Origin of the sequence: Actinosynnema pretiosum (genome assembly GCF_024171695.1) — a bacterium.
Classification (GTDB): Bacteria; Actinomycetota; Actinomycetes; order Mycobacteriales; family Pseudonocardiaceae; genus Actinosynnema; species Actinosynnema pretiosum.
Map to the genome: position 1 here is coordinate 115,344 of NZ_JAMTCF010000005.1, position 55,912 is coordinate 171,255.

The following is a 55,912-nucleotide window of genomic DNA, read 5'->3' on the forward strand; positions in this document are numbered from 1 at the left end:
GGCCCCACCGGGGTCGAGCGCCTCCAGCGCCCCGTCCAGCTCGGCCTCGCTCCACGACCGCCGCGTCACCGCTCCTCCTCGACCCCGTGGGCCCGCAACCGCCCGCGCACCCGGTGCAACCGCGACCGCACCGTCCCGGCCGGGATGCCCAGCGCCCCGGCCACCTCGGTCGCGTCCAGCCCGGCCCAGCTCGTCAGCAGCAGCACGTCCCGGTCGCCCGGTTCCAGCGCGGCCAGCGCGCCCGCCAGCCGCCTGGCCGCCACCGCCGCGTCCACCCGCTCCGCCACCCGACCGCCGTGGTCGTCCGCCGCGCCGTCCCCGGTCACGTCGACCCCGGCCCGCGCGAACGCCCGCAACCCCCGAACCTCCTGGCGCAGGTGCCTGCGCAGCAGGTTCGCGGCGATCCCGTGCAGCCACGCCCGCGCCGTCCCGCGCGCCGGGTCGTACCCGGCCCTGCTCTGGTAGGCCACCAGGAACGTCTCGGCCACCAGGTCGTCGGCCAGGTCGCCGACCCGCCGCCGCAGGTAGCCGTGCAGCGCGCGGGCGTGCCGGTCGAACAGCGCGCCGAACGCCCGCACCGGGTCGGACAGGTCCGGGCGGTCGGTGTCCCGGTCGTCCTCGATCGCTCGCACACCCGGTTCTTGCCCGCAGCCGCCCGAGGTGTTCACGGGTCCGGCCGGGCCCGCTCCGGAGCGCGCCACTACTTTCTGCGGCATGGGACAGATGGTGGGCCTGGTCTACTGCGAGGGGTGGGACCCCGTCGCGCGGACCGTCGTCGGCGTGCTCGACGAGGAGCAGGCGCGCGAGCGCGACTTCGCGGGGGAGCAGTACGCGGTGTGCCTGGTCGACCCGGACTCGGGCGCGCCGACCGCGCTGCTGGAGATCGCCGACCGGTACCGGCGCTGCTCGTGGTTCGACGAGAGGGGCAGGCGCTCGCGGGTCAGGGTGGACGTGGTGCTGCACGGGCGGCTGTTCCACCTGTCCACCACCGAGTGGGCGTACGGCCCGGACGACGCCGAGTTCGCGGACGGGGTGGAGCGCACCGAGACCACCCACTCGCCCCAGGGCGACCGGGACGTCGTGCGGGACCTGCCCGACGGCGGTTCGCACGCCACCGAGGACGAGGTCCCGGTCGAGACCCTGTACCGGCGGGTGCCCGCCTTCGGCGACTGGAACGCCGCCACCGGGTTCGACGGGACCTTCGTGCGGCGGTCCGTCCCGTCCGCCCCGGCGGGCGACGAGCCGCCGTGGCGCCCGCCGACGCCGTTGCGGCCGAGGGTGGGGGAGCTGTTCGAGCCGGGCGCGAGCTTCGTCGTGGACGGCTCGGAGTTCACGATCGAGACCCACGACGTCGGTCCGCTGCGCCTGCCCAGCGGCAGGCTCGTCGCCGCCGACCCGGCCTGGCCCACCGACGAGGAGCCGTTCGACGACATGCTCATGCCGGTGGCCCACCCGGTGCGGGTGCTGCTGGCGGTGTGCGCGGACAAGCCGGACTGGAAGCCGGTGGCCGCGCTCCAGCTCGTGCTGGCCGACGTGCCCGCCGCGACCTGGGAGCCCGCGCGCGTGGAGGGGAGCGACCCGGTGCTGCTGGGGGAGGGCGAGTTCTACGGCGCGGGCGTGGACTCGGGGCAGCTGTGCTTCGTGGACGCCTCGGCGGCGGAGGCGCTCGGCGAGGTGGTGGGGGAGCACGAGATCGACCCGGACGGGGCGGAGCACCGCACCGCGCTGCTGTCCGACCCGGTGAGCGGGGGCGACATGGTGCTGTTCACCGCGCCGAACGGGGACGGGGCGTACCCGACGTGGGTCGGGCGGGCGGCGGACGGGTCGATCACCTGCTTCGTGCTGGACGCGCTGTTCGTGCCGGAGCGGTACTACGACGTGGGCTGATTCGGGAACCCGCGCCCGAACCGCGCCCGCGCACCCGCCCCGGCTGCTTGGATGGCGCGGTGCCGTGGGAGTTGGTCGAGCGCCTGTCCTGGCTGGCCGGGATCGTCAGCGCGCTGCTCGCCGCCGTCGCCGCGTGGTCGGCGGCCAGGACCGCCAGGGGCAGCGCCCGCGACCTCGCGCTGATCGTCGCCGCCGCCACCGACCGGCCTGAGCTGCTCGCGGTGCTGGAGGCCGACGCGCGGGCGCGGGTCGAGCGGGTGCGGCGGCGGGTCAGGGCCGCGCTGGCGCTCATCAGCTGCGCGCTCCTGCTGGTCGGGCTGGGCGGGGCGATCGCCTGGGCGGGGTTGTCGGTGAGCCGGTACGAGGACTTGTCGGTGGTCGGCGGGCACCGGCCGCGCGCCGAGCGGGAGTGCGCCGCCGCCGGGGAGGCCGCCGTCTGCGCGGACTCGCACGTCTACCTGCTCGGTGCGGCGGAGGAGGTGGAGACCCGCTTCGCCGGGCCGGAGCGGGACGGGGCGGGCGTGGTCGTGGTGACGCTGCCCCGGTGCCGGGCGGAGGTGCGGTGGCGGGTGTCGGTGGACGGGCGGGTGGTCGCCTCGGCCGTCTCCCACGACGTCCACGTCGGGGTGGAGTTCCGCGCGCCCGCCGGGCGGCAGCACGTGTTCACCGCCGAGCGCGCGCCGGGAGGGGAGTGCGAGACCGCGCAGCTGAACGTCCGGGTCGGGGTCACGCACGACCGGTGACCCCGACCCCGGTCAGCGGTGGAACCGGGTGGTCTCGCCCAGCGGCGCGCGGCCCACGGTGACCGCGTTCACCGCGGCCTCCGGGTCCGCGTGCCCGAACGCGACGCCGAACAGCAGCTTCCCGCCGATGACCCCCAGGTTCTCGCGCACCACGTCCGCGTAGAAGCTCAGCAGCGCCTGCGGGCAGCTCGCCACCCCGTGCGCCTCCAAGGCCAGCAGCAGGGTCTGTGCGTACATGCCCACGTCGGCGGTCAGCCTGGGGTCGCCGGAGTCCGGCGCGAACAGCAGCGCCACGTGCGGCGCGCCGTAGAACTCCAGGCTCCGCTCGTCGTACGCGGCCCGCCGCGCCTCCGCCTCCCGGCCGATGCCCAGCGCCCCGTACAGCGCGGCGCCCGCCTCGGCGCGCCTGCGCAGGTGGGTGGGGGAGTAGACGTCGTGGCTGTGCGGGAAGTCGACGCTCCGGTGACCGGTGGCGTGCGCGGCGACCAGCGCGGCGGCGAGCCGGTCCTTGGCCGCGCCGCTGACCACCTCCACCTGCCACGGCTGCGCGTTCGAGTTCGACGGCGCGGCGCCCGCCAGGGTGAACACCGCCTCCAGGGTCTCCTGCGGCACCGGGGTGGGCAGGAACGCCCTGGTGGCGCGGCGTCCCCGGATCAGGCGGTCGGCGAGGGCGGGGAGGGTGGTCGGCACGGTGGGCTCCTTAAGTACACGGTTTCGTTTACTTAAGGAGACTGTAGCGGATCACCCGCGCCCGTGTAAACGCCGCCGTACACTTCAGGTCATGGCGGACACCGGGCAGCGGGCGGGCAGGGGCGCGAGGGAGCGGGTGCTGGCGGCGGCGGTCCGGCTCTTCACCGAGCGCGGCATCACCGCGACCACCATGGAGGACGTCGCCGCCGCCGCCCCGGTCTCCAAGCGCACCCTCTACGCGCACTTCCCCACCAAGGAGGACCTCGTCCTCGCCCAGCTCGACCACCTGCTCGACTCCGGCGCGACGATGCTGGACGCCCTGCGGGACGACGGGGTCCCGCCCCGCGAGCGGCTGCTGGGCATGTTCGGCCTCGGCCTGTGGGACGGGGACGTGCGCTCGTGCCCGTTCCTGCGCGCCGCCACCGAGGACCCCGACCCGGACGGCCGCGCGCACGCCTTCGCCCGCGCGCAGAAGCTCGTGATGCTGGAACTGGCGACCGGCCTCGTCGCCGAGCTGGGGATCGCCGAGCCGGAAGCGCTCGCCGAGCAGCTCGTCACGCTGTCCGACGGCGTGGCCAGCCGGGCGATGGTGCTCAACGACCCCGACTACGGCCGCCACGCCCGCGCCGCCGCCGAGGTCCTGCTCGACCACGCGCCGCGCCTGGCCGACGCGAGCGCGAACACGTCCGCCTGACGGAGGCGCGACGGCGGTCCGGCGCGCGAGGATTCCCCGTGCCACCAAGGCATCCGCACCGATCCGGCAGGGGACCCACCGTGCTCATGGCTCTCGTCGAACTGCGCACCGCCCACCGCGAGACCGTCCTGGCCCACTTCGACGCCGAGCGCGACCGTGTCCGCGCCATGCCCGGCAACCTGGCCTTCCGGGTCTGCGCCTCCCGCGAGGACCCGGACCGCGCGACCGTCCTGCACGAGTGGACCGACCGCGCCGCGCTCGACGGCTACCTCGCGTCCGAGCCCTTCGCCCGCCTCGGCGCCTCGGTCCGCCCGCTGCTGGCCGAACCGCCGGTCAGCAGGCGCTTCCGCGCCGAACCGCTGGACGTGGTCGCCTGACCGCCCTCGACCTCCGGGAGGCGCGCGCCGTCGTGCGCTCCTTCCCGGCCGCGCCCACCCGCGACCTGCTGCTGGAGCACCACTACCTGCTCCGCGCCTCCACCGGGACCCTCCGGCTGGAGGCGCGCGGTCGCGCCTGGCTGCTGCCGCCCGCGCGCGCCGCGCTGATCGAGGCGGGCGAACCGATCCGGGTCACCGTGCCCGCCCCGGTCACCACCGCCTCGGTCCTGCTGCACCCCGGCTTCACCCCACCGCCGCCCGCCCCGCTGGCCGTGTTCGACCTGACCCCGCTGGCCCGCCACCTGCTCGCCGAGTGCGCCGCCCTGCCGGGGTCCGCCGAACCGCTGGACGCCTACGCCCGCCCGCTCTTCGCCGCGCTCGCCGCCGTCACCTGGCGGCTGGCCGAGCGCCCGGCGCCGGTGTCCGTCCCGGTGGGCCGGTCGGCCGAGCTGCGCGAGGCGCTGCGGCTCACCGGGGAACGCCTCGGCGACGACCCGCGCTTCACCGACCTGGCCGCCGAGGTGGGGCTCGCGCCGCGCTCGCTGGCCCGCAGGTTCGCCGAGGAGACCGGGACGACGTGGCGCGCGGTGCTGCGCCGGATGCGGCTGCTGCGGGCGATCGAGGCGCTGGCGGGCGACGAGCCGATCACCGCGATCGCCCACGCGGTCGGCTACAGCTCGCTGTCCGCGTTCAACGCCGCCTTCCTCGACCTCACCGGCCGGACCCCCGGCGACTACCGCGCGAGCTTCCGGGGCTGACCCGCGCCCGCCGCCGTGCCCGCCCGCCGTCCCTGCCCGCCGTCCCCGCCGTGCCGACCTCGCCGCGCCGACCCCGACCCGCCCGCCGGGTCAACGCCCTGCGCCGTGCGGCCGAAGCACCCCGCCGCGCCCGGCCCGAACCCTGGTGCTCGCGCACCCGCCGTGCTGGACTGGCTCCCCCGTCCTAGCACGTCGTGGTGTCGAGGAGGAGCAAGAGCCTTGCGCGAGAAGAGCATTCCGCCGCTCTACGAGGTCCCCGCCGATGACAGCCTGCTCGGCCCGGTCATCCGCAACACCGCCGAGCAACCCGAGCGCGTCCTGCTCGCCCGCCAGGTCGACGGCGGGTGGCTGGACGTCACCGCGGCCCGCTTCCTCGCCGAGGTGCGCTCCGCGGCCAAGGGGCTGATCGCCTCGGGCGTCAAGCCCCGCGACAAGGTCGCGATCATGTCGCGCACCCGCTACGAGTGGACCGTCCTGGACTACGCGGTCTGGGGCGCGGGCGCGGTGTCCGTGCCCATCTACGAGACCTCGTCGGCCGAGCAGGTCGAGTGGATCCTCAAGGACTCCGGCGCCGTCGCGGTCGTCGTGGAGACCGAGGCGCACCTCGCGCTGGTCGCGCGGGTCCGACCGGGCTTACCCGCGCTCACCCAGGTCTGGACCATCGACGACGGCGCGCTGGAGCAGCTCGACGCCGGTGGCGCGTCCGTGAGTGACGAGCAGCTCGACGAGCGGATCAAGACCCTCGGCCCCGACGAGCTGGCCACGATCATCTACACCTCCGGCACCACCGGCCGCCCCAAGGGCTGCGTGATCACCCACCGGAACCTGCTGGCGGAGTGCGGGAACACCATCGCCCGGTTGCGACCGCTGTTCCACGACGACGCCTCCTCGCTGCTGTTCCTGCCGCTGGCGCACGTGCTGGGCCGCGTCATCCAGCTCTGCTCGCTCGCCGCCCCGGTCAAGCTCGGCCACGTCAGCGACCTCAAGGAGCTGCCCGCCGCGCTGGCCACGTTCCAGCCCACCTTCCTGCCCGCCGTGCCGCGCGTGTTCGAGAAGGTCTACAACTCGGCGCGCGCCCAGGCCGTCGCGGGCGGCAAGCAGAAGGTCTTCGACCTGGCCGTCGACACCTCCATCGCGTACAGCAGGGCGCTGGAGACCCCGTCCGGGCCGGGATTGGCGTTGAAGCTCAAGCACAAGCTGTTCGACCGCCTCGTCTACGGCAAGCTCCGCGCGGTCCTCGGCGGACGGGCCGCCTACGCCCTGTCCGGCGGAGCCCCGCTCGGCGAACGCCTCGGCCACTTCTACCGGGGCCTGGGGTTCGTGGTGCTGGAGGGCTACGGCCTCGCCGAGTCCAGCGCCGCGACCACGACCAACCCGCCGGACGTGCAGAAGATCGGCACGGTCGGCCTGCCGCTGCCCGGCTCGTCGGTGCGCATCGCCGAGGACGGCGAGATCCAGCTCAAGGGCGAGCACATCTTCACCGGCTACTGGAACAACCCCGAGGCCACCGCGGCCGTGCTGGACGCGGACGGCTGGTTCAGCACCGGCGACCTCGGCGCCCTGGACGAGGAGGGCTACCTCAGGATCACCGGCCGCAAGAAGGAGATCATCGTGACGGCGGGCGGCAAGAACGTCGCCCCGGCCGTCATCGAGGACCGCATCCGCTCGCACGCGCTCGTGGCGGAGTGCATGGTCGTCGGCGACGCGCAGCCGTTCATCGCCGCGCTGATCACCCTGGACGAGGAGATGCTGCCCCGCTGGGCGGCCCAGAACGGCAAGGAAGCCCTGACGCCGCAGCAGCTCCGGGTCGACCCCGAGCTGGTGGCGGAGGTGCAGCTGGCGGTGGACCTGGGCAACGCGGCGGTGTCGCGGGCGGAGGCGGTGCGCGAGTTCCGGATCCTGGACATCCAGTTCACCGAGGCGTCGGGGCACCTGACGCCGTCGCTGAAGCTGAAGCGGAACGTGGTGCGCAGGGACTTCGACGCGCAGATCCGGGAGATCTACGCGGAGTGAGGCGGACGAGCCGCGGTGACCGGGAGCGCCCGGTCACCGCGGCTCGTCCGCCTGGAGTCGTCGCGCCTCAGGAGATCTCGAAGCAGGGCTTCGGGCGCAGCAGCCCGCCGGGCGCGCAGGACAGCTCCAGCGCGGTCATCCCCGGCTGCGGGTTGGTCGGGTTGTAGAAGCCGGGCGCCGGGACGTTCCAGCCGCAGTAGCCGCCGCCGGTGAGGTCCGCGGACTGGTCGCCGGGGGTGAGCACGGCCGTGCCCGACGCCGCGAAACCGCCCACCTGGAACGTGTCGGAGACGGCGAACGCGGTGCCGCGCAGGTCGATGCTCGCCACCCCGCTCGCGGCCCCGTCGCAGCTCATCGCCGTGGCGTAGGGCATCGACGTCACGGTGGTGCTCCCGAGCGCGAGGGCGCCGGTGGACGTGGCGAAGGTCAGGTCGCCGATGTCGGCGGTCAGCGTCGCCGGGTCCACGCGCAGCTTGGTGAACGTGGTGCGCACGGTCGTCCCCGGCGAGGCGCCGCCCGCCGTGTACTGCGAGAAGTTGCCCTTCCCGCCGGTGTCCGGGAGGTCCAGGTACTCGCGCGGCGTGCCCGCCATGTCGTGGCAGTGCACGCCGAGCAGCCGCTGGTTCGTGAGCAGCAGGTACGGCCCGTCGGGCGCGGTGGGCAGGAGCGCGCGCACGGCCGCGCAGCTGTCGAGTGGCCCGCGCGGTTCGGCCGTCGCGGGGGCGGCGCCGAGCGCGGCCACCGCGACCAGCGCCGCGCCGGTGGCCAGCGCGCTGCGGAGAGCAGGTCCCATGTCGGGCTCGCAATCGTCGTGGGGGTGTGGCGGGAGCCGGGTCGGCTACCGGGAACCTAAAGCCGGGGCGCGACCCCGCTCCCCGGAAGCACCCCAGCAGGTGACCCCCTTCGGGACGCTGTCCCCCGGACGGGCGGGCCCCTCACCCCCGCAGGTACCGCGTCACCATCGCCACCAGCTCCTCCTCGAACACCTCCACCGCCGTGCTCCCCGGCGCGGCCATGAACTTGTGGGTGTTCATCTCCACCGTGAACAGCACCAGGTCCGCCGCCAGGCCCGGATCGCCCACCCGCACGTCCGGGTGCCGCTCCAGCACCTGGCGCACCTGCCCGGTCCGCAGCGCGCCGTGCCGGGCGACCGCGTCCAGCAGGTCCTGCGACGCCGCCGCCTCCTCGACCATCAGCCGCAGCAGCCTCGGGTCGTCGCGGTGGTGGTCGACCGCGTCGCGCACCAGCGCCCGCACCACCGCCTCCAGCGTCCCCGGCGCCAGGTCCAGCTCCTCGAACCCCGGCCACGAGCCCCGGTCCACGTGCTGGATCAGCAGCGCGGCCAGGATCGAGTCCTTGTTCGGGAAGTACTGGTACAGCGACCCGATCGACACCCGCGCCCGCTCGGCGATGCGGTTCGTGGTGCCCGCCGCGTACCCGTGCTCGGTGAAAACGTGAGCAGCGGCGGTGAGGATGCGCTCGCGGGTCAGCTCGGCGCGGACCTGGCGGGGCTTGCGACGTGGCTCCAAGCGGCGATCGGCGGACGGCACGGCTGGCCTCCTGGGGTGCGCGGAAAGCGAGTAGTCAAATACCTGAGCTAATGCTCACAATAGTGTCATGAGCTGCGAGGACAACGCATGACCGCCACGACGTCGCACCGGCTGGCCACCACCGCGCAGGTCGAGTCGGTGATCGGCCGCGCGCCCGCGCCCGTGCTGGCCAAGCAGATCACCGCGCTGGACGACGGCTGCCGCGCCGTGCTCGCCCGCTGCCCGCTCGCCGCCTTCGGCCACCGCGACGCGGACGGCGTCCAGCGCACCACCTTCGTCGGCGGCGCGCCGGGTTTCGCCCGCGTCCACTCGCCCACCCGCGTCTCGTTCGCGCTGCCGGACGCCCGCCCGCGCGGCCCGGTGTCGTTCACCTTCCTCCTGCCTGGCGTGGGGGAGACCTTGCGGCTCAACGGGAAGGCCGCCGAACGCGTGGGCGACGAGCAGTTCGTCGACGTGCTGGAGGCCTACGTGCACTGCGCCCAGGCCGTGATCCGCTCGGACCTGTGGCAACCACCCGTCCCCGCCGACCCCGCCCCGCGACCGCGCGGCACGGGCCCGCTCGCCGCCCCGGACGTGGCCGACTTCCTCGCCGCCGCGAGGTTCCTCGCACTGTCCACAGAGGACGGTGAAGGCGGCTCCGACACCAGCCCGCGCGGCGACCTCGCCCACGCGGCCCACCCCCTGGACGCCCGCACCCTCGCCATCCCCGACCGCAGGGGCAACAAGCGCGCCGACACCCTGCACAACCTCGTCCACGACGACCGCGTCTCGTTCGCCGCGCTGATCCCCGGCCGCACCGACGTGCTGCACGTCAGCGGCCGGGCGTCGATCACCACCGACCCCGAGCTCCTCGAAACCCTCGCCCTGAAAGGAATCCCGCCGCACGCCGCGCTGCTCGTCGCCGTCGAGCACGCCGAGGTGACCCCGAACGCCGCGCTGACCCGCTCCCGCGCGTGGACCCCGCGAGCGCACGCCCGCCCCGGCGAGGTGCCCGACCTGATGGTCCTGGCAGGCGACCACCTGGCCGCGAACCTGGCCGCCCGCAAGGGTTTCCTGCCCCGCCTGCTCGCCGCGCTCACCCGCGTCCCCGGCCTGGGGGCGGTCCTGCGCCTGGTCATCAACCGCTCCTACCGCGCCAACCTGCGCCAGGAGGGCTACGGCGACGTCCGCCTCACCCCCACCACCCCGGAGCCCCCGTCCAGGGAAGTCGAGATCGCCGAGATCCGCAGGGAGACCCCCGACGCCGTCACCCTGGTCCTGGACTCCCCGCACCCCTTCGACTTCCGCCCCGGACAGTTCTTCACCCTGCTCGCCGACCTCGACGGCGAGCCGGTCCGCCGCTCCTACTCCGCGTCCTCGGCCCCCGGCGGCACGAGCCTGGAGCTGACCGTCAAGCGCGTGCCCGGAGGCCGCTTCTCCACCCGCGCGAACCACGACCTGCGCGCGGGCGACCGCCTGCGCCTGCGCGGCCCGTCCGGCGCGTTCCACCTGGACCCGGCGGTCGACCGCGAGGTCGTCCTGCTCGCGGCGGGCAGCGGCATCACCCCGCTGATGAGCATGATCCGCGCCCTCCTCGCCACCGACGCCCCAGCCCGGATCGCCCTGCTGCGCACCGACCGCACCGCCGAGGACGTGATCTTCGCCGACGAGCTCGCCGACCTGGCCCACCGCGACCCGGACCGCCTGTCGATCACCCAGGTCCTCACCGCAGACCAGGGCCGCCCGACCCCCGCGCGCGTCGAGTCCTGGCTCACCGCGCTCACCCCGTCCGACCGGGCCGCCTACTACGCCTGCGGCCCCGACCCCCTGGTCGCCCTGCTCCGCGAGGTCCTGACCGCCAGGGGCGTGCCCCCCGAGCGCGTCCACCACGAGCGCTACACCACCGCCGCCCCGACCCCGGTCGCCGCCCCGCAACCCCTGGTCGTCGTCGACGGCGCCCGCACCCTCGGCGCGACCGTCGTCGAACCGGGCCAGACCCTGCTCGACGCGGCCCTCGCGGCGGGCCTCCCGATGCCGCACTCGTGCACCGTCGGCAGCTGCGGCGACTGCGCCGCGACGCTCCGCGCGGGCGAGGTGGCGATGACCGAGCCGAACTGCCTGCCCCCGCAGCGCAGGGCCGAGGGCGACGTCCTGACCTGCGTGGGCTGCCCGCTGTCCCCGGTCACCCTGGACGTCTCCGGGCGCTGAGCGCGCCGACTACACTGGCCCGGTGCCCCAACCGGACGCGTCCCCGCAGGTCGCGCGCCGTCCGCAGCGCGCGGTCGGCAGGCGCAACTTCGACGCCCTCCTCGTCGCCGCCCGCGAGGTCTTCGCCACGCACGGCGTCAACGGCTCGCTGGAGGAGGTCGCCCGGCGCGCCGGGGTCGGCATCGGCACGCTCTACCGCAACTTCCCCACCCGCCAGGTGCTGTTCGAGACCGTCTACGCCGACGAGGTGGACGCGCTCGCCCGCGTCGCCGACGAGCTGGCCGGGCACGAGCCGTGGGAGGCGCTGGTCGGGTGGTTGCGGCAGTTCGTCGCCTACTCGGCCACCAAGAAGGCGCTCTACGAGGCGCTGAACTTCGACTCGCCGATGTTCGCCGGTTACCTGGAGCGCGTCCACCGGGCCGGTGAGCCGCTGCTCGAACGCGCGCAGCTGGCCGGTGCGGCGCGCGCCGACGTGAGCTTCGACGACGTCCGCCTGCTGGTCAACGGGGTCGGCGGCGGGAACTACCGGGACGACGCGCAGCGCGACCGCGTGCTCGCCGTGGCGCTGGACGGGATCAGGGCGCGGGGCTGAGCGCGCGTCACCTCGTCGCCGCCGCCAGCGCGGCCCTGACCCGCTCCACCCCGGCGGGCACGGCCTCCCGCACCGTCGCGCCCGCGTGCACCAGGTGCGCGGGGGTGCCCGGCTGCCAGCGCCAGCCCTCCGCCAGCGGGCCCGCGTCCACCGCGTCGTAGCCGATCGCGTCCAGGAACGCGATGACCTCGGCCCGCGCGCCCGCGTCGTCGCCCGCCACGGGCAGCGCCGACCGGTCCGGCGCGCCGCTCGGTCGGGCCAGCGCGAGCAGCGAGCCGAAGAAGATGTTGTTGCACGCCTTGACCACCCGCGACCCTGCCAGGTGCGCCTGCACCAGCTCGCTCGTCGTCCCGACCAGGCCGGGCACGTGGCCGTGGCGCGCCGGGTCGTAGTTGATCGCGTCGACGACGGTCCGGTCCCGCAGCGCCGCCGCGGGCAGGTCGGGGTAGGCGCGCACCGGCACGGCGACGAAGGCCAGGTCGCACGCCCGCGCGGCCTCCTCCGGGGTCGCCGCCCGCGCGCCGGGGCCGAGTTCGGCGACCAGGTCGGCCAGGGTCTCCGGGCCCCGCGAGTTGCTCACGACGACCCGGTGGCCGCTCGCCACGGCCAGCCGGGCGAGCGCGCCGCCGACCTGCCCGCTGCCGATGATCCCGATGGTGCGCAAGGGTTCCTCCTTCGTGGACGGGGGTTCGACCGGCCGGACGACGCCGTTTCGGAGGACCCCCTCCGGTGAGGGCCCCAAGCTAGCGGAGGAACCCCTCCGGAAACAAGCGGGCGCTCTCGCGGGGGTCGGAGTTGACACCGCAGGCTAATGGCATTAGCTTTTTGGCTAACGAACTTAACGAGCATCACGGAGGACGCCATGACCCAGCACCTCACCCTCGACGGCGGCACCCTCGCCTACGAGCTCACCGGCGACACCGGCCCGCTCGTCGTCCTCGCCCACGGCATGGGCGACAGCCGCGCCGCCTACCGCTTCACCGCCCCGCGCCTGGCCGCCGCCGGTTACCGCGTCGCCGCCGTCGACCTGCGCGGCCACGGCGAGTCCAGCACCGGCTGGCCCGAGCACACCCGCACCGCCATCGCGGCCGACCTCGTCGCGCTGATCGAGCACCTCGGCGGCCCCGCCGTGCTGGTCGGCCACTCCATCAGCGGCGGCGCGGCCACCATCGCCGCCGCCACCGCGCCGGAACTGGTCACCGCCCTGGTCGAGCTGACCCCGTTCACCCGCGCGCAGAGCTTCTCCCCCGGCGACCTCCGCCACCCCGCCTACCGCAGGGGGATGCTCGCCCTGCTCGGCATGGCCGCGTTCGGCAGCACCAGGAGCTGGCTGCGCTACCTGGAGATCGCCTACCCCGGCCCCCGCCCGGCCGACTTCGCGGCGCGCCAGGAGGAGATCGCGGCGATGCTGGGCGAGCCCGGCCGCATGAAGGCGTTGCGCGCCATGGGGCAGGGCACCCCCGCCGACGCGGGCGCCCAGCTGGCCAACGTCAGGTGCCCGGTGCTCGTCATCCAGGGCGAGCTCGACCCCGACTGGGTCTCCCCGCGCGCCGAGGGCGAGGCCGTCGTCGCCGACCTGCCCGCCGGTCTCGGGCGGCTGGAGGTCGTCGAGGGCGCCGGGCACTACCCGCACGTCCAGTTCCCCGAGCGGGTCGTGGACCTGGTGCTGGAGTTCCTCGCCACCGCCCGTGCCTAGAGGCCGCCTCGACCGGGCCGCCGTCGTGGCGGCCGGGGCCGAGCTGGCCGACGAGGTCGGCTTCGACGCCCTCGCCACGGGCCCGCTCGCCGAACGCCTCGGCGTGCGCGCCCCCTCGCTCTACCGGCACGTGAAGTCCTTGGCCTGCCTCAAGAACGCCGTCTGCGCGCTGGCGGTCCGCGAGCTCGGGGACGTCCTGCGCCACGCGGTCGCCGGGCGCTCCGGACCGGACGCCCTGCGCGCGCTGGCCGACGCCCTGCGCCACTGGGCCCTCGCGCACCCCGGCCGCTACACCGCCACCGTCCGGGCCGCCGGGGCCGACGACCCCGCGCTGGCCCTCTTCTCCCGCTGCCTCACCGGTTCCCCGCCGCACGCCGCCCGCGCCTTCAGGTCGGCCTCGCACGGTTTCATCGCCCTGGAGTCCGCGGGCGGTTTCGGCCTGCCACACGACGTCGACCTCAGCTACCGCCACCTCGTCGACACCCTGATCACCGGCCTGGGCGCCGAACCCCCGCCGAGCACAACCCCGTGACCCCCGGCGCCGTCACCGGCCGCCCGCCCCGCGCCCCGACCCGGCCCGGTGACGCGGCGCCCAGGCAGGGACGACCCGTCCCCTGATGATCCGTGCCTTCATCCGCCCACCCGCGCCCAGCAGGCTCGTCCCATGAGCGAAACCACCCTCACCGGCAAGCTCGCCGTCGTCACCGGGGCGAGCGACGGCATCGGCCTCGGCCTCGCCCGGCGGCTCGCGGCGCTGGGCGCCGAGGTCGTCATCCCGGTGCGCGACGCGGCGAAGGGCCGCGCGGCGCTGGAGAGGATCGGCGGCACGTCCTCGACCCGCGTGCTCGACCTCGCGTCGCTGGCCTCCGTCGCCGACCTCGCCGACCGCCTCAACGCCGAGGGCCGACCGATCGACCTCCTGGTCAACAACGCCGCCGTCATGACCCCGCCCACCCGGCACACCACCGAGGACGGCTTCGAGCTCCAGTTCGGCACCAACCACCTCGGCCACTTCGCCCTGGTCGCCCGGATCCTGCCGCTGCTCGTCGCCGCCCGCGCCCGCGTCACCACCCAGGTGTCCCTCGGCTCCATGGCGGGCCGGATCGCCTGGGACGACCTCCAGTCCGAGCGCGCCTACTCGCCGTGGGGCGCCTACAACCAGTCCAAGCTCGCGGTCATGCTGTTCGCCCTGGAGCTGGACCGGCGCAGCCGCGCGCACGGCTGGGGCCTCACCAGCAACGTCTGCCACCCCGGCTTCACCGCCACCAACCTGCAGAAGGCGGGCCCCACGATGGGCGGCGCGCGCTCGACGTTCGACGCCCCGTTCCGGGTGCTGTCCCGGCTGGGCTGGCCGGTGCAGACCGTCGAGGGCGGGCTGCGGCCCGCGCTGCACGCCGCCACGTCCCCGGACGCGCGGGGCGGGCGGTTCTACGGGCCGCGCGGGCTGTTCCACCTCACCGGCGCGGCCACCGAGGAGAGGCTCTACCGCCGGGCTCGCGGCGAGGACGACGCCGCCCGGTTGTGGGACCTCTCGCTCGGCCTGGCCGACGTGGCGTTCGCGGCTCGGGGACACTGACGCCATGCAGAACCGGGCCGAGCTGGCCGATTTCCTGCGGGTCCGGCGCGAGGCGCTGCAACCGGAGGACGTCGGCCTGCCCAGGGGACCGCGCAGGCGCACCGGCGGGCTGCGGCGGGAGGAGGTCGCGGCGCTCAGCGGCATCTCGACCGACTACTACGGCCGGATCGAGCAGCAGCGCGGCCCCCAGCCGTCCGAGCAGGTGCTCGCCGGGATCGCGCGCGGGCTGCACCTGTCGCTGGACGAGCGCGACCACCTGTTCCGCGTCGGCGGCCACCCCGCCCCGCAGCGGCACCCGCGCGGCGACCACATCAGCCCCGGCACGATGCGCATCCTGGACCGGCTCGCGGACACCCCCGCCCAGGTGATCAACCAGGTGGGTGAGACGCTCGCCCAGACCCGGCCCGCGATCGCGCTGATGGGTGACGACACGCGGTGGACCGGGTTGGCGCGCAGCGCGGTCTACCGGTGGTTCACCGACCCTGGGTGCCGATCGATTCACCCGGTGGAGGACCACGAGCTGCACAGCCGGGTGTACGCGGCGCAGTTCCGGCAGGCGTGCAGCGCGCGGGTCCCCAGGGCGCTGGAGATCAGGGAGGCGCTGCTCGCCGAGAGCCCGGAGTTCGCGCGGGTGTGGGCCGAGCACCGGGTGGGGGAGGGGTATCCGGGGGTGAAGCGGTTCGCGCACCGGGAGCTGGGCGCGCTGGAGCTGCGCTGCCAGACGCTGGTGGACCCGGAGCAGGCGCAGACCCTGCTGGTGTTCACCGCCGAGCCGGGCAGCGCGAGCTACGAGAAGCTGCTGATGCTGGCGGCGGTGGGGTGAGCGGTCAGCCCTTCCCGTCCTCCTCTTCCTCGTCCAGGCGGGCGATCGCGGACGCCAGCGGCTCCGGGGGCAGCTTGCCGGGGCCGGTCCAGGCGCTGATCAGCTCGGTGGACTTGACCGTGGTGACCTGGTCGAGCCGCACCCAGTAGCCCTCGTACCAGGTCTTCGCCTCCACGCAGGGCACGCTGTCGGCGGGCCGGGTGGTGCTGAGCCGGGCGATCCTCACGGCGTCCGCGCCGTGGACGCGCAACCCGGTCTTGAGGATCACGACCCTCTCGTGCCGGTGCTTCATGATCGTGCCAACGCTCTTCGGCGACATCGTCGCGAGCCTCCAGGTAGGGGTGAACAACGGACCGTAGTCAGCACGCTTCGTGTTCGACTAGGCCCGAACGGGCGAACCCGCCACCTGTTCGCATCAACATCCTATGCATGTGTCCGCAGTTTTGCGCCTCTGCGTGACCACCGCTCCGGCGCTCGTTGCGACGTTCGATGGCGACGGCCCGGTCGGTCGGGCAGGGTGTCCGCCGTGCGCCCCGCCCCCGACTCCGCTCCGTCACCCCGCGTCCGCGCACCCCGCCCCGGAGGGCGAAAAATGCGCGCCCGCACCGCTCGAAAATTGAGACCCGGCCCACCCGTGCTATATCCGCGCGCCTTTTCGCCCGCGATGTCGGAATCGTCGCCGGAGAGAACTGTCACACCAGGTTGATGTTCCGGAACCCCGCATTTCATCATGGTCGGCGGTGATTCGTCCGAGCAGAGCTGTTTTCCGTCCCGGTGCGCTGCCGCGCCGAGGCCGGTCGGTGGAGGGTGAGGCGCGGTGCAGTTGTGGGAGGCGTTCGCCCTGTTCGGCGGCGGCCTGGTCGCGGGCGGGATCAACGCGATCGCGGGCGGCGGCTCGCTGATCACGTTCCCGCTGCTGGTAGCCATGGGTCTGCCCGGCGTCGCGGCGAACGTCACGAACGCCCTCTCGGTGGCCCCCGGCTACGCCTCCAGCGCCGTCGCGAGCCGCCCCGACCTGGTCGGGCAGGGCAGGCGGATGCTGGCGGTGGTCCCGACCATCGTCGTCGGCGCCCTGTGCGGCAGCTCCCTGCTCCTGTTCACCCCGCGCTACGTCTTCGAAGCCGTCGTGCCGTTCCTGGTGCTGACGGCGGCGCTGATGATGGCGTTCCAGAAGCGCCTGAAAGCCCTCGCGGGCAACCCGAAGGACAACACCCCGCGCAAAACCGCGATCCAGCTGCAGGTGGTGTTCTTCCTGTGCGGCGTTTACGGCGGTTACTTCAACGCGGGCATGGGCGTCCTGGTGATCGCCGCGGTCTCGCTCGTGCTGGACGAGCCGCTGCGCAGGATCAGCGCCCTGCGCAACGTCTTCGCGGCCGTGGTCGGCATCACGACGGTGCTGCTGTACAGCATCTTCGGCCCGGTGAACTGGCTGGCCGTGGCGGTGCTGGCCCCGGCGACCGTGATCGGCGGCTACGTCGGCGCGCGGGTCGCCAGGAAGCTGCCGCAGGAGATCCTGAGGTGGACGATCGTGGTCTTCGCGACCGGCGTGGCGATCGCGCTGTACCTGACCTGAGCCGGTTCCGGGCGCGCGTCAGCGGAAGTGCGCGGCGAGCCCGGACGCCAGGTCGGCCAGTTCCGGCGCGGTGAGGCGGGGTGCGCCTGGCCAGTCGGTGGACGAGAGCGGGTCGACGTCGGGTGGGTGCCGGGGTGGCGGGCGAGCACGTGCTGGTGGAAGTGCGGGACGGCGCGGCCCAGCACGGCGGTGAAGACCGCTTCCGGGGCCAGTTCGGCTCGGAGCGCCGCCGCCGCGCGGCGGACCGCCCAGCCGACCGCCTCGGCCTCGGCGTCGGTGAGGTCGGCCAGTCCGGGGGCGTGACGGCGGGAGTCGACGAGCAGGTGGCCGGGGAAACCGGCGGGGTGGCAGGTGACCACGACCAGGTCGCCGCGCCACACCTCCGGGCCCACCAGCGGGCCGTCGCCCCGGTGCTTGCGGCAGATGAGGCAGGTCATCCGCGGAGTTTAGGCAAGCGCGCGGCGCTCATCCCTGGAACGAGCCAATCGGGAGAAGCGCGGCGCCTGCCTGAACGCGCGCGGACCGGAAGCCCTCCCCCGCGTGGACTTCCCGCGCCCGCTCCTCCCGTGGTAGGAGACCGCCTCCTCCCACGGGACCGTCCGGTCCGCCGTCCGGTCCCGAACCGCCCCGGCTCGCCTACCATCCCCGGACATGCGGTTGCTGTCGCGCGGCCGGGACGTGTTCACCACCAGGGCCGCCGTGCTGGGGAGCGCCTTCGGGGTGCTCAACTACGCCTACACCGTCGACTGGGGGTGGGTCGTCGCGCTGGTCATGGCGCCCGCGCTCGTCGTCCGGGTGTTCTGGCGGACCATGCCCGGCTGGCTCCTGCTGGCCTGGACCACCCTCCCCACGCTCGTCGGCGACGCCGCCGCGGTCACCCAGAGCGCCTACCTGGTGGTGATCATCGCGGTGGCCGTCGCCGCGTCCGGGGAGGTGGGCAGGGCCGACCTCGTGGCGCTCGTGCTGTGCCTGGTCTCGCCGTTCTTCGTCTGGGCCCTGCAGACCAACCCGTGGCACCGGGGGATCGGGTCGTGGATCTGGTCCGCCGGGCTGCTGCTCGGGTGGGTGCTGGGCAGGCTGGTGGGCGAGCAGCGGGCGCTGATCGCGGAGCTGGAGCGCACCCGCGTGGAACTGGCCGAGGCCGCCGTCGCGGCCGACCGGCAGCGGGTCGCGCGCGACCTGCACGACGTGGTCGGGCACAGCTTCAGCGTCGTGCTGCTGCACCTGGCCGGGGCGCGGGTGAACCTGGCCTCCTCGCCCGACGAGGCCGTGGAAGCCTTGCGCAGGGCCGAGACCGTGGGGCGCGAGGGGATGGCGGAGCTGCGGCAGGCGCTGGTGCTCATGCACCGGGGGAGCGGGTCGGCGGCGCCGTCGGGGCTCGGCGAGATCGAGGACCTCATCCGGGTCTACCGGGACGCCGGGATGCGGGTGGAGGCGCACCTGGACCGGGACGTGGCCACGATCGACGCCGCGCCGCGCATCGTGCTGCACGACGTGCTGCGCGAGGCGCTCACCAACGTCGCCAAGCACGCCCCCCGACCGCCGGAAGCGGTGATCCGCGTCGAGCTGGACGAGCGGAACGTGACCGCGACGGTGGAAAGCCCTTGCGCGCCAACGGCCGCCGAGGGGAGTGGCATGGGGCTGGCCGGGCTCGAGCACCGGGTCACCGCCGTCGACGGCGAGTTCCGCGCCGCCCGCCACCACGACCGCTGGACCGTGCGCGCCCGACTGCCCCGCCGACTGCCCCACCGACCGACCGGGAGGACCTGAGTGATCCGCGTGCTGCTGGTGGACGACCAGCCGATGGTGCGGGCCGGGCTCGCGCTCGTCCTGCGCAGCCAACCGGACATCCGCGTCGTCGGCGAGCGCGGCGACGGCGCGGACGTCGTGCGCGCCGCCGCCGAGTGCTCGCCCGACCTGGTGTGCGTGGACGTGCGGATGCCTGGCGTCGACGGCGTCGAGGCCACCCGCAGGCTCCGGGCGTCCGGCGGGCCGCCGGTGTGCGTGCTGACCACGTTCGACGACCACGACGTGCTCTGGGCCGCCGTGGACGCGGGCGCGGCCGGGTTCGAGCTCAAGTCCGCGACACCGGAGAACCTGATCGAGGCGGTGCGCACCGTCGCTGGCGGCGGGACCTGGATCGACGGCACGATGCTCGGGCCCGTCCTGGCCTCCTACCGGCGGTTCGGGCGGCCCGCCGCGTCGGGGGTGGTGGGGGAGTTGACCGGGCGGGAGCTGGACGTGCTGCGCCTGATGGCGCGCGGCGCGTCGAACCGGGAGATCGCGGCGGACCTGTGCCTGGCGGAGACCACGGTGAAGACGCACGTGGGCGCGGTCTTCGGCAAGCTCGGCGCGCGCGACCGGGCGGCGGCGATCGTGTTCGCCTACGACTCGGGGATCGTGCGGCCGGGCGGTTAGGCGGCGGCGAACCGCTTGCGCGCCAACGCGGTCGCCACCGCGTAACCACCGCCACCGGCCACCGCCAGCACGGCGTGGACGCCCGCCACGTCCAGGAACAGCGACGCGGACGACAGCAGCGCCAGCCACGTCCCCAGCGCGTAGTGCAGGGTGTCGCGGCGCACCGCGCCCTCGGCGATGTTGATCATCCCGACGATCAGGACCGACCCGGCTGGCCACAGCACGTCCTGCACCTCGGGCCTCCCGGTCGCCAGACCGGTGATCGCCAGCGCCAGCGCGGTGAACCCCGTGCACCACGCCACGCCGAGCAGTGACTCGGTGCGCTTGCGCTCAGGCCCCGCGCCGCGCTGGGCCAGCGCGCCCGCCCGCACGGACAGGACCAGCGCCGGGACCAGGAACAGCGCCAGCGCGGTCAGCGGGACCCAGGGCGGCAGCCGCAGGAGCGGGTCGTCGCCCCTCGCGAGGGCGGCCGAGCCGTGGCCCAGGACGAAGGCCAGGGCGAACCCGGCGTAGGCGGCCCGGTTGTCCACCTCGCCGGGGCGGATCGTGGTGGCGCGCAAGGGTTCCCTCACGAGTCCGCGACGATGACGACCTTGCCCAGCACGGTCCGCGACTCGGCCAGCGCCAGCGCCTCACCCGCCCGGCTCAACGGGACCCTGGCGGCGACCTGCGGCGCCAGCGCGCCGCTCGCGACCAGCGCGAGCACCTCGGTCAGGTCGGCCCGGTGCCTGGCCCGGAAATCGGCTACCCGGCGCCTGCCCGCCCAGAAGTCGTAGAACAGCGCCCGCTTCCCGTTGGGCAGCGCGTTCCACAGGAACAGGCGGCCGAAGAGGGCCACCGTGCCCAGGAGGCTGCCCTTCTGGTCCTTTGTGGACGCTGAACCGTAGTTGACCAGCGTGCCGCCCCTGCGCAGCAACCGCCACGAGTCGACCAGCCCCGGTCCGCCGACGTGGTCGAACACCGCGTCCACCCCGTCCGGCGCCAGCGCGCGCAGGCGGCCCGGCAGGTCGGGCTCGCGGTAGTCGACGGGGATCGCGCCCAGCGCCCGCACCGCGTCGTGGTGCCTGGCCGACGCGGTCCCGACGACGGTGATCCCGGCGTGCCGCGCCAACTGCACCAGGACCGACCCGACCCCGCCGTTGGCGCCCAGCACCACGACCGTCCCACCTCGGGTGACGGAGGCCGACCGGTGCAGCACCTGCCACGCGGTGATCCCGTTCACCAGCACCGCCTCCACCTCGGCGGGCCCGATCCCGTCCGGCACCGGCACGAGGTCGCCCGCCGCGACGAGCAGCCTGCTGGCCCACCCGCCGACCTTGACCACCGCGGCGACCCGCCGCCCCACCAGCCCCCGCTCCACGTCCGGCCCCACCGCCTCCACCACGCCCACCACGTCGTACCCCGGCACGAACGGGAACAGCGGCTGGTCGTAGTAGCGGCCGAGGCGCATCTGCTGCTCGGCGAACGACACCCCGGTCGCCTCCATGCGCACCAGGGCCTCGCCCGGACCGGGCGCGGGCAGCTCCCGCACCCTGGTCCGCACCCCGTCCGGCTCGACCGGCCCCGGCAGCACGACCTCGGTCGCGGTCGACTCCCGGTGCGCCGGGACCGCCCCGCTCACGACGCGCTCCCGCCGGGCGCGGCGCTGCCCCGGTACTCGTCGAGGTCGGAGACCAGGTCGGCCACGTCCGGGTTGGCCGCGTACCGCTCCCGGTGCACCTCGGCGATCCGCGCGCCCAGCCCTGGATCGGGGTCGTCGCTGATGTCGAACGACGCGAACCGCTCGATCAGCGGCAACCCGGCCCGGTCCACCTCCAGGTGCGACGGGTGGTTCATCAACTCGGCGTAACCGGCCAGGTCCGCGACGACGGAAACGGCCCCGTAGTCGTAGTCGCCGCCGAAGTCCCGGCCGACGACGAAGGAGGTGACGGCGGGGTTGGCGCGGGCGGCGTCCCGCATCGCCGCGAGCCCGGCCGCGATGGCCTCCTCGGTCACGCCGGGGTGGACCGAGAAGCGGATTCCGTGGTAGATCGTCATGGGTGATTTTCCTCTGGCAGCAAGGGTTTCCCGCGCTCAGCGGCGGTGGCGCCCGCCGCGCTGCGGGAGTTGGTGCCGGAACCGTAGCGACGCGCGGGCGTCCGCGTCCTCGGTCGACGGCGCCGTTCCCCGGTGCTACCGGGGGAGGAGCCGGGGGCGGGTCTCCTCCCGTGGGACGAGGGACGTCAGCGCGCCCCGTCGCAGGCGGGCTCGGGCGCGCGGGAACCCCGCGCGGCGAGCGTTGCCACCGCACGGGGTTCGTGCTCGGCCTCGCTCAGCCGAGCCTGACGCAGGGCTGCGGTCGCAGCAGGCCCGCAGGCGCGCAGGACAGCTCCAGCGCGCTCATCCCGACCTGCGGGTTGTACGGGTTGTAGAAGCCGGGCGCGGGCACGTTCCAGCCGCAGTAGCCGCCGCCGGTGATGTCCACGAGCTGGCCGCCGTGGGCGACCGCGACCGCCCCGGACGCCCCGGCGCCTGCGGGCGCGAACGTGTCGTCGACGGCGAAGGCGGTGCCGCGCAGGTCGACGCTCGCCACACCGCTGGCGGTCCCGTCGCAGCTCATCGCGGTGGCGTAGGGCATCGACGTCACCCGGTCGACGCCGTGGGTGAGGCTTCCGGTGGACGTGGCGAAGGTCAGGTCGCCGATGTCGACGGTGAGCGTGGCGGGGTCGACGCGCAGCTTGCTGAACGTGGTGCGCGTGCTCGTCCCCGGCGACGCGCCACCGGCCGTGTACTGCGAGAAGTTGGTCGCGCCCCCGGTGTCCGGGAGGTTCAGGTACTCGCGCGGCGTCCCGGCCATGTCGTGGCAGTGCACGCCGAGCAGCAGGTCGGCGGTGATAAGAACGTACGGGCCGTCCGGCGCAATGGGCAGGAGCCTGCGGATGGCGGCGCAGCTGTCCAGGAGCCCGCGCGGGGCGGGGGCGGCGTCGGCCGTCGCGGGGGCGGCGCCGAGCGCGACCACCGAGGCCAGCGCCGCGCAGGCGGCCAGTGCGCTGCGGTGAGCAGTTCCCATGTCGAACCCGCAATCGTCGTCGTGAGGCTGGTGACAGGAGCAAGCCAGCTACCCGGAACCTAGGACCCGGCCCAACCCCCGCAGCGGCGAAAGCACCCCTCCAGGCGACACCCGTCGGGGGACATTCCCCCGGACAGACCACAGTGGACCGCCCACAGTGGACCGGCACGGCGAACCGCCCACAGTGGACCGTCGCGGTGGTCGACCGCCCGCGCGTGACCCCTAACCGCGAGCGGCCAGCTCGAACGCCGTGACCAGCGCCCGCCCGTCGTCCTCCCGCGTGGCCACCACGACGGTCGTCGGCTCCGCGCGCAGCGGCAGCACGGTCAGCTCCGGCGGGACCAGCCTGCCGTGGTCGCGGGCCACCACGGCCAGCGCCTCACCGGCCGCGACGCAGTCCCACACGTCGTCCGGCGACTCCAGCTCGGGACCCTCGGGCGCGCGCTCCCCGCCGGGCCTCGGCTCCAGCCGCCAGTGGGCCGCGCACTCCGGGGTCGAGCCGCCGGTCGTGGGCAGCCGCTCGTCGCGGATGTCGGCGAGCGCCAACGACTCCCGCCCCGCGAGCCGGTGCCACCGGGGCAGCACGACCATGCGCGGCTCGTCGTACAGCCGGGTCACCCGCAGCCGCTCGGTCCGCAGCGGCAGCCGCGCGACGACCGCGTCCACCCGCCGCTCCCGCAGCGCGGTGGCGGCGTCGTTCCACCCCAGGTGCACGCTGCGCACCACCGCGCCGGGCGCCCGCTCGCGCACCGCCCGGACGGCCCCGGTGACCGCGAGCCCCGGCGCGTACCCGACCACGAGCCGCTCGGGCCCACCGGCGGCCCGCGCGGCGGCGACCGCGCCGTCCGCCACCCGCAGCAACCGCTCGGCGTGCGGCCGGAACGCCGCCCCCGCGCAGGTGAGCTCCGCGCCTCGCGGCGTGCGCCGGAACAGCTCGACGCCCAGGCGTCGCTCCAACCCCCGGATCTGCCTGCTCAACGAGGGCTGCCCGACCAGGCAGCGCTCGGCCGCCCGGCCGAAGTGCCCGTGCTCGGCGACCGCGACGAAGTACCGGACCACGCGCAGGTCGAGGTCCACCGGGAAGGGCGTGGTGCTGGGCACACCACCACCCTAGCCGGCGGCCCCCGAGCACGTCCGATGCCTCCGGGGCATCGCGCGCGCCGCGCCGGGCATTGGATCCCGACCACCGCCCGGCCGGACAGTCGGGGCACGGCGGCCGGAGCGCGGCGGCCGGGCACACCGAGAACGAGGAGTCACCGATGACGACCACGCTGGTGATCGGCGGGACCGGGCTGATGGGTTCGCGGGTGGTGCGGGCGCTGCTGGGCGCCGGGACCGTCACCGCCTTCACCCGCGACCCGGAGTCGGCCAAAGCGCGGGCGCTGCGCGACCTCGGCGCGGGCGCGGCGAAGGGCGACCTGGACGACCCGGCGACGCTGCGGGCCGCGCTGGAGGGCGTCGACCAGGTGTTCTGCAACACCGACCACTTCGGCGCGGGCGGGGTCCTGGCCGAGCACCGCCAGGGCGTCACCGCGCTGGAAGCGGCGCGGGAGGCCGGGGTGGCGCGCTTCACCTGGTCCTCTTTGGACGGCGTCTCGGCGCTGACCGCAGGACGGGTCAGGATGTCCCACTACGACGCGAAAGCCGGGGTGGCCGCGCACATCCACACCCACCGGGCGGACGAGGCCGAGCGCGGCGAGGAGGGCTGGCACACCCGGAGCACGTCGATCCTGACCACCGCCCCGTACTACGAGAACTTCCCGGTGAGCCTGCCCCCGGAGCGCACCACCCTGCCGGACGGCCGCACCGGCGCGCTGTTCCGGATCCCCCTGGACGAGCGGGGCCGCTACCCGCTGATCGCGCTGGACGACATCGCGTGGTTCGCGGCCAGGATGTTCGACGACTGGCACGGCTGGGGCGGGCGCGACCTCGCGGTGGTGGCCGACAGCCCCACCGGCGCGGAGATCGCGGCGACCTTCGAGCGCGTCACCGGCATCCCGAGCGCCTACCTGCCGGTGCCGCTGGAGGCGATGCGGGCGGGCGGCGGCCACGACTTCGCGTCGATGTTCGAGTTCTTCCAGACCAGGCCCGTCGCCGACCTCGACCGCGACCTCCCCGCCCTGCGCCGCCTGCACCCCGGCCTGCTGACGTTCGAGGACTGGCTGCGCGCCACGGGCTGGACCGGCGAGCCCGCCTGACCCGGCAACCCCCGCAGGCCGCCCGCGCGAGCGGCCTGCGGGGGAGCGCCTGCTACCTGCGCACGCGCAACCACTTGGTGACCGTCGCCGTCCGGCCGTCCGTGGTCGTCACCGTCTGCGTCACCCGGTACAGGCCCGGCTTGGTGTACACGTGCTCCGGGCGGTACTCCGTCGTCTGCGTCCCGTCACCGAAGTCCCACAGCACGGTCGTGCCCTCGCCACCGCCCTGGTCCCACGACAGCGTGTAGAAGCTCACCGGCTGGTTCGCCCTCGGCCGCTCCGTCATCACCTCGAAGTCCGCGAACGGCGGCGGGGCGAGCGCGAAGCCCACCGTGGACGCCGACGCGTACTCGTCGTTCGACGTCGCCACGCGCACGTGGTAGGTCGTGCCCTCGGTCAGCACGAACGTCCGCTTCCTGCCGTACGACCACCAGCACGGGGCGAACTCGGTCAGGTCGGCCAGCGACGAGCCGGTGTACACCGTCAGCGTGTGGTAGTAGTCGCGCGACTCGTCGGACAGCGTGATCGACGCGGTCTCGGCCGGGGTGAGCGCGTACCAGATCGATCTCGTCGGGGCCGCGTCGCAGGACCCCTGCGCCTCACCCGGCTCGACGGTCGCCGTCCGCACGTCCGCCTGCTCGGTGAACGGCAGGGACGTGACGGGGGTGGCGTTCGCGAACGAGTCGTTCACCGGGAGCGGCGCGTCGGCGTGCGCGGTTCCCGTGGTCAGTGTCGTGAGCAGGGCCAAGGCCGCCGCTGCCAGTGCGGTCGAGCGCATGATCGGTCTCCTCCCGCGGACCCGCTCCGGGGTCCCCGTGCCGCAGTGAACCCGACCCGCCTGCGCGCGCGAGAGGATCACCGGGACCGGTCGCCCTGATGTCGCAGTGCGAACGGGTGATCCACAGCCCCGCCGGAACCCGTTGCGGGACAACGGGAACCGCCTCCCAGCTGACCTTTCGGCCCCCGCCCGGCCAGGAATTCGGCGGTGACCGAAACATCGCGGTCCGCGCACGCGGCGGCGTGGCCGGGGGCGCGGCGCGCGGGCGGCCCGGCACCCGGTCGCACCGCCGCGCCGCGCGAGCCCAATCCGAGGGTCGGAGCACCGCGCCGGGCTGGCTAGAGTGACGGCATGGCACTCGTGCTGAACTACGCCGCCCGCAGCGATCGCGGCCTGGTCCGCCAGAACAACGAGGACTCCCTCTACGCGGGTCCCCGCCTCCTGGCGGTCGCGGACGGCATGGGTGGGCACGCGGGGGGCGAGGTCGCCAGCAAGGCCGTGATCGGGGCGCTCGCCCCGCTCGACGACCACCGGCTCACCGGCGACCCGATCGAGCAGCTGCACGCCGCCGTCGAGTCGGGCAACTCCGCCATCAACGACCTGGTCGCCGCGAACCCCGCGCTCGCGTCCATGGGCACCACCCTGACCGCCGTGCTGTTCGGCGGCGAGTGGGTCGTGCTGCTCAACATCGGCGACTCGCGCACCTACCGGATGCGCGACGGCGCGCTCGACCAGATGACCAAGGACGACAGCTTCGTGCAGTCGCTGGTGGACGCCGGTTACATCACGCAGGAGGAGGCCGAGGTCCACCCGAAGCGCTCCATCGTGCTGCGGGTGCTGGTCGGCAACGACCAGGTCGAGCCGACCACGCACCTGCGCCGGGCGCGCGCGGGCGACCGGTTCCTGCTCTGCTCGGACGGCCTGTCGGACGTGGTGGACTTCGAGGCCATCGAGCGCGCCATGCGCGAGGGCGACGTCGTGACCTGCGCGGACACCCTGATCAGCCTGGCGCTGGCTGGCGGCGGCCCGGACAACGTGTCGGTGATCGTCGCCGACGTCGTGGACGACGACGTGCCGCCCGGCGTGACGCAGCCGGTGGAGGTGCAGCCGACCACGCCGATCCCGGCGCAGACCCAGCTCCTCCCGGTCCGCTCGCAGCTCCCGGTCGACGGCGAGCCCGGCCCGACGCAGGAGGTGCCGCTGCCCGGACGGCAGGACGCGCCGGGGCCGACGCAGGTGCTGCGCGTGCCGAACCAGCCGGAGACGGGCGAGACCGGCGAGAAGACCGAGAAGAAGCGCAAGGCCGAGAAGAAGCGCAAGGGCGAGAAGGTCGACGAGCCCGGTGAGAAGTCCGGCAAGCGGTGGGTGCCGATCGTGATCGCCGTGGTGATCGTGGTCGCCGCCGCCGTCGCCACCTTCGCCCTGACCTGGCCGACCACGCCCTGACGGCGGACGCCGGGGTGGGGCGCGCGACCCCACCCCCAGGTCAGAACACGTCCAGCACGACCTTCCCGCGCACCTCGCGCGCGAACAGCGCCATCGCCGCCCCCCGCAGCTCGTGCCAGTCCCCGCGCAGCCCGACCTCGGCGGACAGCCTGCCCCGCGCCATCAGGTCCAGCAGCACCGCCAGCTCCTCGTCCACCCCCGGCCGCTCCCCGCCGAACGTGCTGATCGTCCGCGTCGCCCCCAGCGCGAACAGCTCGCCGGGCCCGAACGCCGTCCGCTCCCCGGACGCCACCCCGACCAGCCGCAGGTCACCGCCCGGCGCCACCCGCTCCCACACGTCGGCCAGCTGCGGCCCGCCCACGGTGTCGACCACCAGGTCGAACTCGCCGCGCAGGTCCGCCAGCACTCCCGCCCAGCTCGCCCCCAGCCCGCGCAGCCCCTCCACCCGCCTCGGCGACCCGACCAGCGCGCTCACCCGCGCCCCCGCCAGCGCCGCCAGCTGCACCGCGAACCTGCCCACCCCGCCGCTCGCCCCGGTGACCAGCACCGCCCGCCCCAGCACCGACCTGGTCCGCAGCACCCGAAGCGCCGTCGTCCCGGCGACCCCGAGCGCCGCCGCGTCCGCCAGGTCCACCCCGTCCGGCACCACGGCCAGCAGCCCCGCGTCCACCGCGACCCGCTCCGCCCAGGCCTGCCACGCCCGCCCCACCGCCACCCGGCTGCCCACCGGCGGACCCGTCCCGTCCGCCGCGGCCCGCAGCACCACGCCCGACGCGTCCCGGCCGTGGACCGAACCGCCGGGTCTTCGGGCCGCGTGCTCCAGGTCGCAGGGGTTGAGCCCGATGTGCGAGACGGCGACCAGGCACTCGTGGGGGGCGGGTTCGGGCTCGGAGACCTCCGCCAACCGGATCGGCCCGGCATCGGCGTGGTCGACCACCAGTGCGCGCACCTGGCTCGCTCGCTTTCGACCTAGGGGTGGATCAACCGATGTTCCGCGCACGAGGGCGATCGGGCCACTACCCGCTGCGTCTTTCAGGTTGCCGTCTGCCTCACCCGAGGGTCGCTCAGGTGTCATGATGTCGGGCGTGGACGTGCTGGCTGACGCGCTGCGGATGCGCGGCGCGCGGGGGTCGCTGGGGGTCCGGCTCGAAGCCGGTGGCTGCTGGGGCGCGCGCGTCGACGCCCTGCCGCTGGCCTCGCTGTACCTGGTCACCGAGGGCCAGGTGTGGTTGGGGACGAGCGGCTCCGCGCTGCGGATCGACGCGGGCGGCGCGGTGTTCGTGCCGGAGCGGGTGCCGCACGTGCTGGTCAGCGAGCCCGGCGCGCCCGCCGAGCGGTGCGACCTGGACGTCGCGTGCGCCGCGATGGCCTCGGGCGCCGCGCTGCGGCTGGGCGACGGGCCGGTGCGCACCCGCCTGATCACCGCCTACTACGAGCTGGGCGAATCGCTGTTCCCCGGCGGTTTCCCGGTGCCGGTCACGGCGGAGGAGCGCCCGCAGCTGGCCGCGACCGCCGCGCTGCTGGCGGCCGAGCTGGCCGAGCCGCAGTTCGGCACGACCGCCGCCGTGAACAGCATCGTCGACCTGCTGCTGGTGCAGTTCGCCCGCGCCTGGCTGGCCGCGAACCCGGCCGCGCGCTCCCGGTCCTGGCTGGGCGCGCTGCTCGACCCACTGGTGCGGGAAGCGCTTACCAGGCTGCACGGGGAACCCGCGCGGGCCTGGACGACCGCCAACCTGGCGTCGGCGCTCAACGTCTCGCGGGCCACCCTGTCCCGCCGCTTCCCGGCCGCGCTGGGCGAGGCGCCCGGCGCCTACCTGACCCGGTTGCGGATGGACCTGGCGGCGATCCGGTTGCGCGACACCGACGAGCCGCTCGAATCGGTCGCCGAGGCGGTCGGGTACGGGTCGGGCAAGGCGTTCAGCCGGGCGTTCCAGCGCTCGCGCGGGCGCTCGCCCAGCGACTACCGGTTCCGGGCCCGCTACCGGGTGCGGGCGCTCGCCGACCTGCCCGCACCCGCCGCCGCCCTCGCCTGCGACGTGTCCTGACCCCGGTCAGGACACGTCCAGCACCACCTTCCCGCGCACCTCGCGCGCGAACAGCGCCCGCACCGCCCCGTCGACCTCGGCCCAGTCCCCGCGCAACCCCACCTCGGCCGACAGCAGCCCGCGCGCCATCAGGTCCAGCAGCACCTCCAGCTCCCCGGTCACCGCCGATTCCACGTCGCAGAACGTGGTCACCGTCTTCGGCTCGCCGATCGCGAACAGCGCCCCCGGCGCGAACACCACCGGCGCGCCGGAGGCCGCGCCCACCAGCTGCACGTCGCCGCCGGGCGCCACCCGCTCCCACACCTCGGCGAGCTGCGGCCCGCCGACGGTGTCGACCACCAGGTCGAACCCGCCCCCCAGCTCGGCCACCGACACCGCGACCCGCCGCGCCCCCAGCTCGCGCAGCCCCTCCGCCCGCTCCGGCGACCCGACCAGCGCGCTCACCCGCGCCCCCGCCAGCGCCGCCAGCTGCACCGCGAACCTGCCCACCCCGCCGCTCGCCCCGGTGACCAGCACCGCCCGCCCCAGCACCGACCTGGTCCGCAGCACCCGCAGCGCCGTGCTGCCCACGACGCCGATCGCCGCCGCGTCCGCCAGGTCCACCCCGTCCGGCACCACCGCCAACCACTTCGGCGCCACCGCGATCCGCTCCGCCCACGCGTGCGGCGCCATGCCCAGCACGACCCGGCTGCCCGCCGCCGGACCCGACCCGTCGGCGGCTGCCCGCAGCACCACGCCCGCCGCGTCGTGCCCGTGGACCTCGCCGTCCGGCCACAGCCCGGTGTGCTTGAGCTCCCCGAAGTTCAGCGAGATGTGCCTGATCTCCACCACCGCCTCGTGCGGCGCCGGTTCGGGCTCGGCGACCTCCGCGAACCGGAGGGGACCGGGACCGGCGTGGTCGACCACTAGTGCGCGCACTGGACGTTCTCCTTGCAGCTCAACGGTTTGCCTTCCCCTCCGATGCTCTGCGCGCCGACCGGGTCACCGCCACGGCCTTGTGCGTCAACGAGGTCGCCGTCTGCCTCAGCGCGGCGGCGCGGGCCCGTTCCGGTGCGATGATGTGCGGCATGGACGTGCTGGCCGATGCCCTGCGGGTGCGCGGGGCCCGAGGGTCGCTCGGCGTGCGGCTGGAGGCGGGCGGGACCTGGAGCACCCGCCTGGACCCGCTGCCCTGGGCCGCGCTGCACCTGGTGACCGAGGGCGAGGTGTGGCTGGAGGCCGGTGGACCGGCGCTGCGGGTCGGCGCCGGGGACGCGGTGCTCGTGCCGCAGGGCCTCGCGCACGGCACCTCGGGCGCGCCGGGGACCGGGTCGAGGCCGTGCGACCAGCGGGCCGCCGAGGTCGCGCAGGCCACCGGGCGTCCGCTGCGGCTGGGCGACGGGCCGGTGCGCACCCGCATGATCACCCTGCGGTACGAGCTGGGCGAGTCGCTGTTCCCCGACGACGCGCCGGTGCTGATCACGGCGGGGGAGCGCCCGCAGCTGGCGGCGACGGCGGCGCTGCTGGCGGCCGAGCTGGCCGAGCCGCAGTTCGGGACCACGGCCGCCGTGAACAGCATCGTTGACCTGCTGCTGGTGCAGTTCGCCCGCGCGTGGCTGGCGGCGAACCCGGCCGAGCGGGCGGGCTCCTGGCTCGGGGCGCTGCTCGACCCGCTGGTCCGCGAGGCGCTCACCCAGCTGCACCGGCGCCCGGCGCGCGCGTGGACCACCGCGAACCTGGCCACGGCGCTCAACGTCTCGCGCGCGACCCTGTCCCGGCGCTTCCCGGCCGCGCTGGGCGAGTCGCCGGGGGCCTACCTGACCCGGTTGCGGATGGACCTGGCGGCGATCCGGTTGCGCGACACCGACGAGCCGGTCGAGTCGGTGGCGTCGTCGGTCGGGTACGGGTCGGCCAAGGCGTTCAGCCGGGCGTTCCAGCGCTCGCGCGGGCGCTCGCCCAGCGAGCACCGGTTCCTGGCCCGCTGCCGGGGGCAGGCGCCGCGCGCCGAGCCCGTCGCGGTGCAGCGCGCCGCGTCCTGACCCCGGTCACGCCGGGGCAGGCTCGTGCTCCAGGCAGTCCACCCGCAGCTCGGCCAGCGGCAGCGGCGCGTCCAGCAGGCCGCAGTGGTGCGGCGAGACCGGGTCCGGGTGGGCGTCGCGGCGGAAGAAGCGGCAGCTCACGCAGGTGCGCGCCACGCTCACCACCCCGCTGCGCTGCAACCCGGCGATCACCCGCAGCAGGGTGTGCAGGGTGGTCGCCCGGTCGGCCTCCGGCACGCCGTCCAGCGCGCGCAGCAGCGGCTCGTCCCACGGCTCCAGCGCCCGCGCCACCTCGGCGCCCTCGGCGGTGAGCGCCAGCAACCGCCTGCGCCCGTCCTGGCCGGGCGTGCGGGTGATCAGGCCCTTGCGCTCCAGCGCGCTGACCGCGTCGGAGGTGGTCGGCTTGGTGACGTCGAACTCGGCCGCCAGCGCGCTCACCTCGCGCCTGACCTCGGGCTGCGCGGTGAGCGCCAGCACCACCTGCTGCTGGAGCGGGGTGAGGCCGTGCTCGCGGGCGGTGCGCTGGGACAGCGCGCGCAGGCCGTGGCCGAGCCGCTCGACCGCGTCCGCCAACCTCCGGTCCAAACCGGCCACACCCACCCCCCTCGCCACCGAACCGCAGACGTCCGATGATACTGGCGAGACCGGGTGGGGACCCCGCTCAAGGACGTCCCCCACCCGGTCGCGAGGTCCGCGTCGACGGATGGGCGGCTACCCGTCCGTCGACACGGCTGCCCTCACACCGCCTTGCGCAGCGCCACCTTCGGGAAGTCCACCGGCACCCCCAGGGCGACGTTGATGTAGTTGGTGAACAGGTTCAGCGCCACGTGCGCGATCAGCTCCACGATCGCCTCGTCGTCGAAGCCCACCGCCCGCAGCGCGTCCACGTCCGCGTCGGTGACCTGGGCGCGGTCGCGCACCAGCTTCTCGCTGAACTCCAGCGCCGCCTGGGTGCGCGGGTCGTGCGAGTGCCCGGCCTGGGCCTGGCGCATGTCCTCGGACGACACCCCGGCCTTGCGGCCGAGCGCGGTGTGCGCGGCCAGGCAGTACTCGCAGGCGTTGCGGTCGGCGACCAGCACCGCGATCTGCTCGCCCAGCCGCGACCCGAGCTTGCCCTCGCCGAGCGCGCCGAAACCGGCCCACATCATCTTCAGCGCGGCGGGGGAGTTCGCGACGGCCTTGAACATCGCGGGCGTCACGCCGAACGCGCCGGTCACCTGGTCCAGCAGCGCCTTGGCCTCGCCGGTCGCGGTCCGGGCGTCGATCAGCTCAACACGGGACATCTCTTCTTCTCCTTCATCGGTGGACCGCGCGGACCCTCCTGGGTCACGCGGAAGCGGGGCCCTCCAGGCGGCGGGACTGGTCGTCCAACCGGCCGGACAGGCGGTCGCGCAGCAGGTCGACCCACTGCGCGGGCAGCACCCCTGGGTGCGCCAGCAGGCGCAGGCAGCCGTCCCGGTCGTGCCGGTCGACGTTCACCACCCGGTGCGCCTCGGCGGCGGTGACGCCGTGGTCGGGGCGGTCGAGCGGGGTCAGCGCGTCACCGGCCTCGACGTGGCCGGGGGTGAGCACGCGGCAGTAGAAACCGGTGCGGCCGGTGCGCTGGGTTCTCGCGGCCAGGTCGGTGACGCCGTGGTGGACGGCGAGCTTGTAGCAGGGGCGGCGCGGCTGGGTCACCTGGAGCACGGCCGTGCCGACGCGGTACACCGCGCCCAGCAGCACCTCGGACTCCACGAGTCCGGCGGTGGTCAGGTTCTCGCCGAACGCGGGCGCGACCAGCTCGCCCAGCTCCGACGCCCAGGCCGCGTAGTGCTCGGACGGGTAGAGCAGCACGGCCTTGTCCGGGCCGCCGTGGTGCTTCAGGTCGGCCTGCTCGTCCCCGGCCAGCCCCAGCGCGGTCACCGCGACCGGGCCGCTGACCTGGGCCTTCCGGATGCCGGTCCGCACCTCGCGCCCGCGCCACGGCAGCGCCCGCACGGCCCCGGTGGACACGGCCAGCACCCGCGCGGCGGTCATCGCCGGGCGCTTTCGAGCACCTGCGCGGCCCACCGGTCGAGCACCCGCGCGCCCTCGTCGGCGACCGCGCGCGCCTGCTCGGCGGTGACGGCGACGTCCGGCGGCAGGTGCGGGGCGATCCCGGCCAGCGCGGCGGCGTCCAGCTCGACGTGGAACTGGAACCCGTAGGACGCGCCGACCCGGAAGGCCTGGTGCGGGTAGCGGTCCGACGAGGCCAGCAGGGTCGCGCCCGCCGGGAGCCCGAACGCGTCGCCGTGCCAGTGCACGACCGGCAGCACCGCCCCGGACGGCCCGAGCACCGGGTCGTCGGCGGTCAGCACCACCTCTCCCGCCCCGACCTCCGGCCGCTCGCCGCGCGTCACCGGAGCCCCCAGCGCCGCCGCGGGCAGTTGCGCCCCCAGGCAGATCCCGAGCACCGGCTTGCCTGCCCGGACGCACCGCGCGATCAGCTCCCGCTCGTCCGCCAGGTGCGCGAGGTCGTCGTCGACGCCCATCGGCCCGCCCAGGACGACGAGCACGTCGACGTCGGCCGCGCCGGGCAGCGCGGCGCCCAGGTCCACCCGGACCACCCGCACCGCGAACCCCGCCCCGACCAGCGCCGACTCCACCAGAGCCGGTCCCTCGAAGGGCACGTGCTGGATCACCGCCGCCCGCATCCCGGCCACCTCCCCGCTTCGCCGTCCCGCGTTGTGCCTGCCCCGCAGATACTGCCATAGTGGGTAGGAGTCCTAACAAGTTCTGCGCGGGGTGACCGTCGTCACCGCCGGTCCGCCGAACCCGCCAGCACCCACCACGAGCAGGGGGAAGCCCGAAGATGACGTTCGAGGACAGCGACAACACCGACCCGTTGACCACGGCGGCGGGCGCGCCGGTCGCGGACAACCAGAACAGCCTCACCGCCGGTCCGCGCGGGCCGATGCTGCTGCAGGACCTGTGGTTCCTGGAGAAGCTCGCCCACTTCGACCGCGAGGTCATCCCGGAGCGGCGGATGCACGCCAAGGGGTCCGGCGCGTTCGGGAAGTTCACCGTGACCGGCGACATCACCCGGTACACCAAGGCCGCGCTGTTCTCCCGCGTCGGCAACGAGTGCGGGACGTTCGTGCGGTTCTCCACCGTCGCGGGCGAGCGCGGCGCGGCCGACGCCGAGCGCGACATCCGGGGGTTCGCCGTGCGCTTCTACACCCAGCAGGGCAACTGGGACGTGGTCGGCAACAACACCCCGGTGTTCTTCATCCGCGACCCGCTGAAGTTCCCCGACCTCAACCGCGCGGTCAAGCGCGACCCGAGGACGAACATGCGCAACCCGGAGAACAACTGGGGGTTCTGGACCCGGCTGCCGGAGGCGCTGCTCCAGATCACGATCACCATGAGCGACCGGGGGATCCCGCGCTCCTACCGGCACATGCACGGCTTCGGGTCGCACGCGTTCAGCCTGGTCAACGCGGCGGGGGAGCGACACTGGGTGAAGTTCCACTTCCGCACCCGGCAGGGGATCGAGAACCTGACCGACGCCGAGGCGGGCGAGCTGATCGGCCGCGATCGCGAGTCGCACCACCGGGACCTGTACGAGGCGATCGAGCGCGGCGACAATCCCAAGTGGACTCTCAGCGTCCAGGTCATGCCGGAGCGGGACGCCGAGACCTACCGGTTCCACCCGTTCGACCTGACGAAGGTGTGGAGCAAGAAGGACTACCCGCTGATCGAGGTCGGCGAGCTGGAGCTCGACCGCAACCCGGAGAACTACTTCGCGGACGTCGAGCAGGCCGCGTTCAGCCCGGCCAACGTCGTGCCGGGGATCTCGCTGAGCCCGGACAAGATGTTGCAGGGCAGGCTCTTCTCGTACGGCGACACCGCGCGCTACCGGCTCGGCGTGAACCACCACCAGATCCCGGTGAACCAGCCGCGCGCGGCGACTGTGGTCAACAGCTACCACCGCGACGGGTCGATGCGGGTGGACGGGAACCAGGGCGGGCTGCCGGGGGTGGAGCCCAACAGCTACGGGCGGTGGGCCGAGCAGCCCGAGCACGCCGAGCCGCCGCTGGCGGTGGGGTCGGTCGCGGACCGGCACGACTTCCGGGCCGACGACGACAACTACTACGAGCAGCCCGGTGAGCTGTTCCGGTTGATGAGCCCGGAGCAGCGGGTGGTGCTGGCCGAGAACACCGCGCGGGCGATCAGGGGGGCGCTGCGGGAGACCGTGGAGCGGCACATCTCCCACTGCGCCAAGGCCGATCCCGAGTACGGGGAGCTGGTGCGGCGGGCCTGCGAGGCGAACGGCGCGCTGTGACCCGAGGGCCCTCGGCGTTCCCGCGCCGGAACGCCGGGGGCCCGGCCGTCGCGACGCGCGGGCACCCCCTGTTCGGAAATGACAATCGTTTCCGTTAGAGTGGGCGCCATGCGAACAGAGGTCGTACTGGTGGCCGGGCTCGCCGACCACGACGTCGCCCAGGAGATCTGGCTCGCCTCGCCGGGGGCGGTGCTCGTGCGGCACGACCTGCGCGAACTCGCCCAGGGGATCGTGCGGCGGTGGGTCGACGGCGAGCTGACCGTGCTCGAACTCGCCCACGGCTGCGTCTCCTGCACCCTGCGCCTGGACCTGCTCCCGCTGCTGGAGAGCCTGGGCGGTCGGGTCGTCGTGCACCTGGACCCCGCGCTCGAACCCGAGGCGGTCTGCTTCGCGCTGCGCGAGATCGACGTGCGCGTCGACGCCGTCGTGTCCGTGGTCGACCGGGCCACCTGGCTGGCCGACGCCACCGGCGAGGACGACATGGCCGACCGGGGCCTGGCCGCCGCCGACGGCGACGACCGGACCGTCGCGCAGGTCGTGGTGGGGCAGGCCGAGTTCGCCGACGCGCTCGTGCTCGTCGGCGACGCCCCCGACCCCGAGCTGGACGCCGTGCTCGACCGGCTCAACCCGCGCGCCCCGCGCCGCGAGCGCCGGGGCCTGGACGCCGCCGCGCTGCTGGACGCGGTGCCCGCCGACGCCCGGCGCGGCCGGTTCGACGACGGCTTCGGCGCCCTCCTGCGCGGCCAGCCGCCGCTGGAACCCGCGCACGGCGTCGCCGTCGTCCACTTCACCGCCCGCCGCCCGTTCCACCCGATGCGCCTGCACGACGCGCTGGACGTGCTGCTCGACGGCGTCGTGCGCACGCGCGGCCGGGTGTGGCTGGTCAGCCAGCCGGAGACCGCGCTGTGGCTGGAGTCGGCCGGTGGCGGGCTCAACGTCGGCAACCTCGGGCACTGGCTCGCCGCGTTCGACGACTGGTCCGACGCGCCCGCCGAGCGCAGGCTCGCCGCCGCCGACTGGGACCCGGAGTTCGGCGACCGCGCCCAGGAGCTCGTGGTGATCACCCGGAGCGCGTCGCCCGACGAGATCGCCGCCGTGCTGCGCGACGCGCTCGTCACCGACGAGGAGCTCGCGCTCGCCGACGAGCTGGAGTTCGCCGACCCGTTCGCCGAGTGGCGCGACGAGAGCAACCGCAACGATGAGATGGAGGAGCTGTGAAGCAGGGCATCCACCCCGACTACCACCCGGTGGTCTTCCGCGACCAGTCGACGGGCAAGTCGTTCCTGACCCGGTCGACGGCCACGTCGGCGGCGACGGTCGAGTGGGAGGACGGCAACACCTACCCGCTGATCACGGTCGACGTCACCTCGGACTCGCACCCGTTCTGGACGGGCAACCAGCGCGTCATGGACACGGCGGGCCGGGTGGAGAAGTTCAACCGCCGCTACGGGAAGCGGTCCCGCTGATGGCCGTTCCCAAGCGCAAGACCTCGCGCAGCAACACCCGCCACCGCCGCTCCCAGTGGAAGGCCGCCGTGCCCGACCTGGTGCCGGTGAAGACCCTGGACGGGCGCGAGCAGCTCGTCCCCAGGCGGCTCGTGGCCGCCTACCGCCGCGGCCTGCTCTGACCGCGCGTCCGACCGGACTCGCGCTCGCCGCATCGATTCCCCCCCCGCTCCCCGCTGCGGCGAGCGCGCAGGCGGAGCCGGGGTGCTCCCTACCGGGACCGCCCCGGCTCCGCCGTCCTCCCGCACCCGGCGCACAGCCCGCTGAGCACGATCGACACGCTCACGTCCCGGAACCCGTGCGCGGCAGCCGAACTCTCGGCCCACCCCAGCACGCACCCGGCGTCCACCCGCTCGGCCCGCCCGCACCCGGCGCACAGCAGGTGGTGGTCGTGCGAGGAGTCGTCCCGCAGGTGGAACAGGTGCCTGCCCCCGCCGTCCTTGGTCACCCCGGCGAGCCCGGCGTCGGCCAGGATCGCGAGCAACCGGTACACCCCGGTCAACCCGATCCGCTCCCCGTCCGCCCGGACGCGCCGGTGCACGGCGTGCGCGCTCGCCGGGCCGGGCAGCGCGGCGAGCGCGGCGAGCACCGCCCTGCGCCGAGCGGTCAGCCGAACCCCGTTGACCTCGCCCGGCGCGGAACCGTCACGCCCGAACCGCATAGGCCTCCCCTCGCCGGTGGGGGAGATCCTATGAGAAAAGACAATCGTTTTCAATTGCCGGGTGGGCGCGCACCGGAGCCCCCGCGACGGTCGGGTCGCGGGGGTCCGGGGACCACCCCTCAGCGGGTGGTCGGGTGGGATCGGCCTCGGGATCGCCGGTCGGGGCGCGTCCGCCCGCCCGCGCCGATCCCGGCGCGTCACCCCTGGCGCGTCAGCCCCAGATGATGTTGACGCTGCTGATGCGGATGTTGCACTCGCCCTGGTAGCTGCCCTTGCCGTACTGCCAGCTGCTGTAGATGTCCGGCTGCGCCTGGCAGTCCAGCTTCGCGCGCCACTTCTGGCTGCCGTCGCCGGTGCAGTTGGTCTTGCCGAGCCTGTTGAACCACTGGTTGTTGCAGGTCAGGCCCCCCTTGCTCTGGGTCGACGACCCCGCCATGACGGTCGGCCCACCGGTGTCCGCCGGTGCCGCGTCCGCCAGCGCCGGGGCGCTGAACCCGGTCCCGATGGCCGCTGCCGCGAACGCGATGGCTCCTGCCCTGGTCAGGACGTTCATGCTGGTTCCTCCCTGAACGATGAATGCGACGCCGCGCCCGATCCGGAGTCCGTGAAATCGAGTTCCGCTGCTCCCGGATCGGGATTCCCGTTCGTCGCGCTTCCCCTTCCGAGACACATCCCAGCAGGCCGTTCCGGGGCTTCGGAAGGTCGATTGACAGGTCCGCACAAGTCCGTACAGTGGCGCTGCGCGGCACAACAGCGCTGGTCCGGGGCTTGAGCGGGGGTGAAGCCTCGGTGTTCGACCGGTCGGCCTGGGAAAAGGGGATATTCCATTCCGGTCGGCTGCCGGGAGTTTCACGCAGGCTAATACCGCGAACCGGGGGGAAACCGAGTGCGCACCGCGAACAAATCCGGGCAACCTGTTGCCGCCTTCACGAAAAAGGACTTCGGCCGGGCGCTGACCGCCCTGCGCGAGGGCACCGGGCTCACCGTCCGCGACCTCGCCCGCCGGGTCGGCGCGCCCTTCGGGACGCTCAGCGGGTGGTGCACCGGCAGGCACGTGCCCACGCTGTCCCAGCGGGAGCTGTTCCTGCGGCTGCTCGCCGAGTGCGGCGAGACCGACGAGCGCCGCGTCGCCGACTGGGTGGCCTGCTGGCTCCGGCTGCGCCGCCCCCTCGGCGGTCAGCGCGCCGACGACCGCGCGCCCTACCGGGGGCTCGAAGCGTTCCAGGCCGAGGACGCGGACCGGTTCTTCGGCCGCGAACAGCTCACCGACCTGCTCGTCCGGCGGGTCACCGAGGGACCCGGTGGGCTCGTGGTGGTCGTCGGCGCGTCCGGCTCGGGCAAGTCCTCGCTGCTGCGCGCCGGCCTGCTGCCCCGGCTCTGCCGCGCCGCCGAGCGCGACACCGCCGAGCACGACACCGCTGACCACGACGTCCCAGGACGCGAAGCCCACCGGGGTCTGCTGCTCACGCCGGGGGCGCGCCCGCTGACCGCCCTGGCCTCCCAGCTGTCCCTGCTCGGCGACGCGCCAGCCGACGAGGTCGAGGCCGCCCTGCGCGCCGCCCCGGAACCCGCCGCCCGCGCGCTGCGCACGACGCTCGCCGAACCGGTGCTGCTGGTGGTCGACCAGTTCGAGGAGGTCTTCACCTCGGCCGACGAGGGCGAGCGCGCCGCGTTCCTCGCCGCCCTGCGCGGCCTGACCGACCCCTCGCCCGCCGACCGGCCCGTCACAGCAGACCGGTCCGGCCCAGCAGACCCGCCCGGACCCGCCCTCCGCGCGGTCCTCGGGATGCGCGCCGACTTCTACCCCGACGCACTCCGGTGGCCCCTGCTCGCGACCGCGCTCCAGGACCACCAGGTCACCGTCGCCCCGATGACCGAGGACGAGACCCGCCGGGCCATCACCGCCCCCGCCGCGCTCGCCGGTCTGGAGGTCGAGAACGGTCTGGTGGACCTGCTGCTGCGCGACCTGGCGCCGTCCGGCCCGCACCGCGCGGGCGCCCTGCCGCTGCTGTCCCACGTCCTGCTCGCCACCTGGGAGCGCGCGGGCGGCGCCACCCTGGGCGTCGCCGACTACGCGGCCACCGGGGGAGTGCACGGCGCGGTCGCCAAGACCGCCGACGACGTCCACGACGCCCTCCCCGAACCGGACCGCGAGCTGGCGCGCACCCTGTTCCTGCGCCTGGTGCACGTCGGCGACGGCACCCCCGACACCCGCAGGCGGGTGCCCCTGGACGAGCTGCTCGACGTCCCCGAGGAGAGCGCCAGGGTCCGGGCGGTGCTGGGCCGGTACGTCGACCGCCGCCTGATCACCGCCGACGTCGACGGCGTCGAGATCAGCCACGAGGCGCTGATCGACTCCTGGCCGAGGCTGCGCGAGTGGATCGACACCGACCGGTCCGGGCACCGCCTGCACCGCAGGCTCACCGAGGCCGCCAAGGGCTGGCAGGAGACCGGAAGGCACCCCGACGCGCTCTACCGGGGCGTGCGGCTGGACGCGGCGGTCGAGTGGGGCGCCCGGCACGGCGGGCGGCTCAACCGGGTCGAGCGGGAGTTCGTGGACGCGGGCGTGCGGGCCGAGCGCGCCGACCGGGTCCGCGAGCGCCGCCGCACCCGCGTGCTGCGCAGGCTCGCCGCCGCGCTCGCGGCGCTGCTGCTGGTCGCGGGCGCCACCGCCGTCCACTCGGTGCGCCAGGGCGACCGGGCCGACCGGGAGCGCGACCTTGCGGTGTCGCGGCAGATCGCGGGCACGGCGGGCAGGCTCGCCGAGAGCGATCCGGCGCTGGCCGCGCAGCTCGCCGTGGCCGCGCACCGGGTCGCCCCGACCGTGGAGGCCACGTCCGCGCTGCTCACCGCCGCGTCCAGGCCCGCCGTGTCCCGCGCCGTCCGGCCGAACGGCGCCCGGCAGGCCGCGGTGGTGGACCCGAGCGGCACGCTGCTCGCGGCGGCGGGCGCGACCGAGGCCGACACCGAGGTGCTGCTGTGGGACGTGCGCGACCCGGCGCGGCAGGAGCTGCTGCCGGTCAGGCTCACCGGTCACACCGGCGCGATCTACGCCGCCGCGTTCTCCCCGGACGGCCGCGTCCTCGCCACCGGGTCGGCGGACCTGACCGTGCGCCTGTGGGACGTCGCCGACCCGCGAGCCCCGCGCCCGCTGGGGGAGCCGATCACCGGACCGGGCAAGCGGGTGCTGGCCGTGGCGTTCTCCCCGGACGGGACCCGGCTCGCGGTCGGCGGTGACGACCGGCTGCTGCGCCTGTGGGACGTGCGCGACCCGGCCACCCCGGTCGCCGGTGCCGCGCTGGACGGCGCCGGAGGAGGGGTGCAGAGCATCGCGTTCACCCCGTCCGGCGAGGTCGCCGCGACGGCCGACGCGTCCGGCGCGGTCCGCCTCCACGACCTGGTGGCGGGCCGTGCGATCGGCGTGCTCCCGCTGCCCAGCAGGGTGAACTCGGTGGCGATCAGCCCGGACGGCCGCGTGCTCGCGGCGGGCAGCAACGACGCGACCGTGCGCCTGTGGCGGCTGGACGACCCCGCCGCACCCGCCGACGACGGCGTGCTGACCGGCGCGGCGGGCTGGGTGAACGCGATCGCGTTCAGCTCGGACGGCGCGCTGCTCGCCGCCGCCGACGCGGGCGGTCGGGCGACCGTGTGGAACCTGGCCGACCGCGCGCACCCCACCTCGCTGCCGCACCCGAAGACCGCGACGGCGGTGGCGTTCCGCGAGGGCGACCGGGTGCTGCACACCAACGCCGTGGACGGGGTGGCCCGCCGCTGGCTGGTGCCCGGACCCGTGCTGCCCACCGCCGACCGGCAGATCACCGGTCTGGCGTTCGCGGCGGGCAGGCCGCTGCTGTTCGACGGCGGCACCGACCTGCGGCTGTGGGACCTGTCCGACCGCGACCACCCGGTGCGCGGGGCGCCCGCGCTCACCGCGCCGCCGGACGGCGACCGGATGACCGGCGGCCTGTCGCTGAGCCCGGACGGCCGCACGCTCGCCGCCGCGACCAGGAGCGGCAACCACGTCGTGCTGTGGGACGTGACCGACCCGGAGCGCCCGGTGCGGCGGCCGGAGCGGTTGACCGGGCACACCGCGCTGATCGAGGACGTCCGCTTCGCGCACCGGTCCGACCTGCTGGCCAGCGCGGGCGACGACGGCACCGTGCGCCTGTGGTCGACCGGCCCGGCGGCGCCGCTGGCCGTGCTGGAACCGGGGTCCGGGTTCGCCTACGCGGTCGCGTTCACCCCGGACGACCGCCTGCTCGCGGCGGCCACGCAGGGCGGCGAGGTGGCGCTGTGGGACGTGTCGACCCCGACCGCGCCGCGCTCGCTCGGCCTGCTGGAGGTGTCGAAGGACGACGTGCGCAGCCTGAGCGCCAGTCCCGACGGCCGGACCCTGGCGGTCGGCACGGCCACCGGCGCGGTGCAGCTGTGGGACGTGACCGACCCGGCCGCGCCGGTCCGCAGCGGCGACCCGATCACCGGCCCGGACGGGATCGTGCACGCGCTGGCCTTCACCCCGGACGGCGGCCTGCTCGCGGGAGGCGCGGGCGCGGGGCAGACCTGGGTGTGGCGGCTGCCCGACCGCACCCCGCTGGCGATCCTGCAGGGCGCCGCGTCGACCACCTGGGCGACCAGGTTCACCCCGGACGGCGCGCTGCTGGCGACGGCGAGCGGCGACGTGCACCTGTGGGAGGTGGACCCGGAGCGGGCGGTCACCCGCGTGTGCGCGAACGCGGGCGACCCGGTGACGGAGGCGGAGTGGGCCAGGCACGTGCCGGGAGTGCCGTACCGGGCGGTGTGCGCGCGCTGAGCGGTGCCGGGGCCGCCGTGGAACCGGCGGCCCCGGCACCGCTCAGACCCGCACCAGCGTCAGGTCCCACTGCCCGTGCTCGTCCTCCCAGATGGTCACCACCTCGCCGAACCCGAGCGGGTTCCGCTCCGGTGACTCGTCCACGAACACGTCACCCGCGTCCGCGAACTCCCGGCCGACCCGCAGCGCCTCCTCCAAGGTGCCGTCCGTGGCGACCCTGATCCACACCACCCGCCACCGCGCCCCGGCCAGGTCGCGCCCCACCAGCGCACGTCCCTCGACCTGCTCGTCCTCGACGTCGAAGATCGTGTTCGGCCCGTCCACCCGCAGCGGTCCCTCGTCGGTGAGGCACAGGTAGTCGCTCACCACCTGCCGCTCACCGCTCAGCACCTCGGGCGCCAACCAGCCGGGATCGCGGTCCAGCTCGCTCTCGTGCAGGGCGTTCCCCCACGCGTACAACGCATACATGCCGCGGATCGTAGGCGCGGGGTCCGACAACGGCTCGGCGATCGGGCGGCGGATAGGTTCGACGGGGGGACACCGACTCACCGGCGCGGCGCGAGTTGTGGGCCGACCCGGCGTTCCGGCGATTCTTCCTCGGCGTGGCCACCTCCCTCGCCGGTTCGGCGATGGCCCCCGTGGCGCTCGCGTTCGCCGTGCTCGACAGCGGCGGCTCGGCCACCGACCTCGGGATCGTCGCCGCCTGCGGCGTGGTCGCCGTCGTCGGCTGCCTGCTCGGCGGGGGAGTGGCCGCCGACCGGCTTCCCCGGCGGGTCGTGCTGGTCGGGGCGGACGTGGTGTGCGGGGTGGCGCAGGTGGTGTTCGCGGTGCTCGTGCTCACCGGCGTGGCCGAGCTGTGGTCGATGGCCCTGCTCGCCGCCGTGCGCGGCGCGTCCGCCGCCTTCCACCAGCCCGCGCTCGCCGCCCTGCCCGCCGAACTCGTGCCGCCGGACCGGTTGCAGCGCGCCAACTCGCTGCTGGAGCTGGCCAGGTCCGTCCCGCAGGTCGCCGGTCCCGCGCTGGCCGGGGTGCTGGTCGCGGTCGGCGGGGCCGGGTTCGTGCTGCTGGTCGACGCCGCCTCCTACCTGGTCAGCGCGGCCTTCCTCGCGGGCGTGCGCACGCCCGGCCGGGGCGCGCCGACCACCTCGCCGTGGCGCGACCTGCGCGAGGGCTGGACCGAGTTCCGCGCGCGCCGCTGGCTGTGGACCACCGTGCTCCAGCTCGCCCTGTGGAACCTCCTGGTGGTCTCCCCGTTCCTGGTCCTGGGCCCGGTGGTCGCCGAGCGCGACCTGGGGGGTGCGTGGGCGTGGGGCCTGGTGTCCGCCGCCCAGGGCGCGGGCGCGGTGCTCGCCGGGGTCGCGCTGCTGCGCCTGCGGGTGCGCAGGCCGCTGCTGGTGACCACGGCGGCCCGCCTCACGCGAGCGCCCCTGCTGGTCGCGCTGGCGCTGCCGTCGCCCGTGCCGCTCGTGGCACTGGCGGCGTTCGCGGTCGGCTCCTCGTCCGGCCTGTTCTTCGCGCTGTGGCGCACCACCACCCAGACCCTCGTGCCACCGCACGCGCTGGCCAGGGTGAGCGCCTACGAGCTGTTCGGCGCGTTCGCGCTGGGCCCGATCGGCCTGGCCCTGGTCGGACCGGTCTCCGAGCGGCTCGGCACCGCCCCGGTGCTCTGGACGGCCGCGGCCTGGCAGGTGCTCAGCTGCTGCGCGCTCCTGCTGCTGCCGGACGTGCGTGGGCTGCGCCTGAACCGCCCCCGGCCGGAGTGAGCGCCGCGCGCCCGGCCCGGTGCTCGCTCGGCCTGCTCCCGCGCAGCCGCTTGAACGCCGCGCTCAGCGCGAAAGCGTTGGCGTACCCCACCTTCCGCGCGATCGCCGCCACCGTCTCGTCGGTCTCCCGCAGCAGGTCGGCGGCCAGCGCGACCCGCCACCCCGCCAGGTAGGCCATCGGCGGCTCGCCGACCAGCGCGGTGAACCGCCGCGCCAGCGCCGCCCGCGACACCCCCACCCCGGACGCCAGCGACGCCACCGTCCACGGCCGCGCGGGCTCCTCGTGCAGCGCCCGCAGCGCCGCCCCCACCAGCGGGTCCTCCAGCGCCCGGCACCACGGCGGCACGTCGGCCGCCGGGTCCGCGAACCACGTGCGCAGCGCCGACACCAGCAGCAGGTCCAGCACCCGGTCCAGCACCGGCTGCTGCCCCGGCCCGCCCCCGACGACCTCCTTCGCCAGCACCGCCACCGCCCCCGCCTCGGCGGTCGTCACCAGCACGCGGGGCAGCGCCCGCAGCAACCGCTCGCTCAGCTCGCCCCGCCGCTCGAACACCCCGCTCAGCAGCACCGTCGCCCGCTCGTCCGGAACCCCGCACACCTGCGCGGCCTGCTCGACCCCGTCCGCGCCGGGGCAGTAGTCGGCCTCCGTGATCACCGCCGTCGTCGGCGTGGCCGGGCTGTCGGCCAGCACGTGCGGCACGTCCCCGCGCACCACCGCCACCTGCCCCTCCAGGACCGCGACCGCCGCCTCCCCGCCGTCCGGCACCACCCAGGCCCGCCCGCGCAGCACCGAGACCAGCGTCAGCGGCACCCCCTCCCGCACCCGCAGCGCCCACGGCGGTCGCACGGTCGTCCGCCGGAACACCGCCCCCCGAGCCCGAACCCCCGCCAGCAAACCGGAAACCGCGTCCACCCGGCGGATCGTAGAGCGCGCCCGCCCGTGGACGACCCGGTATCGACGTGAGCGCGCGGGACATGGAACCCGCGCCCACCGGCCGGTTGACTCGTCCCATGCCCGAAAACCCGATCCTCGTCACCGGCGCGACCGGCAAGACCGGCCGCCGCGTCACCGCCCTCCTGCGCGCCAGGGGGCACGCCGTCCGCGCCGCCTCCCGCAACTCGCGGGAAACCCCCTTCGACTGGACCGACCCCGGCACCTGGGACGCGGCCCTCGACGGCGTCCGCGCGCTCTACCTGGTGCAGCTGGACGGCGCGAACCTGGCGCCCGCCTTCGTGGAGCGGGCCGTCGCGCGGGGCGTGCGGCGGATCGTGCTCGCCTCCGGCCGGGGCGTCGACGTCCCCGGCTACGTGCTGGAGCCGGACTGGCTCGACGCGCTCCTGGACGCTGAGCGGTCAACGCGCGAGATCAGTCCTGAGTGGACGATCGTCCGGCCGGGCTGGTTCGCCCAGAACTTCAGCGAGGGCTTCTTCGCCGACGCCGTCCGCGCCGGGGAGATCCGCCTGCCCGCCGGGGACCAGGCGGCGAGCTTCGTGGACGCGGACGACATCGCCGAGGTCGTCGTGGCCGCGCTCACCGGGGACGGGCACTCGGGGCAGGTCTACGAGCTGTCCGGGCCGCGCGCCCTCACCCTGGCCGAGGTGGCCGCGACCATCTCCGGCGCGGCGGGGCGCGCGGTCCGCTACGTGCCGCTCACCGTCGAGCGGTACCGCGCCGAACTGCTCGCGGACGGCCTGTCCGAGTCCGACGCCGACCTGTTCACCAAGTTCCTGCACCCGCTGGCCGCAGGCCTGGACGCGCACCTGTCCGACGGCGTGCGGCGCGCGCTCGGCCGCGACCCGCGCGACTTCGCCGGGTTCGCGGCCGGGGCCGACTGGTCGCGCTGACCCACGTGATCGTCTTCGCGCCACGTCTCCCGCACGGCCACCCCCGGTTCACCCCGGCCGCCTAGCGTTCCGCACGCCTCGAACGTCGTGACGCACCGGGATGGAGTCGCCGTGGGGAAGTTCGCCAAGAGGTCGGTAGCGGTCGGTCTGGCGGTGACCTGCCTGGTCACCGCGCAGAGCGGCGTCGCCGCGGGGGAGCGCGGCTACGGCCGGGCCACCCTCACCAGGTTCGCCGCCCTGCCCGCCGAGACCTCCGTGCCCGCCAGCGAGCCCTCCGGCGCCGCGCTCGGCACGGCGCCCGTCAACGGCGTCGTGCCGCCGTTCGCCGACCAGCCCGTGCAGGGCTTCAGCGGCGTGCTGCGCAACGCGGACGGCACGTTCGACGTGCTCTCCGACAACGGTTACGGCACCAGGGCCAACAGCGCCGACTTCGCCCTGCGGATCCAGCGGATCGCCCCGGACTTCGGCTCCGGCGCCGTGGACGTGGTCGGCGGCCTCACCCTGACCGACCCGAACCGGCACGTCCCGTTCCCGCTCACCAGGGCCGACCGCGTCCTCACCGGCGCCGACCTGGACGTCGAGTCGATCCAGCGCGGCGCGGACGGCACCTACTGGATCGGCGACGAGTTCGGCCCGTACCTGCTGCACTTCGACCGCGCGGGCAGGCTCATCGCCCCGCCGTCGCCGCTGCCCGGCGTGCGCGCCCCGGAGAACCCCGAGGGCTCGCCGAACCTGGGCGGCAGCAAGGGTCTCGAGGGGCTGGCGCTGTCCCCGGACGGCCGCGCCCTGGACGCCCTGCTGGAGGGGACGGTCGCCGGTGACGCGCCGGGAACCCTGCGCCTGAACGAGTTCGACGTCGCGAAGAACCGCTTCACCGGCAAGAAGTGGCTCTACCGCTTGGACAAGCCGGAGCACGCGATCGGCGACGCCGTGGCCGTCGACCGCAACCGCCTGCTGGTGATCGAGCGCGACGGCAACGAGGGCGCGGCGGCGAAGGAGAAGAAGGTCTACCTGGTCGACAAGCGCGACCGCGACCGCGACGGCGCCCTGGACAAGACCCTGGTGGCCGACCTGATGGACATCGCGAACCCGCGCCGGATCGGCGGCTTCCCGGAGAAGTTCACCTTCCCGTTCACCACCATCGAGGGCCTGCTGATCCTGGACGACCGCACCATCGCCGTCCTGAACGACAACAACTTCCCGTCCTCCTCCGGCCGCACGCCGGGCGAGCCGGACGACAACGAGTTCATCACCCTGAAGCTCGACAACGCCCTCGACGCCGATCCGCGCGTGCTGCGGAGGTGACGCTCACCGCCTGAAGCGGAAGTGCCCCGCACCACATGGGTGCGGGGCACTTCTCACCGGGGCTCACGCCGCCGCCGGGACCTCCTCCGGCTCGGGCAACTCCCGCAGCAGGGTCTTGCCGGTCATGGTGTTGACCCGCACGACCTCCACGAGGATCTCCTCACCGACCTCGACCTCGCCGCTGTTCAGGTCGGTCCGCAGCTCCTCGCTCATGTCCCTCACCAGCATCATCGCGTCGCGTCCGGTGGTGGGCAGGCGCATCAGCAGGTAGCCGCCCTTGCCGTCCCGCTCCGGCGCGATCCGCGACACCTCGGCGTAGCCGCGCCAGTGCAGCTCGGCCAACCGTGGTCTCTGCGCCTTGTCCTCGCCACGTCCGCCCTTTTCCCGGCCGTCGGAGCGGGCCCTCCGCGCCTCCGGCTGACCGGGCATCACTCTGGCCAGGCGTAGCGCGATCCGCCGCCGCTGCTCGTCCACCGACACCACCGCCACCTCGACCTCCGTGCCCACCGGTGGAACCTTCCCGTCGAACTGCGCTGAGGGCACCAGCCCGTTCACTCCGTGCCCGACGTGGACGAACGCGCCGTGCCTCAGGTCGCTGTTGGCGACCCTGCTCACCAGCGGCGTGCCAGGTGTGAACTGCCGCCCCAGCAACGGCCACGGGTTCACCTGGCCGCTGAGCAGCGTGTACCGCATTTCTTTGCGCATCGGGTCGAGCACGAACGCGCCGTCCAGCACGGTCCCGACCGGGTACAGCTTCCTCATGTCCTTGATCAGCCGCAGGTAGTCCACGTCGGCGTTCCCCATCACGCCGTACCGGCCGCTGTCGTCGCGGACCATCACGTACTCCTCGTCCGCGTTGATCACCCGCGCCTTCACCAGGGTGGTGCTGCCGCCGGGCATCGGCATCGGCGCCATCTCGTCGGAGGGCTCCTTCGCCAGCGCCTCCAGCTGGAGCTTCAGTTCTCCCTTCAGCTGGTCGATCGCCTGGTAGTTCTGGCTGTAGGTCAGGTACCGGTACAGCCCTCGGATGTCCGTGGGGATGTCGTCCGGGTTCTGGGTGATCAGCACGATCCGCTTGTTGAGCATCAGCGCCCAGGCGATCTCGAAGGCCACGTTCGGCGAGCCGCCTGTGCAGTCGGCCACCACCAGGTCCGCCAGCTGCATCGCCCGCCAGATCGCGTCCAGCACGCCCTCGGAGCCGTACACCCCGTCGACCCGCACGGGCGTCATGCCGCACGCGTCCCTGACCACCGGAACGCACACCGTTCGGTAGAAGTCGTCGAAGTCGAACTCCGTCCCGTCCTGCAACCGCTTCTTGTTGAAGGGCATCGCGAAGAAGACGTTGCCCGGCTCGGAGTTGAGGGTCCTGGCGGGCTTGAAGAGTGCGCTCATGGTCCTGCTCCCCTCTGGAAGTGGCCGCCCCGTCAGCGGCTCCACCAGCTTCTGCCCGCTGCGCTGACATCACAGCCTGCCCGCGCTGACACCTGGCTGACCGATCGGGTGTTGCAGTCAGGCGCCGGTCAGCGACAAACCGGTGAGCGGTAGTGCGAACGGGGGAGTGGACATGGTCGTGCTGGAGGAGATCCGCCTGCTGGGCGGTGCGGTGCGGTTGTGCGTCGATGGGCAGCAGGTCCAGGTTCCCGGTCGTCCCGGACCTCGTGCGATTGCCGAGCTGGTCGGCGCGAGCCCGGTGTCCGCCGAACGGATGCGCGAAGTTCTGGATGCTGCCAGCAAGGACGCCTCCCAGAAGACCTTGAGCAGGCTCCGCACCACGTACGGGTTGCCGATCGTCCACCGTGACAACACCTACCGCATGAACACCGATGGCATCCGCGTCGACGCCCTTGAACTGCTCTCGACCGCCGCTATCCCGGATGGACAGGCAACGCACGCCCAGGTCGACGCGGCACTCGGGCTGTGGGAAGACGGTCCCTCTGCGGTGCTGGAGGGCACCGCGCTGTGGGCCAGGCTGCACGAGGCCAGGGATCGGCTCGCGCGTCGCCGCACCAGGCTCGTCCGGCGCAGGTTGCTCATCGTCGAGGACCAGGTCGGGGACCGCTTGCTCCAGGTCCTCGGCGAGCACGAGTGCACGCTCGTCCGCGACCTCGCCGGGTTCTGGGAGCTCCGGGCGAGTCGGGGCTTCGACGGCTTCGACGCGGCACTGGTCGACCTGCACCTCAACTCCGGTTACCAGGACCGGGACGGAGAACTCGTGGTCGACGCCATCAACCGGGGCAGCGCACTGCCGGTGGTTGTCATGACCTACCGCATCCCCGGCAACCTCGACGTCACCGAGTTCCAGCGCAAGCACAACCTCTTCGCGGTGGTCACCAAAGCCGACGACGGTCCCGGCGGTGACTTCACCCGCATCGCGGAGGTCATCCGCGACCTGTTCAAGGCCGACCGGAACATCCTGCTGCTCGACCGCCTGGAAGACCGCTTGCCTGGCCTGCGCCGCCGTGCCGGGCAACTTCTCACCCTGCGTGACGAACCCGGTCGTGTCGACCTCATGAACCTCAAGCACGCCAAGCTGTACGACTGCGCGCGGCAGGGCGATCTGGCCGCCCTGCGCGCCGCAGTTGATGCTTTCGAGGTCGAGTTCGGTCTACAGCTCCGACGCGACGGGTAGCCGCAACCGCACGCACGCCCCGCCCAACCGGGGCGAGTTCGGTTCGAGCTCGACGCTGCCCCCGAACAGTTCGACCCAGTACCGCAGCGCTGCCAGCCCGGTGCCCGTGCCCTCGCGCGCGGTCGAGGCGGGGACCTCACCCCTGGTGAACGCCTCGTGGACGTGGGCCGGGATACCGGGGCCGCTGTCGATGACCTCCACCACTGCTATGCCCCTGTCCTCGCTCAGGGACAGCACGAGTGCGACGGTGCCACGATCCCCGACCGCCCGAACGGCGTTGAACACCGCGTTGTCCAGCGCCAACCGCAATCCGGCAGGCACGCACCGCACCCCGACTCGGAAGCCACCGACCAGCTCCACCGCCACCCCGCTCCGCGCCACCTCCGCGTTGCGCCTGGCCCGCTCGCACGCCAACTCCAGGTCGACCGCGTCACTCCAGCGCGTCCACTCCTCCCTGGTGCTCCGCGCCTCGCGGTTCGCGCCCACGTGCAGCCGGTCGTCCTCGGGGCCCAGTTCCTCCTGGCTGTTCCACGTGTGTCCGATCCCCGCCACGATGTACCGGTACAGCGCGTCCTCCGCGACCTTCGCGCTGTCGACCTGGTGGGCCGTGACCAGCCTCGCCACCGCGTCCCGGAGGACGGAAGGGGCGCTCCTGGCCACCGCGCGCACCACCCCGCACCCGCACACCGCGAGATCACCGCCTCCCTCTGTCCACCTCGGCAGGTAACCGAGCTCCCGCAACCGTACGAACGCAGCGTCGAGATCCACCAAGGAGTCCACCGCAGCGGGTGACCCAACCTCGTTCAGCCGCCGCACCAGCTCCTCCCGGACGCCCTGCTCGTCCAGCAGGCGGTATCGCGCGATCACTGCCAGCACGGTGAACACCGCGTCGCCCAGCTCCCGCTCGGCCGTTGCCACCAGCACGTCGTCGAAGTCCGCAGCAGCTGACACCTCGCGCAGCTCGGTGCCCGCCGCTGCGACGATCCGCTCCGCCACCCCCAGCAACGCGGGGACGTGCGAGCCGGTCACCTCCAGCAGGGCGTCCAAGTCCACCGGCGCGAGGCTTCTGCCCAGCAGGTGGAACAGCCACCGCGCTCGCGCGCGTAGCCGTGCGGGGTCGTCGCTGTCCAACCCGCCCGATCGGACCGCCCCAACCTTCAACCGGGTGCACAGCACACGTGACAACGAGATCAGCCGTGCTTCCCGGTTCTGGTCCTTCCCGTGCTCATCACGGGCCAGTGCCGTCAGCACAGCGGAGATGTCCAGCACCGCCTCCGGTGAGTCGGGCTCCCCCACCGCCAGGGAGAGCCGGAACTCGGCGTCTCCAGCGTCGGGCCCCACCGCGAAGCGAACCGGTTCCCGGCCGGTGAACACCAACCCCGGCAGCCTCGGATCGTCGGGCAGCAGCAGCCGGGTGAACAGCACCCCGTTCCGCTCCTCCAGACGAGGCGGCACGTCCACGTCGGCCACCAGCCGCTGCACCGCCGACACGTAGTTCGCGATGGCTCCCCGCGTTCCGGATGGCAGAGCCGCCAGCGCGGCCACCACCTCCTTCCCTGCATCGTCACCGGGCAGGTACCGGTGGATCCCCACCGGCCCCCGGTCGGGGTCGGCCAGCCACCGGTTCACCTGCACCAACGGCGCCGATCTCCACAGCCACGGGTGTTCGGTGCGCATCGGTGGCAGCGGCACCCGGTCATCCGGCGCGGCCAGCACACCTGCGGCCAAGCGGTACTCCCCGGCAGCCAGCAGGTCATGCAGGTGCTCCCCGACCCCGTCTGGCAGCTGACCGGCCTTGTCCGCGAGCTCAGCGCGCAACCCGGCCGCGACAGCCGACTCCAGCTCCAAGACCAGGTCCGTCGACAGCGCCAGCTCCGCCTCGGCGTCGGCCCATCGCCCGCCGATCTCCGGCGACTGGTCGGACAGGTCCAGACCGTCACTCCCCACCCGGTCGGCGCGGGTCACCAGCTGCCGCCACCGCGCTGCCAGCAAGTCGGCCGCTCGTTCCCTGGCTCGTGCCACCTCCTCCTGCCAGTGGTCCGCTCTCGAAATCGACACCGTTCCGTTCTCGCCCAGTTCGAGGACGGCGGTCTCTGCGGCGTCGAACTCACCCGTTTCCACGAGGCGTCGCACCCCTGCTTCAGGTGACCAGTCGTAGGCGAGGTCCTCCGCGAGCAATCTGGCCCTCTCGAGGGGGGACCCGCCTTTGCCGTCGAGCAGGGTGGTGGTGAGCGTGGGGAACCGCCACTCGGGCAGTCCAACGGTCTCCTGATCAGGCACTGTCGTCTCCCTTGATGGCTGCGGTCAGCCGGTCCAGCGCCCAAACCGCGAGGTGCTGGGCCTGGCCCTCGGACGAGGCCGTGCTCATTCGTCGCGCGTGCTCGGCGAGTTCGTCGAGCGCGGTGAGGTGCCCTGCGGTCAGCACTGCCTTCCAGGCGTCGGACCCAGCCGCCACCGCCTGCTCCGCGTCGCGTGCTGAGGTCAGAACAGCGGTGCTCTTGGCCAGTATCGCCTTCCTCCTCGGGAACGTGATCAGCGCGCTCCCCGCCGCTCGCGTGGCCTTGTCGAGCCACCGGTCCGCGTTCTCGGCGTTCGCCGCGTTCCAATCCCGGAGGCGTCTCGTGTCACGGGCGTCCACGACGCCTTGGAGCTCCGAGAGCGCGCCCCCAGGGGCGAACAAGTGCTCCTTGGTGAGCTGACCCTGCTCGTAGTCCGGGGCCGTGGTCCGGAACACCGCGACTGCCTCCGAGACGGCGCTCCAGTGCCGTTCCGCCGAGTCGGCGTCGGCGAGCGCCGAGGCGCGGTCGCGCAGCGCGTCCACGGGGAGAGCCCCGTACGCCTTGCCGTGCCGCATGACGGTCGAGGCGAATGCGGCTGACGATTCGTCCGCGAGTTCGATCAGCACTTCCAAGGGATCTGCCAGCGCGGTGTCGCCGTGCAGCAGCAGCGCCACGCCCGCGTGTACCGCCAGTGCTGAAACCACCTCGACCCCGGCATCGTCCGCGATGGCGGCGAGTGCCGCGTCGCGAACCACGTCCGCGTATTCCGGTCCGCCGCTGAACGACGAGGCCGCCATGGTGAGCAGCGAGGACGGAATGCCACCTTCGGGCAGCGCCATCCGCACCAGGTGCGCCACCTTCCACTCGCACGCGGTCCACAGCGAGTCCAGCAGCCGCGTGCCCCACACCAGGTGCTCCTCGCTGCCTGGTTCCGCGTGCGCGAACAGTGCGGCGTGCACCCGTCTGAGCTGACTCGTGGTAGTACCGCAGTCCAGCAGCGCATCGACCACGGACAGTCCGGTGTTCAGCGGTGCGCAGACCGAAGCGATCTCTCGAAGATCGAAATCCGACCCGCTCTTCTTCAGCGCGTTCAGCACGCTCTGCGCCGCGAGGTAGGCCGGGCGGAGCTTCTCCGCCGGTTGCTCCCGCTCGGGCTCCCAGGCCAGGTAGTGCGTCCCGAGCACCAGCTCCGCGACCCGCGTGGACACGGAAGCCGAGCGCACCCGCAGGCTCACCTCACTGCGCTGCCGTTTCCGCCCCGCGCCGTAGCGGGCCTCGAAGGACAGGTAGTTGTAGCTGCCCGCCACCACCTCATCGTCGAAGACGAGCACCTTGGCGTGGTTGCCCGTGTTGTGCACCAGGGTGAACCTCCCCCGGCCAGAGGACGCCCCCTCGTCGTCCGAGGCGAGCGCGGCCAGCGCCGTCAGCACTGGGGCGTCGTCGACCTCCTGGTGAGGCCTGCCGTACACCAGTGCCACGTTCACCCCGCGATCGAGGCACTCCTCCAGCTTCCGCACGAATCCCGTGGTCACCACGGTCGAGGAGAACTGGTCGGAGGAGATCAACAGCCTCCTGCTCGCGCTGCCCAGCGCGTCCCACAGCACTGAGCTGTGCAGGTGGTCCCGCACCAGGTGGACCGAGGGGCGGAGCCGGGCGACGGTGTCCGCGAGCCGGTGCCCCACGTCCTGCCAGGCCCGTGACCACAACAGCAGTTCGGGCGAGCCAGGCCCGGCGGCCTCCAGAGAGGCGGAGCGCTCCGGTTGCTTGACGGGGGTGTGCCCCTGGTCCCTGGAGCGGTCACCGAACACCGCTCGCTCCTGGATCAGGGAGCAGGCGTGGTCGTAGTTCGGGGTGCTCTGGTGCGCCCACGCCAGCAGCGACTCCAGCACCGGGGACGGCACGTTCTCATCGGCTTCGACCAGTAGGCCGATCTCCTCGTGGTTCGACGCGCTACCGAAGTTCTTGCTCGTCACCAGCGCCTTGCGATCGTCGACGAGCACGAGTTTGGCGTGCAGGTGAGATGGTTGTTCCGGGTCGAACCACAACGAGCCCGATGTGTCGCGCGCCGCGCGCTGGATCTCGCGGAGAGTGGCGAGCACCACTTGGTCCAGCGGTTTCTGCTTGCGGTCGATGCCCCACAGCAAGGTCACCCGCACGCCCCTGCCGACCGCTTGCTTCAACGCCGCCACGTGGTTGTCGAGCAGACCGCGCTCGGTCACCCACGGTACGGCCACAACCAGCTGCCGGGTCGCCGCACCGATCAAGGCGTCGATGGCGCCTTGGTGCTCCGCCGAGGTGCGCAAGACCTGCAAGGACATCTGCCGGTCGACCAGGTCGCGCACTTGCGCGTCCAGGGTGGCCGCTGCGGCGGAGATCTGGTCATGCGCCTTGTTACGGTTCGCAGGAGCGGTGCTCGTCAGCGCGCGCGCCGATGCCGAGAACTCCTCCAATTGCTGCAGGACGTCCGCAGGCGCCTTGTGCACCCGATCTGCCTTCGCCGCCAGAGCTTGGACGAACGCGCTCTTCGGGGCGCTCTCCACCAAGTCCATCAGCCGGTCCCGCGCCACCTGCCGCACCTCGGGAGACAGGGTCTGGTCTCCGACCTCCACGCGGAGCCTTTCCCCGTCGAGGCCGACCTGCACGCTGATGGTGATGAAGTACCGTTCGTTGGTCGTGGTCAGCTCATTGGACGCCAAGTAAGCGGATTGCACCCGGAAGTCCTTGGAAGCCTTTGCTTCCCGGTCCGCGATCGCTTGGTTGAACGCGGCCGTCAACATCTCTTGGTCCACGTTCTTGGCGGTGTAGTCACTCTGCGCCCTCGGGACGACGAGGTTGGCCCGGCCAGGGGCGTAGTTGCCCAGGTGCAGGGGGAGCACTCGCCCGGTCAAGGGATCCAACAGCGCCTTCTGCGTTGCTGGGACGACCATGGAGCTGCTGATCGCTGCGGTCTTGGCCTCGGGGTCCCGCCCGGCCTGCTCTGCCAGTTCCCGCTCTGCCAACTCCGCCAGTTCCCGCTCCGCTCGACCGGTCAGGGTTATCCGCTCGCTGAGCTCGTCGAACGCGAACACCACCCGCTGGGCGCGCCACAGGTCGCCGAGCAGGTCCACCATGATCCTCGGGGTGAGTCCGAACAAGTTCGTCAGCGCGGGCTCGGTGCTCACCCCTGCGGCGATCGCCTTCAGCACCAAGGTCTCGAGGATCGAGGTGCCTGACCTGGGCACGAGTTGCAGACGCGCGCTCAGCACAACGCACTCGACATACACGTCCACGATCTTCACGGTCGCACCACCCGGCTCATCGGGACCACCAGTCCGTGCTCGCGGATGGCGGCAACCGCGCTCTCCCACTCGGGGACGCCGCACCGCTCGTACCGGGCGATCCGCCCCACCACCACGAGCAGGTCCCGCGCTCGGCTGAGTAGCACGTTGGCCCGTGCCGGGTCCGCGACGTGGCCCAGCACGCGGTGCGCCTCCTCCCCGTCGCGGTCTCGGACCAGCGAGGCCACCACGATCCGTGCCTCCCTGCCCTGGAACGAATCGACGCTCCACACCGAGTCGGCGTGCCCGGCGGGAAGCCGGTCACGGATCGCTTGCACCTGCCTGTTGTAGGGCGTGATGATCGCCAATGCCCTGCCCTCGCCGTTCACCGCCACCGGTGCGGGGCGGAACGAGCGCACCAGCGCCGCGACCACGTCCGCCTCC

General features: G+C 74.1%; 56 protein-coding genes (2 of these 56 only partly in view). 28 read left to right on the forward strand and 28 right to left on the reverse strand.

What is annotated here, in order from left to right:
• A protein-coding gene (locus LV78_RS11800) for a CU044_5270 family protein (protein ID WP_253845035.1) crosses the window boundary here: on the reverse strand, positions 1-69 show its start. 1,038 nt of this gene lie to the left of the window's left edge; the window shows 69 of its 1,107 coding nt (coding positions 1-69); the start codon lies at positions 67-69; its stop codon lies off the left edge, out of view.
• Positions 66-716 carry an RNA polymerase sigma factor gene (locus tag LV78_RS11805; RefSeq protein WP_253845037.1) on the reverse strand — a complete coding sequence of 217 codons (651 nt, stop codon included), beginning with the start codon at positions 714-716 and terminating at the stop codon, positions 66-68. The genes LV78_RS11800 and LV78_RS11805 overlap by 4 nt, the downstream gene beginning before the upstream one ends.
• Here LV78_RS11805 and LV78_RS11810 point away from each other — a divergent pair.
• Both LV78_RS11810 and LV78_RS11815 read left to right on the forward strand, forming a co-directional pair.
• Positions 715-1,887, forward strand: a complete 1,173-nt coding sequence (locus tag LV78_RS11810; RefSeq protein ID WP_253845038.1) for a DUF4241 domain-containing protein — start codon at positions 715-717, stop codon at positions 1,885-1,887. The genes LV78_RS11805 and LV78_RS11810 overlap by 2 nt on opposite strands.
• Positions 1,888-1,946: 59 nt before the next feature.
• Complete coding sequence (locus LV78_RS11815; protein ID WP_253845040.1) at positions 1,947-2,630, forward strand: hypothetical protein; 684 nt, start codon at positions 1,947-1,949, stop codon at positions 2,628-2,630.
• Positions 2,631-2,642: 12 nt separating this feature from the next.
• Here LV78_RS11815 and LV78_RS11820 read toward each other — a convergent pair whose 3' ends face one another.
• The gene (locus tag LV78_RS11820) at positions 2,643-3,320 is read right to left on the reverse strand and encodes a nitroreductase (protein WP_253845042.1); all 678 of its coding nucleotides are present in this window, start codon (positions 3,318-3,320) and stop codon (positions 2,643-2,645) included.
• A gap of 91 nt (positions 3,321-3,411) precedes the next feature.
• On the opposite strand from LV78_RS11820, the gene LV78_RS11825 reads away from it, so the two are divergent.
• The 4 genes from LV78_RS11825 to LV78_RS11840 all read left to right on the forward strand — a co-directional run bounded on the left by LV78_RS11825 (position 3,412) and on the right by LV78_RS11840 (position 7,162).
• Positions 3,412-4,014: a TetR/AcrR family transcriptional regulator gene (locus tag LV78_RS11825; protein WP_253845044.1), complete on the forward strand. Its 603-nt coding sequence runs from the start codon at positions 3,412-3,414 to the stop codon at positions 4,012-4,014.
• An 86-nt stretch (positions 4,015-4,100) separates the two neighbouring features.
• Positions 4,101-4,391: a putative quinol monooxygenase gene (locus LV78_RS11830; protein WP_253845045.1), complete on the forward strand. Its 291-nt coding sequence runs from the start codon at positions 4,101-4,103 to the stop codon at positions 4,389-4,391.
• A 32-nt stretch (positions 4,392-4,423) separates the two neighbouring features.
• A complete protein-coding gene (locus LV78_RS41545; protein ID WP_253845047.1) occupies positions 4,424-5,149 on the forward strand; it encodes a helix-turn-helix transcriptional regulator in 726 nt (241 codons plus the stop codon).
• A 219-nt stretch (positions 5,150-5,368) separates the two neighbouring features.
• Complete coding sequence (locus LV78_RS11840; RefSeq protein ID WP_253845049.1) at positions 5,369-7,162, forward strand: AMP-dependent synthetase/ligase; 1,794 nt, start codon at positions 5,369-5,371, stop codon at positions 7,160-7,162.
• A gap of 67 nt (positions 7,163-7,229) precedes the next feature.
• Here LV78_RS11840 and LV78_RS11845 read toward each other — a convergent pair whose 3' ends face one another.
• Positions 7,230-7,955, reverse strand: coding sequence for a GON domain-containing protein (locus LV78_RS11845; protein ID WP_253845051.1), 726 nt, complete (start codon positions 7,953-7,955; stop codon positions 7,230-7,232).
• Positions 7,956-8,097: 142 nt separating this feature from the next.
• Positions 8,098-8,712: a TetR/AcrR family transcriptional regulator gene (locus tag LV78_RS11850; RefSeq protein ID WP_253845052.1), complete on the reverse strand. Its 615-nt coding sequence runs from the start codon at positions 8,710-8,712 to the stop codon at positions 8,098-8,100.
• Between the two features lie 87 nt (positions 8,713-8,799).
• Between LV78_RS11850 and LV78_RS11855 the strand changes: the two genes are divergently transcribed.
• Positions 8,800-10,899: a 2Fe-2S iron-sulfur cluster-binding protein gene (locus LV78_RS11855; protein WP_253845053.1), complete on the forward strand. Its 2,100-nt coding sequence runs from the start codon at positions 8,800-8,802 to the stop codon at positions 10,897-10,899.
• Positions 10,900-10,921: 22 nt separating this feature from the next.
• The gene (locus LV78_RS11860; protein WP_253845054.1) at positions 10,922-11,491 is read left to right on the forward strand and encodes a TetR/AcrR family transcriptional regulator; all 570 of its coding nucleotides are present in this window, start codon (positions 10,922-10,924) and stop codon (positions 11,489-11,491) included.
• Positions 11,492-11,498: 7 nt separating this feature from the next.
• On the opposite strand, the gene LV78_RS11865 is transcribed toward LV78_RS11860, so the two are convergent.
• Entirely contained in the window at positions 11,499-12,155 is a 657-nt protein-coding gene (locus tag LV78_RS11865) for an NADPH-dependent F420 reductase (protein ID WP_253845055.1), read from the reverse strand.
• A gap of 198 nt (positions 12,156-12,353) precedes the next feature.
• Here LV78_RS11865 and LV78_RS11870 point away from each other — a divergent pair, with 198 nt between their 5' ends.
• The 4 genes from LV78_RS11870 (at position 12,354) to LV78_RS11885 (ending at position 15,586) form a co-directional block, all read left to right on the forward strand.
• Complete coding sequence (locus LV78_RS11870) at positions 12,354-13,187, forward strand: alpha/beta fold hydrolase (protein WP_253845057.1); 834 nt, start codon at positions 12,354-12,356, stop codon at positions 13,185-13,187.
• Positions 13,180-13,719 (forward strand): TetR/AcrR family transcriptional regulator, encoded by a 540-nt coding sequence (locus tag LV78_RS11875; protein WP_253845059.1) that lies wholly within the window; start codon positions 13,180-13,182, stop codon positions 13,717-13,719. Before LV78_RS11870 ends, LV78_RS11875 begins: the two co-directional genes overlap by 8 nt.
• Positions 13,720-13,851: 132 nt before the next feature.
• Positions 13,852-14,763, forward strand: a complete 912-nt coding sequence (locus LV78_RS11880) for an SDR family oxidoreductase (protein ID WP_253845060.1) — start codon at positions 13,852-13,854, stop codon at positions 14,761-14,763.
• 4 nt (positions 14,764-14,767) lie between these two features.
• The gene (locus LV78_RS11885; RefSeq protein WP_253845061.1) at positions 14,768-15,586 is read left to right on the forward strand and encodes a helix-turn-helix transcriptional regulator; all 819 of its coding nucleotides are present in this window, start codon (positions 14,768-14,770) and stop codon (positions 15,584-15,586) included.
• Positions 15,587-15,590: 4 nt separating this feature from the next.
• On the opposite strand, the gene LV78_RS11890 is transcribed toward LV78_RS11885, so the two are convergent.
• On the reverse strand, positions 15,591-15,905 hold the full coding sequence (locus tag LV78_RS11890) for a hypothetical protein (RefSeq protein WP_253845062.1): 315 nt from the start codon (positions 15,903-15,905) through the stop codon (positions 15,591-15,593).
• 498 nt (positions 15,906-16,403) lie between these two features.
• On the opposite strand from LV78_RS11890, the gene LV78_RS11895 reads away from it, so the two are divergent.
• A complete protein-coding gene (locus tag LV78_RS11895; RefSeq protein ID WP_253845064.1) occupies positions 16,404-17,159 on the forward strand; it encodes a sulfite exporter TauE/SafE family protein in 756 nt (251 codons plus the stop codon).
• Here the strand turns inward: LV78_RS11895 and LV78_RS11900 are convergent.
• Positions 17,057-17,596: an HIT family protein gene (locus tag LV78_RS11900; RefSeq protein WP_253845065.1), complete on the reverse strand. Its 540-nt coding sequence runs from the start codon at positions 17,594-17,596 to the stop codon at positions 17,057-17,059. The genes LV78_RS11895 and LV78_RS11900 overlap by 103 nt on opposite strands.
• A gap of 214 nt (positions 17,597-17,810) precedes the next feature.
• Between LV78_RS11900 and LV78_RS11905 the strand changes: the two genes are divergently transcribed.
• Entirely contained in the window at positions 17,811-18,929 is a 1,119-nt protein-coding gene (locus LV78_RS11905; RefSeq protein WP_253845067.1) for a sensor histidine kinase, read from the forward strand.
• Entirely contained in the window at positions 18,930-19,577 is a 648-nt protein-coding gene (locus LV78_RS11910) for a response regulator (RefSeq protein ID WP_253845069.1), read from the forward strand.
• Here the strand turns inward: LV78_RS11910 and LV78_RS11915 are convergent.
• The 5 genes from LV78_RS11915 to LV78_RS11935 form a co-directional block, all read right to left on the reverse strand.
• Positions 19,574-20,149, reverse strand: coding sequence for an ABC transporter permease (locus tag LV78_RS11915; RefSeq protein WP_253845071.1), 576 nt, complete (start codon positions 20,147-20,149; stop codon positions 19,574-19,576). The two genes, LV78_RS11910 and LV78_RS11915, sit on opposite strands and share 4 nt — an antisense overlap.
• Entirely contained in the window at positions 20,146-21,198 is a 1,053-nt protein-coding gene (locus LV78_RS11920) for a medium chain dehydrogenase/reductase family protein (RefSeq protein WP_253845073.1), read from the reverse strand. Before LV78_RS11920 ends, LV78_RS11915 begins: the two co-directional genes overlap by 4 nt.
• Entirely contained in the window at positions 21,195-21,614 is a 420-nt protein-coding gene (locus tag LV78_RS11925; RefSeq protein ID WP_253845075.1) for a Dabb family protein, read from the reverse strand. The genes LV78_RS11920 and LV78_RS11925 overlap by 4 nt, the downstream gene beginning before the upstream one ends.
• A gap of 274 nt (positions 21,615-21,888) precedes the next feature.
• On the reverse strand, positions 21,889-22,626 hold the full coding sequence (locus LV78_RS11930) for a GON domain-containing protein (RefSeq protein ID WP_253845077.1): 738 nt from the start codon (positions 22,624-22,626) through the stop codon (positions 21,889-21,891).
• A gap of 222 nt (positions 22,627-22,848) precedes the next feature.
• A complete protein-coding gene (locus LV78_RS11935) occupies positions 22,849-23,727 on the reverse strand; it encodes a LysR family transcriptional regulator (RefSeq protein ID WP_253845078.1) in 879 nt (292 codons plus the stop codon).
• A 158-nt stretch (positions 23,728-23,885) separates the two neighbouring features.
• Here LV78_RS11935 and LV78_RS11940 point away from each other — a divergent pair, with 158 nt between their 5' ends.
• Positions 23,886-24,824, forward strand: a complete 939-nt coding sequence (locus tag LV78_RS11940) for an NmrA/HSCARG family protein (RefSeq protein WP_253845080.1) — start codon at positions 23,886-23,888, stop codon at positions 24,822-24,824.
• Between the two features lie 52 nt (positions 24,825-24,876).
• On the opposite strand, the gene LV78_RS11945 is transcribed toward LV78_RS11940, so the two are convergent.
• Positions 24,877-25,602 (reverse strand): PKD domain-containing protein, encoded by a 726-nt coding sequence (locus LV78_RS11945; RefSeq protein ID WP_253845081.1) that lies wholly within the window; start codon positions 25,600-25,602, stop codon positions 24,877-24,879.
• A 351-nt stretch (positions 25,603-25,953) separates the two neighbouring features.
• Here LV78_RS11945 and LV78_RS11950 point away from each other — a divergent pair, with 351 nt between their 5' ends.
• Complete coding sequence (locus LV78_RS11950; RefSeq protein WP_308208704.1) at positions 25,954-27,048, forward strand: PP2C family protein-serine/threonine phosphatase; 1,095 nt, start codon at positions 25,954-25,956, stop codon at positions 27,046-27,048.
• A gap of 40 nt (positions 27,049-27,088) precedes the next feature.
• Here the strand turns inward: LV78_RS11950 and LV78_RS11955 are convergent, their stop codons facing one another.
• A complete protein-coding gene (locus LV78_RS11955; RefSeq protein ID WP_253845083.1) occupies positions 27,089-27,997 on the reverse strand; it encodes a zinc-binding dehydrogenase in 909 nt (302 codons plus the stop codon).
• A 127-nt stretch (positions 27,998-28,124) separates the two neighbouring features.
• Here LV78_RS11955 and LV78_RS11960 point away from each other — a divergent pair, with 127 nt between their 5' ends.
• A complete protein-coding gene (locus LV78_RS11960) occupies positions 28,125-29,093 on the forward strand; it encodes an AraC family transcriptional regulator (protein ID WP_253845085.1) in 969 nt (322 codons plus the stop codon).
• Between the two features lie 6 nt (positions 29,094-29,099).
• Here LV78_RS11960 and LV78_RS11965 read toward each other — a convergent pair whose 3' ends face one another.
• Positions 29,100-30,011 (reverse strand): zinc-binding dehydrogenase, encoded by a 912-nt coding sequence (locus LV78_RS11965; protein WP_253845087.1) that lies wholly within the window; start codon positions 30,009-30,011, stop codon positions 29,100-29,102.
• A 77-nt stretch (positions 30,012-30,088) separates the two neighbouring features.
• Between LV78_RS11965 and LV78_RS11970 the strand changes: the two genes are divergently transcribed.
• Positions 30,089-31,111, forward strand: coding sequence for an AraC family transcriptional regulator (locus LV78_RS11970; RefSeq protein ID WP_253845089.1), 1,023 nt, complete (start codon positions 30,089-30,091; stop codon positions 31,109-31,111).
• 6 nt (positions 31,112-31,117) lie between these two features.
• Here LV78_RS11970 and LV78_RS11975 read toward each other — a convergent pair whose 3' ends face one another.
• The 4 genes from LV78_RS11975 to LV78_RS11990 all read right to left on the reverse strand — a co-directional run bounded on the left by LV78_RS11975 (position 31,118) and on the right by LV78_RS11990 (position 33,783).
• Positions 31,118-31,705, reverse strand: coding sequence for a MarR family winged helix-turn-helix transcriptional regulator (locus LV78_RS11975; protein WP_253845090.1), 588 nt, complete (start codon positions 31,703-31,705; stop codon positions 31,118-31,120).
• Between the two features lie 143 nt (positions 31,706-31,848).
• Complete coding sequence (locus LV78_RS11980; RefSeq protein ID WP_253845092.1) at positions 31,849-32,394, reverse strand: carboxymuconolactone decarboxylase family protein; 546 nt, start codon at positions 32,392-32,394, stop codon at positions 31,849-31,851.
• A gap of 43 nt (positions 32,395-32,437) precedes the next feature.
• Entirely contained in the window at positions 32,438-33,127 is a 690-nt protein-coding gene (locus LV78_RS11985) for an MOSC domain-containing protein (protein ID WP_253845094.1), read from the reverse strand.
• The gene (locus tag LV78_RS11990; RefSeq protein ID WP_253845095.1) at positions 33,124-33,783 is read right to left on the reverse strand and encodes a type 1 glutamine amidotransferase; all 660 of its coding nucleotides are present in this window, start codon (positions 33,781-33,783) and stop codon (positions 33,124-33,126) included. The genes LV78_RS11985 and LV78_RS11990 overlap by 4 nt, the downstream gene beginning before the upstream one ends.
• 158 nt (positions 33,784-33,941) lie before the next feature.
• On the opposite strand from LV78_RS11990, the gene LV78_RS11995 reads away from it, so the two are divergent.
• From LV78_RS11995 to rpmF, 4 genes are all read left to right on the forward strand, one after another.
• Positions 33,942-35,414: a catalase gene (locus LV78_RS11995; protein ID WP_253845097.1), complete on the forward strand. Its 1,473-nt coding sequence runs from the start codon at positions 33,942-33,944 to the stop codon at positions 35,412-35,414.
• A gap of 108 nt (positions 35,415-35,522) precedes the next feature.
• Positions 35,523-36,632, forward strand: coding sequence for a ribosome hibernation factor-recruiting GTPase MRF (gene mrf, locus LV78_RS12000; RefSeq protein ID WP_253845098.1), 1,110 nt, complete (start codon positions 35,523-35,525; stop codon positions 36,630-36,632).
• The gene (locus LV78_RS12005; RefSeq protein WP_253845100.1) at positions 36,629-36,880 is read left to right on the forward strand and encodes a type B 50S ribosomal protein L31; all 252 of its coding nucleotides are present in this window, start codon (positions 36,629-36,631) and stop codon (positions 36,878-36,880) included. Before mrf ends, LV78_RS12005 begins: the two co-directional genes overlap by 4 nt.
• Positions 36,880-37,041 carry a 50S ribosomal protein L32 gene (gene rpmF / locus LV78_RS12010; RefSeq protein WP_253845101.1) on the forward strand — a complete coding sequence of 54 codons (162 nt, stop codon included), beginning with the start codon at positions 36,880-36,882 and terminating at the stop codon, positions 37,039-37,041. The genes LV78_RS12005 and rpmF overlap by 1 nt, the downstream gene beginning before the upstream one ends.
• 89 nt (positions 37,042-37,130) lie before the next feature.
• Here the strand turns inward: rpmF and LV78_RS12015 are convergent, their stop codons facing one another.
• Together LV78_RS12015 and LV78_RS12020 are read right to left on the reverse strand one after the other, a co-directional pair.
• Positions 37,131-37,580, reverse strand: coding sequence for a Fur family transcriptional regulator (locus tag LV78_RS12015; protein ID WP_253845103.1), 450 nt, complete (start codon positions 37,578-37,580; stop codon positions 37,131-37,133).
• Between the two features lie 211 nt (positions 37,581-37,791).
• On the reverse strand, positions 37,792-38,133 hold the full coding sequence (locus LV78_RS12020) for a hypothetical protein (RefSeq protein WP_253845105.1): 342 nt from the start codon (positions 38,131-38,133) through the stop codon (positions 37,792-37,794).
• Positions 38,134-38,466: 333 nt separating this feature from the next.
• Between LV78_RS12020 and LV78_RS41550 the strand changes: the two genes are divergently transcribed.
• Positions 38,467-42,390 (forward strand): nSTAND1 domain-containing NTPase, encoded by a 3,924-nt coding sequence (locus tag LV78_RS41550; protein WP_253845107.1) that lies wholly within the window; start codon positions 38,467-38,469, stop codon positions 42,388-42,390.
• Between the two features lie 42 nt (positions 42,391-42,432).
• Here LV78_RS41550 and LV78_RS12030 read toward each other — a convergent pair whose 3' ends face one another.
• Complete coding sequence (locus LV78_RS12030; RefSeq protein WP_253845108.1) at positions 42,433-42,858, reverse strand: hypothetical protein; 426 nt, start codon at positions 42,856-42,858, stop codon at positions 42,433-42,435.
• Between the two features lie 134 nt (positions 42,859-42,992).
• On the opposite strand from LV78_RS12030, the gene LV78_RS12035 reads away from it, so the two are divergent.
• Complete coding sequence (locus LV78_RS12035) at positions 42,993-44,153, forward strand: MFS transporter (protein ID WP_253845110.1); 1,161 nt, start codon at positions 42,993-42,995, stop codon at positions 44,151-44,153.
• Here LV78_RS12035 and LV78_RS12040 read toward each other — a convergent pair.
• Positions 44,083-45,066 carry an AraC family transcriptional regulator gene (locus LV78_RS12040; protein WP_253845112.1) on the reverse strand — a complete coding sequence of 328 codons (984 nt, stop codon included), beginning with the start codon at positions 45,064-45,066 and terminating at the stop codon, positions 44,083-44,085. The genes LV78_RS12035 and LV78_RS12040 overlap by 71 nt on opposite strands.
• 98 nt (positions 45,067-45,164) lie before the next feature.
• Here LV78_RS12040 and LV78_RS12045 point away from each other — a divergent pair, with 98 nt between their 5' ends.
• Together LV78_RS12045 and LV78_RS12050 are read left to right on the forward strand one after the other, a co-directional pair.
• Positions 45,165-45,998 carry an NAD(P)H-binding protein gene (locus LV78_RS12045; RefSeq protein WP_253845114.1) on the forward strand — a complete coding sequence of 278 codons (834 nt, stop codon included), beginning with the start codon at positions 45,165-45,167 and terminating at the stop codon, positions 45,996-45,998.
• Positions 45,999-46,109: 111 nt separating this feature from the next.
• A complete protein-coding gene (locus LV78_RS12050) occupies positions 46,110-47,303 on the forward strand; it encodes an esterase-like activity of phytase family protein (RefSeq protein ID WP_253845115.1) in 1,194 nt (397 codons plus the stop codon).
• A gap of 63 nt (positions 47,304-47,366) precedes the next feature.
• On the opposite strand, the gene LV78_RS12055 is transcribed toward LV78_RS12050, so the two are convergent.
• Positions 47,367-48,695, reverse strand: a complete 1,329-nt coding sequence (locus LV78_RS12055; protein ID WP_253845117.1) for a S1 RNA-binding domain-containing protein — start codon at positions 48,693-48,695, stop codon at positions 47,367-47,369.
• A gap of 172 nt (positions 48,696-48,867) precedes the next feature.
• On the opposite strand from LV78_RS12055, the gene LV78_RS12060 reads away from it, so the two are divergent.
• Entirely contained in the window at positions 48,868-49,932 is a 1,065-nt protein-coding gene (locus LV78_RS12060) for an AfsR/SARP family transcriptional regulator (RefSeq protein WP_253845118.1), read from the forward strand.
• Here LV78_RS12060 and LV78_RS12065 read toward each other — a convergent pair.
• The 3 genes in view from LV78_RS12065 to LV78_RS12075 are tightly spaced (each overlapping or abutting the next) and all read right to left on the reverse strand, a layout consistent with a single transcriptional unit that may run on beyond the window.
• Entirely contained in the window at positions 49,909-52,212 is a 2,304-nt protein-coding gene (locus LV78_RS12065) for an ATP-binding protein (protein ID WP_253845120.1), read from the reverse strand. The genes LV78_RS12060 and LV78_RS12065 overlap by 24 nt on opposite strands.
• Positions 52,205-55,489 (reverse strand): phospholipase D-like domain-containing protein, encoded by a 3,285-nt coding sequence (locus LV78_RS12070; protein ID WP_253845121.1) that lies wholly within the window; start codon positions 55,487-55,489, stop codon positions 52,205-52,207. The genes LV78_RS12065 and LV78_RS12070 overlap by 8 nt, the downstream gene beginning before the upstream one ends.
• On the reverse strand, positions 55,486-55,912 hold the 3' portion of the coding sequence (locus LV78_RS12075; RefSeq protein WP_253845123.1) for an AAA domain-containing protein. Its footprint extends 3,131 nt past the window's final position; only the last 427 of its 3,558 coding nucleotides appear in the window; its start codon lies beyond the right edge, outside the window; it ends in the stop codon at positions 55,486-55,488. The genes LV78_RS12070 and LV78_RS12075 overlap by 4 nt, the downstream gene beginning before the upstream one ends.

Coding starts and splice junctions, on each gene's coding strand:
- LV78_RS12020 (WP_253845105.1), bottom strand. CDS start 38,133: ATGAACGTCCTGACCAGGGCAGGAGCCATCGCGTTCGCGGCAGCGGCC.
- LV78_RS11825 (WP_253845044.1), top strand. CDS start 3,412: ATGGCGGACACCGGGCAGCGGGCGGGCAGGGGCGCGAGGGAGCGGGTG.
- LV78_RS12015 (WP_253845103.1), bottom strand. CDS start 37,580: ATGCGGTTCGGGCGTGACGGTTCCGCGCCGGGCGAGGTCAACGGGGTT.
- LV78_RS11805 (WP_253845037.1), bottom strand. CDS start 716: ATGCCGCAGAAAGTAGTGGCGCGCTCCGGAGCGGGCCCGGCCGGACCC.
- LV78_RS11925 (WP_253845075.1), bottom strand. CDS start 21,614: ATGACGATCTACCACGGAATCCGCTTCTCGGTCCACCCCGGCGTGACC.
- LV78_RS11830 (WP_253845045.1), top strand. CDS start 4,101: ATGGCTCTCGTCGAACTGCGCACCGCCCACCGCGAGACCGTCCTGGCC.
- LV78_RS12055 (WP_253845117.1), bottom strand. CDS start 48,695: ATGAGCGCACTCTTCAAGCCCGCCAGGACCCTCAACTCCGAGCCGGGC.
- LV78_RS11995 (WP_253845097.1), top strand. CDS start 33,942: ATGACGTTCGAGGACAGCGACAACACCGACCCGTTGACCACGGCGGCG.
- LV78_RS12030 (WP_253845108.1), bottom strand. CDS start 42,858: ATGTATGCGTTGTACGCGTGGGGGAACGCCCTGCACGAGAGCGAGCTG.
- LV78_RS11900 (WP_253845065.1), bottom strand. CDS start 17,596: ATGACCTGCCTCATCTGCCGCAAGCACCGGGGCGACGGCCCGCTGGTG.
- LV78_RS11950 (WP_308208704.1), top strand. CDS start 25,954: ATGGCACTCGTGCTGAACTACGCCGCCCGCAGCGATCGCGGCCTGGTC.
- LV78_RS12045 (WP_253845114.1), top strand. CDS start 45,165: ATGCCCGAAAACCCGATCCTCGTCACCGGCGCGACCGGCAAGACCGGC.
- LV78_RS11960 (WP_253845085.1), top strand. CDS start 28,125: ATGTCGGGCGTGGACGTGCTGGCTGACGCGCTGCGGATGCGCGGCGCG.
- LV78_RS11990 (WP_253845095.1), bottom strand. CDS start 33,783: ATGCGGGCGGCGGTGATCCAGCACGTGCCCTTCGAGGGACCGGCTCTG.
- LV78_RS11855 (WP_253845053.1), top strand. CDS start 8,800: ATGACCGCCACGACGTCGCACCGGCTGGCCACCACCGCGCAGGTCGAG.
- LV78_RS11845 (WP_253845051.1), bottom strand. CDS start 7,955: ATGGGACCTGCTCTCCGCAGCGCGCTGGCCACCGGCGCGGCGCTGGTC.
- LV78_RS11905 (WP_253845067.1), top strand. CDS start 17,811: ATGCGGTTGCTGTCGCGCGGCCGGGACGTGTTCACCACCAGGGCCGCC.
- LV78_RS11985 (WP_253845094.1), bottom strand. CDS start 33,127: ATGACCGCCGCGCGGGTGCTGGCCGTGTCCACCGGGGCCGTGCGGGCG.
- LV78_RS11945 (WP_253845081.1), bottom strand. CDS start 25,602: ATGCGCTCGACCGCACTGGCAGCGGCGGCCTTGGCCCTGCTCACGACA.
- LV78_RS11890 (WP_253845062.1), bottom strand. CDS start 15,905: ATGTCGCCGAAGAGCGTTGGCACGATCATGAAGCACCGGCACGAGAGG.
- LV78_RS11885 (WP_253845061.1), top strand. CDS start 14,768: ATGCAGAACCGGGCCGAGCTGGCCGATTTCCTGCGGGTCCGGCGCGAG.
- mrf (WP_253845098.1), top strand. CDS start 35,523: ATGCGAACAGAGGTCGTACTGGTGGCCGGGCTCGCCGACCACGACGTC.
- LV78_RS11930 (WP_253845077.1), bottom strand. CDS start 22,626: ATGGGAACTGCTCACCGCAGCGCACTGGCCGCCTGCGCGGCGCTGGCC.
- LV78_RS11940 (WP_253845080.1), top strand. CDS start 23,886: ATGACGACCACGCTGGTGATCGGCGGGACCGGGCTGATGGGTTCGCGG.
- rpmF (WP_253845101.1), top strand. CDS start 36,880: ATGGCCGTTCCCAAGCGCAAGACCTCGCGCAGCAACACCCGCCACCGC.
- LV78_RS11880 (WP_253845060.1), top strand. CDS start 13,852: ATGAGCGAAACCACCCTCACCGGCAAGCTCGCCGTCGTCACCGGGGCG.
- LV78_RS12060 (WP_253845118.1), top strand. CDS start 48,868: ATGGTCGTGCTGGAGGAGATCCGCCTGCTGGGCGGTGCGGTGCGGTTG.
- LV78_RS11810 (WP_253845038.1), top strand. CDS start 715: ATGGGACAGATGGTGGGCCTGGTCTACTGCGAGGGGTGGGACCCCGTC.
- LV78_RS11980 (WP_253845092.1), bottom strand. CDS start 32,394: ATGTCCCGTGTTGAGCTGATCGACGCCCGGACCGCGACCGGCGAGGCC.
- LV78_RS11870 (WP_253845057.1), top strand. CDS start 12,354: ATGACCCAGCACCTCACCCTCGACGGCGGCACCCTCGCCTACGAGCTC.